This window comes from Acrocarpospora macrocephala, from assembly GCF_009687865.1.
Taxonomy (GTDB): domain Bacteria; phylum Actinomycetota; class Actinomycetes; order Streptosporangiales; family Streptosporangiaceae; genus Acrocarpospora; species Acrocarpospora macrocephala.
Genome location: NZ_BLAE01000037.1, coordinates 55,116 through 110,840, shown reverse-complemented (window position 1 = coordinate 110,840; position 55,725 = coordinate 55,116). Strand labels below are relative to the sequence as shown.

Annotated in this window: 53 protein-coding genes, 1 tRNA gene and 1 pseudogene; 26 read left to right on the top strand and 29 right to left on the bottom strand. The window is 67.3% G+C overall.

Annotated features, from left to right (window positions below):
* Nucleotides 1-275: DUF4277 domain-containing protein (locus tag Amac_RS31040; RefSeq protein ID WP_155357967.1), on the bottom strand; the 275-nt coding region annotated here is incomplete at its 3' end.
* A 495-nt stretch (nucleotides 276-770) separates the two neighbouring features.
* Between Amac_RS31040 and Amac_RS31035 the strand changes: the two genes are divergently transcribed.
* From Amac_RS31035 to Amac_RS31010, 6 genes are all read left to right on the top strand, one after another.
* Nucleotides 771-1,283, top strand: coding sequence for an Ig-like domain-containing protein (locus Amac_RS31035; protein ID WP_155357966.1), 513 nt, complete (start codon nucleotides 771-773; stop codon nucleotides 1,281-1,283).
* Between the two features lie 24 nt (nucleotides 1,284-1,307).
* Entirely contained in the window at nucleotides 1,308-8,147 is a 6,840-nt protein-coding gene (locus tag Amac_RS31030; protein ID WP_155357965.1) for an endonuclease toxin domain-containing protein, read from the top strand.
* On the top strand, nucleotides 8,144-8,587 hold the full coding sequence (locus Amac_RS31025; RefSeq protein WP_155357964.1) for a hypothetical protein: 444 nt from the start codon (nucleotides 8,144-8,146) through the stop codon (nucleotides 8,585-8,587). Before Amac_RS31030 ends, Amac_RS31025 begins: the two co-directional genes overlap by 4 nt.
* 88 nt (nucleotides 8,588-8,675) lie before the next feature.
* Nucleotides 8,676-9,209, top strand: coding sequence for a hypothetical protein (locus tag Amac_RS31020; RefSeq protein WP_155357963.1), 534 nt, complete (start codon nucleotides 8,676-8,678; stop codon nucleotides 9,207-9,209).
* A gap of 197 nt (nucleotides 9,210-9,406) precedes the next feature.
* A complete protein-coding gene (locus tag Amac_RS31015; protein WP_155357962.1) occupies nucleotides 9,407-9,754 on the top strand; it encodes a hypothetical protein in 348 nt (115 codons plus the stop codon).
* Between the two features lie 588 nt (nucleotides 9,755-10,342).
* Nucleotides 10,343-11,104, top strand: coding sequence for an IclR family transcriptional regulator (locus tag Amac_RS31010; protein WP_155357961.1), 762 nt, complete (start codon nucleotides 10,343-10,345; stop codon nucleotides 11,102-11,104).
* 75 nt (nucleotides 11,105-11,179) lie between these two features.
* Here the strand turns inward: Amac_RS31010 and dhaM are convergent, their stop codons facing one another.
* The 4 genes from dhaM to Amac_RS30990 form a co-directional block, all read right to left on the bottom strand.
* Nucleotides 11,180-11,551 carry a dihydroxyacetone kinase phosphoryl donor subunit DhaM gene (dhaM, locus tag Amac_RS31005; protein WP_307729772.1) on the bottom strand — a complete coding sequence of 124 codons (372 nt, stop codon included), beginning with the start codon at nucleotides 11,549-11,551 and terminating at the stop codon, nucleotides 11,180-11,182.
* Between the two features lie 5 nt (nucleotides 11,552-11,556).
* Entirely contained in the window at nucleotides 11,557-12,189 is a 633-nt protein-coding gene (dhaL, locus tag Amac_RS31000; protein WP_246268821.1) for a dihydroxyacetone kinase subunit DhaL, read from the bottom strand.
* Between the two features lie 330 nt (nucleotides 12,190-12,519).
* Complete coding sequence (gene dhaK, locus Amac_RS30995) at nucleotides 12,520-13,512, bottom strand: dihydroxyacetone kinase subunit DhaK (protein ID WP_155357959.1); 993 nt, start codon at nucleotides 13,510-13,512, stop codon at nucleotides 12,520-12,522.
* Nucleotides 13,509-14,273 (bottom strand): MIP/aquaporin family protein, encoded by a 765-nt coding sequence (locus tag Amac_RS30990; protein WP_155357958.1) that lies wholly within the window; start codon nucleotides 14,271-14,273, stop codon nucleotides 13,509-13,511. Before Amac_RS30990 ends, dhaK begins: the two co-directional genes overlap by 4 nt.
* Before the next feature lie 151 nt (nucleotides 14,274-14,424).
* Here Amac_RS30990 and Amac_RS30985 point away from each other — a divergent pair, with 151 nt between their 5' ends.
* On the top strand, nucleotides 14,425-15,645 hold the full coding sequence (locus tag Amac_RS30985) for a cytochrome P450 (protein ID WP_155357957.1): 1,221 nt from the start codon (nucleotides 14,425-14,427) through the stop codon (nucleotides 15,643-15,645).
* Here Amac_RS30985 and Amac_RS56530 read toward each other — a convergent pair.
* Complete coding sequence (locus tag Amac_RS56530; protein WP_170322747.1) at nucleotides 15,635-16,132, bottom strand: hypothetical protein; 498 nt, start codon at nucleotides 16,130-16,132, stop codon at nucleotides 15,635-15,637. The two genes, Amac_RS30985 and Amac_RS56530, sit on opposite strands and share 11 nt — an antisense overlap.
* On the opposite strand from Amac_RS56530, the pseudogene Amac_RS56525 reads away from it, so the two are divergent.
* Nucleotides 16,121-16,222 (top strand): annotated as a pseudogene (locus tag Amac_RS56525) (aldehyde dehydrogenase family protein); the annotation flags it as partial. The gene Amac_RS56530 and the pseudogene Amac_RS56525 overlap by 12 nt on opposite strands.
* Before the next feature lie 120 nt (nucleotides 16,223-16,342).
* Here Amac_RS56525 and Amac_RS56520 read toward each other — a convergent pair.
* The 6 genes from Amac_RS56520 to Amac_RS30955 form a co-directional block, all read right to left on the bottom strand.
* Complete coding sequence (locus Amac_RS56520) at nucleotides 16,343-16,489, bottom strand: hypothetical protein (protein WP_170322754.1); 147 nt, start codon at nucleotides 16,487-16,489, stop codon at nucleotides 16,343-16,345.
* Between the two features lie 426 nt (nucleotides 16,490-16,915).
* Nucleotides 16,916-17,497, bottom strand: a complete 582-nt coding sequence (locus tag Amac_RS30975) for a class F sortase (RefSeq protein WP_155357955.1) — start codon at nucleotides 17,495-17,497, stop codon at nucleotides 16,916-16,918.
* A gap of 2 nt (nucleotides 17,498-17,499) precedes the next feature.
* The gene (locus tag Amac_RS30970) at nucleotides 17,500-18,222 is read right to left on the bottom strand and encodes a GVDTG sorting domain-containing protein (RefSeq protein WP_155357954.1); all 723 of its coding nucleotides are present in this window, start codon (nucleotides 18,220-18,222) and stop codon (nucleotides 17,500-17,502) included.
* A gap of 93 nt (nucleotides 18,223-18,315) precedes the next feature.
* Entirely contained in the window at nucleotides 18,316-18,978 is a 663-nt protein-coding gene (locus Amac_RS30965) for a response regulator transcription factor (RefSeq protein ID WP_155357953.1), read from the bottom strand.
* Nucleotides 18,975-20,342, bottom strand: coding sequence for a sensor histidine kinase (locus Amac_RS30960; protein WP_246268820.1), 1,368 nt, complete (start codon nucleotides 20,340-20,342; stop codon nucleotides 18,975-18,977). The genes Amac_RS30965 and Amac_RS30960 overlap by 4 nt, the downstream gene beginning before the upstream one ends.
* 12 nt (nucleotides 20,343-20,354) lie before the next feature.
* Nucleotides 20,355-20,630, bottom strand: a complete 276-nt coding sequence (locus Amac_RS30955; RefSeq protein ID WP_155357952.1) for a hypothetical protein — start codon at nucleotides 20,628-20,630, stop codon at nucleotides 20,355-20,357.
* Nucleotides 20,631-20,832: 202 nt separating this feature from the next.
* Between Amac_RS30955 and Amac_RS30950 the strand changes: the two genes are divergently transcribed.
* From Amac_RS30950 to Amac_RS30930, 5 genes are all read left to right on the top strand, one after another.
* A complete protein-coding gene (locus Amac_RS30950) occupies nucleotides 20,833-21,606 on the top strand; it encodes a cyclase family protein (protein ID WP_155357951.1) in 774 nt (257 codons plus the stop codon).
* Complete coding sequence (locus tag Amac_RS30945; protein WP_246268819.1) at nucleotides 21,603-23,618, top strand: thiamine pyrophosphate-binding protein; 2,016 nt, start codon at nucleotides 21,603-21,605, stop codon at nucleotides 23,616-23,618. Before Amac_RS30950 ends, Amac_RS30945 begins: the two co-directional genes overlap by 4 nt.
* A gap of 32 nt (nucleotides 23,619-23,650) precedes the next feature.
* Nucleotides 23,651-24,400, top strand: coding sequence for a lysophospholipid acyltransferase family protein (locus Amac_RS30940; RefSeq protein WP_155357950.1), 750 nt, complete (start codon nucleotides 23,651-23,653; stop codon nucleotides 24,398-24,400).
* A 410-nt stretch (nucleotides 24,401-24,810) separates the two neighbouring features.
* Nucleotides 24,811-26,097, top strand: a complete 1,287-nt coding sequence (locus tag Amac_RS30935; RefSeq protein ID WP_155357949.1) for a DUF1996 domain-containing protein — start codon at nucleotides 24,811-24,813, stop codon at nucleotides 26,095-26,097.
* A 114-nt stretch (nucleotides 26,098-26,211) separates the two neighbouring features.
* Nucleotides 26,212-26,811, top strand: a complete 600-nt coding sequence (locus Amac_RS30930) for a DUF305 domain-containing protein (protein WP_155357948.1) — start codon at nucleotides 26,212-26,214, stop codon at nucleotides 26,809-26,811.
* A 62-nt stretch (nucleotides 26,812-26,873) separates the two neighbouring features.
* Here Amac_RS30930 and Amac_RS30925 read toward each other — a convergent pair whose 3' ends face one another.
* Complete coding sequence (locus Amac_RS30925; protein WP_155357947.1) at nucleotides 26,874-27,821, bottom strand: NAD(P)-dependent alcohol dehydrogenase; 948 nt, start codon at nucleotides 27,819-27,821, stop codon at nucleotides 26,874-26,876.
* Between the two features lie 124 nt (nucleotides 27,822-27,945).
* On the opposite strand from Amac_RS30925, the gene Amac_RS30920 reads away from it, so the two are divergent.
* Nucleotides 27,946-28,653 carry a TetR/AcrR family transcriptional regulator gene (locus Amac_RS30920; protein WP_155357946.1) on the top strand — a complete coding sequence of 236 codons (708 nt, stop codon included), beginning with the start codon at nucleotides 27,946-27,948 and terminating at the stop codon, nucleotides 28,651-28,653.
* A 15-nt stretch (nucleotides 28,654-28,668) separates the two neighbouring features.
* Here Amac_RS30920 and Amac_RS30915 read toward each other — a convergent pair whose 3' ends face one another.
* The gene (locus Amac_RS30915) at nucleotides 28,669-29,097 is read right to left on the bottom strand and encodes a DUF3592 domain-containing protein (protein ID WP_155357945.1); all 429 of its coding nucleotides are present in this window, start codon (nucleotides 29,095-29,097) and stop codon (nucleotides 28,669-28,671) included.
* Nucleotides 29,098-29,208: 111 nt separating this feature from the next.
* On the opposite strand from Amac_RS30915, the gene Amac_RS30910 reads away from it, so the two are divergent.
* Together Amac_RS30910 and Amac_RS30905 are read left to right on the top strand one after the other, a co-directional pair.
* Entirely contained in the window at nucleotides 29,209-30,675 is a 1,467-nt protein-coding gene (locus tag Amac_RS30910) for an AAA family ATPase (protein WP_155357944.1), read from the top strand.
* 22 nt (nucleotides 30,676-30,697) lie between these two features.
* Nucleotides 30,698-30,928 carry a helix-turn-helix domain-containing protein gene (locus tag Amac_RS30905; protein ID WP_246268818.1) on the top strand — a complete coding sequence of 77 codons (231 nt, stop codon included), beginning with the start codon at nucleotides 30,698-30,700 and terminating at the stop codon, nucleotides 30,926-30,928.
* 53 nt (nucleotides 30,929-30,981) lie between these two features.
* Here the strand turns inward: Amac_RS30905 and pruA are convergent, their stop codons facing one another.
* Entirely contained in the window at nucleotides 30,982-32,640 is a 1,659-nt protein-coding gene (pruA, locus tag Amac_RS30900) for an L-glutamate gamma-semialdehyde dehydrogenase (protein ID WP_155357973.1), read from the bottom strand.
* A complete protein-coding gene (locus Amac_RS30895) occupies nucleotides 32,640-33,539 on the bottom strand; it encodes a proline dehydrogenase family protein (protein WP_155357942.1) in 900 nt (299 codons plus the stop codon). Before Amac_RS30895 ends, pruA begins: the two co-directional genes overlap by 1 nt.
* Before the next feature lie 75 nt (nucleotides 33,540-33,614).
* Between Amac_RS30895 and Amac_RS30890 the strand changes: the two genes are divergently transcribed.
* On the top strand, nucleotides 33,615-34,634 hold the full coding sequence (locus Amac_RS30890) for a PucR family transcriptional regulator (RefSeq protein ID WP_155357941.1): 1,020 nt from the start codon (nucleotides 33,615-33,617) through the stop codon (nucleotides 34,632-34,634).
* Here Amac_RS30890 and Amac_RS30885 read toward each other — a convergent pair.
* On the bottom strand, nucleotides 34,631-35,674 hold the full coding sequence (locus Amac_RS30885) for a glycosyltransferase (protein ID WP_155357940.1): 1,044 nt from the start codon (nucleotides 35,672-35,674) through the stop codon (nucleotides 34,631-34,633). The genes Amac_RS30890 and Amac_RS30885 overlap by 4 nt on opposite strands.
* A 127-nt stretch (nucleotides 35,675-35,801) precedes the next feature.
* Nucleotides 35,802-37,577: a SpoIIE family protein phosphatase gene (locus Amac_RS30880; protein WP_246268817.1), complete on the bottom strand. Its 1,776-nt coding sequence runs from the start codon at nucleotides 37,575-37,577 to the stop codon at nucleotides 35,802-35,804.
* Between the two features lie 53 nt (nucleotides 37,578-37,630).
* On the opposite strand from Amac_RS30880, the gene Amac_RS30875 reads away from it, so the two are divergent.
* Complete coding sequence (locus Amac_RS30875; protein WP_246268816.1) at nucleotides 37,631-38,323, top strand: GAF and ANTAR domain-containing protein; 693 nt, start codon at nucleotides 37,631-37,633, stop codon at nucleotides 38,321-38,323.
* A gap of 337 nt (nucleotides 38,324-38,660) precedes the next feature.
* The gene (locus Amac_RS30870) at nucleotides 38,661-39,695 is read left to right on the top strand and encodes a PLL family lectin (RefSeq protein ID WP_486303480.1); all 1,035 of its coding nucleotides are present in this window, start codon (nucleotides 38,661-38,663) and stop codon (nucleotides 39,693-39,695) included.
* Between the two features lie 293 nt (nucleotides 39,696-39,988).
* Here the strand turns inward: Amac_RS30870 and Amac_RS30865 are convergent, their stop codons facing one another.
* Nucleotides 39,989-40,336: an STAS domain-containing protein gene (locus tag Amac_RS30865; RefSeq protein ID WP_246268815.1), complete on the bottom strand. Its 348-nt coding sequence runs from the start codon at nucleotides 40,334-40,336 to the stop codon at nucleotides 39,989-39,991.
* Nucleotides 40,337-40,508: 172 nt separating this feature from the next.
* Between Amac_RS30865 and Amac_RS30860 the strand changes: the two genes are divergently transcribed.
* Together Amac_RS30860 and Amac_RS30855 are read left to right on the top strand one after the other, a co-directional pair.
* Nucleotides 40,509-41,276: a SigB/SigF/SigG family RNA polymerase sigma factor gene (locus tag Amac_RS30860; RefSeq protein ID WP_155357936.1), complete on the top strand. Its 768-nt coding sequence runs from the start codon at nucleotides 40,509-40,511 to the stop codon at nucleotides 41,274-41,276.
* Nucleotides 41,277-41,374: 98 nt separating this feature from the next.
* On the top strand, nucleotides 41,375-41,785 hold the full coding sequence (locus tag Amac_RS30855) for an ATP-binding protein (RefSeq protein WP_155357935.1): 411 nt from the start codon (nucleotides 41,375-41,377) through the stop codon (nucleotides 41,783-41,785).
* 284 nt (nucleotides 41,786-42,069) lie between these two features.
* Here the strand turns inward: Amac_RS30855 and Amac_RS30850 are convergent, their stop codons facing one another.
* The 3 genes from Amac_RS30850 to Amac_RS30840 are packed head-to-tail and all read right to left on the bottom strand — an operon-like array spanning nucleotide 42,070 to nucleotide 43,395.
* Nucleotides 42,070-42,258 (bottom strand): hypothetical protein, encoded by a 189-nt coding sequence (locus tag Amac_RS30850; protein ID WP_155357934.1) that lies wholly within the window; start codon nucleotides 42,256-42,258, stop codon nucleotides 42,070-42,072.
* A 4-nt stretch (nucleotides 42,259-42,262) separates the two neighbouring features.
* Nucleotides 42,263-42,838: a hypothetical protein gene (locus tag Amac_RS30845; protein WP_155357933.1), complete on the bottom strand. Its 576-nt coding sequence runs from the start codon at nucleotides 42,836-42,838 to the stop codon at nucleotides 42,263-42,265.
* Complete coding sequence (locus tag Amac_RS30840; RefSeq protein ID WP_155357932.1) at nucleotides 42,838-43,395, bottom strand: hypothetical protein; 558 nt, start codon at nucleotides 43,393-43,395, stop codon at nucleotides 42,838-42,840. Before Amac_RS30840 ends, Amac_RS30845 begins: the two co-directional genes overlap by 1 nt.
* 110 nt (nucleotides 43,396-43,505) lie before the next feature.
* Between Amac_RS30840 and Amac_RS30835 the strand changes: the two genes are divergently transcribed.
* Nucleotides 43,506-43,826, top strand: a complete 321-nt coding sequence (locus Amac_RS30835; RefSeq protein ID WP_155357931.1) for a DUF6458 family protein — start codon at nucleotides 43,506-43,508, stop codon at nucleotides 43,824-43,826.
* A 25-nt stretch (nucleotides 43,827-43,851) separates the two neighbouring features.
* Here Amac_RS30835 and bla read toward each other — a convergent pair whose 3' ends face one another.
* The 3 genes from bla to Amac_RS30820 form a co-directional block, all read right to left on the bottom strand.
* Nucleotides 43,852-44,805 carry a class A beta-lactamase gene (bla, locus tag Amac_RS30830; RefSeq protein ID WP_155357930.1) on the bottom strand — a complete coding sequence of 318 codons (954 nt, stop codon included), beginning with the start codon at nucleotides 44,803-44,805 and terminating at the stop codon, nucleotides 43,852-43,854.
* 77 nt (nucleotides 44,806-44,882) lie between these two features.
* Nucleotides 44,883-45,503 carry an FMN-binding negative transcriptional regulator gene (locus Amac_RS30825; protein ID WP_155357929.1) on the bottom strand — a complete coding sequence of 207 codons (621 nt, stop codon included), beginning with the start codon at nucleotides 45,501-45,503 and terminating at the stop codon, nucleotides 44,883-44,885.
* Between the two features lie 43 nt (nucleotides 45,504-45,546).
* Nucleotides 45,547-45,828, bottom strand: coding sequence for a hypothetical protein (locus Amac_RS30820; RefSeq protein ID WP_246268814.1), 282 nt, complete (start codon nucleotides 45,826-45,828; stop codon nucleotides 45,547-45,549).
* A 233-nt stretch (nucleotides 45,829-46,061) separates the two neighbouring features.
* Between Amac_RS30820 and Amac_RS30815 the strand changes: the two genes are divergently transcribed.
* Nucleotides 46,062-46,138: transfer RNA gene (locus tag Amac_RS30815), tRNA-Pro, on the top strand.
* Nucleotides 46,139-46,221: 83 nt separating this feature from the next.
* On the opposite strand, the gene Amac_RS30810 is transcribed toward Amac_RS30815, so the two are convergent.
* Together Amac_RS30810 and Amac_RS30805 are read right to left on the bottom strand one after the other, a co-directional pair.
* On the bottom strand, nucleotides 46,222-47,082 hold the full coding sequence (locus tag Amac_RS30810) for a site-specific integrase (protein ID WP_155357927.1): 861 nt from the start codon (nucleotides 47,080-47,082) through the stop codon (nucleotides 46,222-46,224).
* 313 nt (nucleotides 47,083-47,395) lie between these two features.
* Complete coding sequence (locus Amac_RS30805) at nucleotides 47,396-50,314, bottom strand: NACHT domain-containing protein (protein WP_281356361.1); 2,919 nt, start codon at nucleotides 50,312-50,314, stop codon at nucleotides 47,396-47,398.
* A 318-nt stretch (nucleotides 50,315-50,632) separates the two neighbouring features.
* Between Amac_RS30805 and Amac_RS56515 the strand changes: the two genes are divergently transcribed.
* The 3 genes from Amac_RS56515 (at nucleotide 50,633) to Amac_RS30795 (ending at nucleotide 52,386) form a co-directional block, all read left to right on the top strand.
* Nucleotides 50,633-50,890 carry a hypothetical protein gene (locus Amac_RS56515; RefSeq protein ID WP_246268823.1) on the top strand — a complete coding sequence of 86 codons (258 nt, stop codon included), beginning with the start codon at nucleotides 50,633-50,635 and terminating at the stop codon, nucleotides 50,888-50,890.
* 167 nt (nucleotides 50,891-51,057) lie between these two features.
* Entirely contained in the window at nucleotides 51,058-51,288 is a 231-nt protein-coding gene (locus tag Amac_RS30800) for a hypothetical protein (protein ID WP_155357925.1), read from the top strand.
* Nucleotides 51,289-51,654: 366 nt separating this feature from the next.
* Entirely contained in the window at nucleotides 51,655-52,386 is a 732-nt protein-coding gene (locus Amac_RS30795) for a nucleotide kinase domain-containing protein (protein ID WP_155357924.1), read from the top strand.
* A 1,066-nt stretch (nucleotides 52,387-53,452) separates the two neighbouring features.
* On the opposite strand, the gene Amac_RS30790 is transcribed toward Amac_RS30795, so the two are convergent.
* Together Amac_RS30790 and Amac_RS55410 are read right to left on the bottom strand one after the other, a co-directional pair.
* Nucleotides 53,453-54,307 (bottom strand): DUF1707 SHOCT-like domain-containing protein, encoded by an 855-nt coding sequence (locus Amac_RS30790; protein WP_170322752.1) that lies wholly within the window; start codon nucleotides 54,305-54,307, stop codon nucleotides 53,453-53,455.
* Nucleotides 54,308-55,094: 787 nt separating this feature from the next.
* Nucleotides 55,095-55,577, bottom strand: coding sequence for a tyrosine-type recombinase/integrase (locus tag Amac_RS55410; RefSeq protein WP_218041399.1), 483 nt, complete (start codon nucleotides 55,575-55,577; stop codon nucleotides 55,095-55,097).
* Nucleotides 55,578-55,725 lie beyond the last annotated feature (148 nt).

The following is a 55,725-nucleotide window of genomic DNA, read 5'->3' as shown; positions in this document are numbered from 1 at the left end:
TCGTTGAGCAGGTCGGCCTCCACTCCGAGCGTTTCGGCCACCGCCCATTCCCGCGCCCATTCCCGCACGTGCACCAGCGGAGCCGGAGAGGTCAACCGGTTGGCCACCAGCGTCTCGATCACCTGTCCGTGGGTGAGTCCGGCCAGGTCACGCACCGGGCAGGCGGCATCGACCACATCACGGATCTTCAACCGGGAGCAGAAACCGGCCACCACCGGCAACGCCCCCAGCAGTTTCTCGACCGACGGGATACCGAACTGCGCGGGTTGTCTCACACGCCAGCAGGCTGCCGACTGCTGAGCCCACGACCAACCCGACACACCGAAGAATCCCAAAGATCCTCATGTGCGGAAAACGGGGCTAGATGGAGCAGCGTCGTATCAGCCAGCAGTCGCACAATAACTCGCGTGGGGCTATGAGGCTGGTGCCGTTACCGGTACCGCCAGTAGTTGGGGGAGCCGGGAGATGCATGGACCCTCAGATCTGCAGCTTCCTTCTGGCTGTGATAATTATCACGTTGCAATCCGGGAAGATCATGGTGCGGCAGCTCCGGAGAATATGCCCCCGCGTTGGTTGGCGGCCGGAAACCTGATGGACATATTGCAGATCTTGAAGTTTGATCGACTGCGCTGACGCTGCTCCTGTCGCTTGATCAGCTTGACGGGCGGCTGGACGCTTCGCGCCAGGGGGCGCGAGGCCAGGCGAGGGGGTCCGCCGTGTCTGTACGCCGTGCTGTCGCAATCCTGTTATCGGTTGTCCTGATAGTCACGGTGGGGGTGCCGTCCCAGACCTCCCTAGCCTGGGCCACCGGCCCTTACCTGGCGGTGAACGGGGCGGATCTGGCGGGGGCCTCGGTGGGGTCGCCGTTCACCGTAACGCTGACCGACCCGGGGACCGTCGATGACGGGGTCAAGTTCCTGCTGAACAACGTGTATCTGGGCAAGGACTCGACCGCGCCGTACCAGTGGACGGTCACCGCCGCGCTGGGGGCGCGCGAGTTGAAGGCCAAGTGGGATGCCGCCGGTTCCGCGCAGCAGGCGGAGGCGGCGTTCACGGTCGTGGACCCGAACGCGAGCCCCTCCCCGTCACCGTCCCCCTCACCGTCACCGAGTCCGGCGGGGCCGCCTGCGGTCATGGCGTACGGCGCGCCGCTGGACGGCGCGAGTGTGCCGCTGGCCGCGTTCGTGGCGAGTATCGCCAACCCGGGCGTGGTGGACGACGGGATCTCTTTCCTGCTCAACAACGCCTATCTCGGCGAAGACAGCACGGCCCCGTACGAGTGAAACCTCACCACAGCGGCACTGGGCGTGCGTACGCTCAAGGTCAAGTGGGATTCGGCGGGCGTGCGGAAGGAGCTTGAGGCAACCTTCACCGTGTACGACCCGAACGAGCCGACCCCGGAACCGGAACCGACCCCCAGCCCGACCTACACCCACACCCCCGGGCCGGTAACCCCGGCGAAGGTCACTGTGGAGCCGGGCCCGGCGCTGAAGAACCTCTGGGCGACCGCCGACAACCGCCGCGCCAAGGTGGAGGGCCTGTACGACTGGTCGCAGGCGGGTGTCGGCGGCGGTTCGGTGCTGGCCGACGACGACCAGTATCTGCGCTCCGAGGACGCCTGCCTGATCACCCCGGGTGAACTGGCCGCCGACTACGACGTACATCCCAACGACGGGGTCAACGACACGGCCGGTCTCCAGGAGGCGATCGACGACATCAAGGCGGACTGCTCGCCAACCGGCGAATACACCAAGATGTCGAAGATCACGCTGCCGAAGGGCGTGCTGAACGTCACCCGGCAGATCTCCGTCGATGCCAACTACCTGCGCATCGTCGGCCAGGGCAGCGGCCCCGGCGGCTCGCGGATCGTTTTCCGCCCGGACGCCAACACCCTCTACGACAAGATCACCGAGGACGGCACCCGCTGGGACCTCGACAACATGAACGACGAGGGCCCCGACGGGGAGGGCAACGGCGGCTGGATCTGGCCGGGCCGCGGCCTGTTCCGGGTGCAGTCCCGCGCGGTGCACGAGGACTACGCGACGGCCTACGCCAACGCCCCCGCCAACCGGAAGGACCTGTACGAGGGCACGGTCAACGTGCACTGGAAGGCCGGCGTCAAGGTCGGCCAGAAGGGCTCCGACATCGGCTACGCCGCCCGCAAGGGCGACACCGTCATCAAGGTCGCGACCAGCGGCCCGGTCGATTTCGACAACCGGTTCAAGGTCGGCGGCCTGGTCAACGTCCGGGTAGCCAACTCGATCAAGTTCTACCAGCAGATGAAGGCGCTGCCGACCACCTGGGAACTCCAGAACTTACACATGCGGCAGCAGATCTTCATGGTGGTGGCCGGTGACCCTCTCGCTGGCACGCTCACCCTGGACCGGCCGCTGGAATACGACGTACCGCTGGACTCCACCTCCGACGGCTCCGTGCCGATCTTCGGCAGCGACGTCAACTTCTCGAAGGTTTCGCCACTGGTCGACGCGGTGATCTGGGTCGGTTTCGAGAACTTCTCCTTCACTCAGGACATGCCCAGTCTGGACAAGGAGGACGCCAAGAACAACTACGGCAACATGGCGCCGGAAGCGGCGATGCACGGCATCGTTTTCAAGTGGGCGGCGAACTCCTGGGTGAAGGGCATTCGCGCGGAGATGACCGGGTCGCACCCGATCGTCACCGAGGAGGCCGCCAACCTCACGGTCGCCGACAACTACATGGACGGCTCCTGGAACAAGGGCAAGGGCGGCAACGGCTACTTCCGCGGCTCCCGCGTCTGGAACTCCCTGTATGTCGGCAATACGACCAGGAATCTGCGCCACTTCACCTTCCAGTGGTCGGCCTCCGGCAACGTCGCGATCGGCAACAGTTTCGACTCCGACCTGAACCTGCACGGCGGCTTCGAGCGCAACAACCTGTTCGAGATGAACGAGGTCTCCACCCCTTACGCGCACCGCTCGGGGAACTGCTCGGCCAACTGCGGCGACGAGGGCGACCTGGCCGCCGATGACTCGCAGTGGTACCCGATCTGGTGGGCCGCCGGGAAGAAGGCGGTGAAATGGTCGGGCTCCTCGGGTGAGAACAACGTCTTCTTCAACAACCATCTGCTGAAGCAGAAGGACAGCGACACCAACCCGTTCTTGCCGTACTACGCCGATCGTAGCCGCGTCTACCAGTTCGGCACCGACGGCACCAAGTTCAAGCACCTGGACGTGGGCGGCGCCGCGATCGCCGACTGGGCGCACAACGAGACCAAGGACTACACCGGCGGCCACGGTGTCATCGCCGACAAGACCTTCGCCGGGCCCTCCTTGTTCCTGCGCTCCATCAGCCTCACCGGGTACGGCGGGTCCAAGCCGCAGAAGCTGAAGCAGACCTGGGGGTGCACCTGCTGGGACGGCACCGGCATGGTCAACACCCGGCTGGCCGCCGATCCGGTCAACACGGCGACCGGCGCGCTGATGGAGAACTTCTCCGACCTGGAGGTGCCCGGCCTGGGCAACGCCCTGGAGTGGCATCGCACCTACAACAGCCTGGACGAGACCGACGGCCCGCTCAGCCCCGGCTGGACCTTCGCCTACAACGCGAGCATCTCGCGGGTCACCGAACCCGAGGGCGAGGTGATCACCTTCCGGAACGGCACCGGCGCCCAGCTGCGCTACGCCAAGGACGAGACCGGCGTCTACAAGGCCTTGGACCCGGCCGTCACCGCCGAGCTCACCGAGCTGGCCGACGGCTGGCTACTGACCAACCTGGACGAGGAGACCCTGCGGTTCAACACCGACGGGCAGCTCGTCCATGACATGAACGAGCAGGGCAAGGGGGTCACCCTGAGCTACTCTGGCGGCAGGCTGGCCATGGTCTCCGACGGGCTCGGGCAGACAATCACCATCACCTGGGGCAGCACCGGCCCCGCTACGGGGAAGATCGTCGAGATCGAGGCCGAGGACGGCCGCACGGTCGAGTTCGCCTACAGCACCGCTGCGGGAGCCGCCCGCCTGACCGGGGTGACCGACGTTACCGGGGCCTCCACCACCTACTCCTACGATGCCGCCACCGGCATGCTCAACGGCATCACCGACCCGATCGGCCGGACCTCCGCCGTCACCACCTACGACCCGGTGAGCAAGCGCGCCATCCAGCAGGCCGACGCACTCGGCGCGATCACCACCTTCGCCTGGGACGCCGCGACACAGACCGCCACGATCACCTTCCCCGATGGCACGACCCGGCAGGACATCTACGACGACAACGTGCTGGTGTCCCAGATTGGGCCGGACGGCCGCGCGGTCGACACCTACTACGGCACCAACAACGAGGTCATCGCCGAGAACACCGGCGGCCAGGCGCTCAGCAAGTCCACCTATGACGAGCGCGGCAACCTTACCAAGAGGACCCTGCCCGCCGAGGTCGGCGACGAGTCGGCCCCGTTCGAGTCCTGGACCTACGACGGCGACAATCACGTCACCAGCCACACCGACCCACTCGGCAAGACCACCACGTACGACTATGACGGGCAGGGGCGGCTGGTCGAGACGACCTACCCGGACGGCGGCACCGTCGCCCTCACCTACACTGCGGCGGGCCAGGTCGCGACCAGCACCGACCAGTTGGGCCGTACCACGACGTTCGTCTACAACGGCGCGGGCGACATGATCAGGAAGACCAGCCCGAGCGGCAGCATCACCAAGTTCACCTACGACGACGCCCACCACAGGCTGACCGAGACTACCCCGCTGGGCAACCTGCCCGGGGCGGACCCGGGGCAATACACGACGACCTGGACGTACGACAACGCGGGCCGGGTGCTGACCGAGACCGACGGGCTCGGCAACACCACCACCAACATCTACGACGCGGTGGGACAGCTCACCCAGACCGAGGCACCCGACGGCGGCGTCACGAGCTACACCTACAACGCGGCAGGGTCGGTGCTCACCGAGACCGACCCGGCTGGCCGGGTGACCACGCACACCTACGACACGGCCGGGCGGGAGACGTCGGTGGTCGCCCCCGGCGGCGCGACCACCACCTTCGCCTACGACGCCACCACCGGGCGGCTGACATCTACGACCGGCCCGACGGGCAACGCGCCCGGCGCGTCGGCGGAGACCAAACGCCGCGACACCACCGCCTACGCCTACGACGCGGCCGGACGGCGGGTCCAGACCCGGGTCGTCGACCCCGGCGCGCCGTCGAACTACCTGGTCACGCACACCGCTTACGACATTCAGGGCCGCCCGGTCAAGGAGACCCAGCCGGACGGCTCGGAGACCATCACCACGTATGACGCCGCCGGACGGGTGGTGAAGACGGAGAGCCCGGCGGGCACACGGACGGTCGCCTACGACGAGATGGGCCGGGAGAAGACCGTCACCGAGGGCGGCGTGAGCGTCGAGAACACCTACGACGACGCCGGCCAGCTGACTAGGTCAGAGACCGGCGGCGGCGCGGTCACCACCTACTCCTACGACGACGACGGGCAGCGCGTGGCCACCGTCGACCCGCGCGGCAACGCGGTCGGCGCCGACCCCGACGACTACACCGTCTACTACGTGTACGACGTGAACGGCCGCCGCACCGAGGTCGTGGACCAGCTCGGCCGCTCCGCCACGGTCACCTACGACCCGCTCGGCCGCACCCTCACCGCCACCGACGCCGCCGGCAACACCAGCGCCTTCGAGCACGACGTGATGGGCAATGTCACCAAGGTGACCACGGCCACCGGCGCGATCACTCAGTACGCCTACAACCCGGCCGGGCAGGTCACTCAGGTCACCAACCCGCGCGGCGGCGTCACCACCGTCGGCTACGACCCTGCGGGCCGGATCGCCTCCCAGGTCACACCGGGCGGGCGCACCTCCACCTTCGCCTACGACCCGGCCGGGCGGCTGGCCGCCAAGACGCTGCCGTCCGGGCACGTCACCTACACCTACGACAGTCTCGGCCGGCCCGCCACCGTCGACCACAGCGACGCCAGCGCCGATCTGGCCTACACCTACGACAAGGCCGGACGGCCGGTCAAGGTCACCCAGACCACGGCGTCGGGGTCCGCCGACACCACCTACACCTACGACTCAGCCGGGCGGGTCACCGGGGTCAACGGGGCTTCCGGCGGCTTCGGTTACGAATGGAACACCGACGGGCGGCTGACCGAGCGCACCCTGCCGGGCGGGCGCAGCCAGTCCTACACGTACGGCGCCGACGGTCGGCTGGCCGGCACCACCCTGACCGGGACGGCCACGGCCCAGATCGACTACACCTACGACGCCGCCGGGCAGCTCACCCAGATCAGCCGCCCCGGCGGGCCGACCACCATCCGGGCCTACGACCGCGCGGGCGCGCTCACCTCGCAGACCCACACCGCCGCCGGCGCCACCCTCGTCGGCCAGGACATCACCTACACGCCCACCGGCAGCCCGGCCACGGTCACCACCACCCGGGGCATGATCACGGCCAAGTCGATCTACACATACGACGACGACGGCCGCCTCACCAAGGTCTGCCAGGCCGTCGGCGGCGAGTGCACCGAGGACTCGCCGTACAACTCCTACGCCTACGACCTGAACGGCAACCGGACGGAGCAGACCACCTTCACCGGCACGCCGGGCGGGCTGACCAGCACGTTCACCACCTACGACACCGACGACCGGGCGATCCAGGACTCCGCCGCCGCCGGCGGGCCCGCCACCGCCACCTACGTCTACGACGACAACGGCAACCTGCACGAGCAGACCACCGCCGCCGGGACCCGCACCTTCGCCTACGGCCTGGACACCAACCTCCAGACCCTCACCCTCGAAGACGCCCGCATCGTCGGCTACACCTACGATTCCGCAGGCAACCGCATCACCCGTGCCGTCAACGGCACCGCCGACGCCAGCTGGACCTGGGACACCGTAGGCGACCTGCCCGTCCGCGTCGCCGAGGCGGACGCCGCCGGAACCCTCACCCACCAGTGGTGGAGCGACCCCGCCGCCGGCCTCGGCACCGCCCTCGCCGACACCGCCCCGACTGGGACCACCTGGCTGTTACCCGACTACCAGGGCACCCTCACCGACACCGCCGACACCGCCGCCCTCACCGGCTCGGCCGCCTTCGGCCCGTACGGCGAACCCCAGACCACCGCCGGCTCCTACGCCGCCAACCCCCTGCGCTTCCACGGCCAGTACCTCGACACCGTCACTGGCCTGTACGACATTCGCGCCCGCGACTACAACGCGGCCAGTGGCTCCTTCACCGCGATCGACCCCGAACCGGCCAAAACCGGAACCCCGTTCGTCCAGACCTATCACTACGGCTACAACAACCCCACCACCCTGACCGACCCCTCCGGCCGCTGCGCCTGGCTCTGTTTCGGCATCGTCGGCGCGGTCGTCGGCGGCATCGTGGGCGCGGTGGACGCCGCCATGAACGGCGGCAACGTCTGGAAGGGCGCCGCCATCGGCGCGGCCACCGGCTTCCTCACCGGTGTGGGGCTTGGCGCCCTTGGGGCCGCCGGATTTGGCGCGACCGCGACCTTCCTGGGCGGCATGGCGATCACGGGAGCGGGAAACGCGGCCTACCAGTATTTCGCCAACGGCCAGACCAGCCCTGGTCAGATCGCCAGCAACTTCGGCTGGGGAGCCGCCGGCTACGCGGCCGGGGCCGCCGTAAGCGCGCTCGCCGCCCCGGTCATCAGCCGGGTGGTAGCCAATTGGGCGCCGAAGAAGTTCTTCGGCAACGTGAAGGATATCCTTTGCTCGGCGGTCGGCCGCAGCAAGTCGGACTGGGCGCTGAAGCCTTTCGACCGAGGTTTCTCGATCGAGGCGAAGCTCGGCGGCAACCTGCCCGCGGCCTTCAAGACCATCGACAAATGGGAGAACGGCATCGCCACCAGCATCAAGAGCCTCGACACGCGGCTGAAGACCTATCAATCGGCAGCCGCGATCAGGTCGAAGGTGAAGGCGTACATCGACAGCGTGGCCGGCTTCAACGGCGGCTCGCGGGGTGGTGTGGTGATTACGAGGAATCAGATCCGCGGCCGGGCGCTCGAGTTGGCGGTTCCGAAGGGTGCCGTCACAGCCGCGCAGTGGACGGAACTCAATGCGATGGTGACATACGGGACGACGAAGAACGTCGTGGTGACTATTTTGGAGATGAAGTGACGTCGGCTGGCAGGTGCTCGGTCTACGCCCACCGGAAGAAGATCTTCGTCCTGCCCGCTTCGCAGACGAAGGCCGGTTTCTACCTCGAGACCGACCCGGTGGAGGTCCTGGAGGCCGCAGCCGTGGGAGCGGCGGAGGTCGGGGCGTCGGTGGCCAGGGCACTGGCCCTGTCGAAGGTCGGGGTGCCCACACCGGGCCGGGACGATTACGGGACCCCCGCCGTGGTGACGGCGGCCGGGCTGCGGTCGTGGTCGACCTTCGCGAAGAAGGCGAAGCACGTGTCCGTGCAGGTCTCCGATGGGACGCTCCAGATAGACAGGTGGGTCCAGGAGGACGGCGGATTTGTCGAGGAAGACGAAGACCGGCAGCGCGTCATGGACGCGAAATCCGTCGACCATTCGGAGTTGGGGGCGCAGATTCTCGGCCTGCTTGAGGACTGAGCAGGAACTGAGGGTTGATATGGGTCGCGTGACCCGATTCATGAAGGGCCTAGTTAAAGCCCGTGATCAAGATTGTCAAGAGTCAGGTGTGAACTGGGCCGAATACGAGCCTTACGAGCCGCTTTATGAAGGGACTATGCATGATATGCCGCGGCGTCAGGCACGTGAGGAGTTCAACCATCTCATGTCGGCGAAGGGGGAGCGCGGCGAGCAGCTTCGGTTACTTCTGCTCGCGAACGGAATCGAACTGGACACCACTGACGAGGCTGTGCAGGTTCTGCATGACTGGTTCCGGGTCAATGTCGAATCCGAACCCAGCAACCCGGAGCGTCTGCGGCCGATCTGGTACGCGGTCGTGAATGACATCAGCCTCTTTCTCGGTGACGTCATGATCTCAAGGTGCCCGAATCTGGAATGGGTGTTCTGGACGGGCGGGAAACGGGATTCCTCCTACCAGAGGCATGTCATTACGGGGTTTCGTGCAGTGGCAAACCCCAAGTATTATGTCGATGTCGACTTGAACTTGGCCACTCAAGGCCTTTGGTACATGGAGAACGTTGACCAGGAGCCCAACCAGTTCGTGGCGATGCTGAGGGAGGCCGCTGAAATGGGTGGGTGCTGAAGTTTCGCCTACCACATGTTTGAGCGGAAACGCCTCGTCGGTATGAAACGAACCCGGTGAGCTGGCGACGATTTGCTGTTCGGGCCGGTTCGGTGGTCGGTGTCCAAATTTACTGGCAGTCGGACCATATCATGGTGGAGTGCGGCTATTGCCTGATGAGATGGCGAAGCCAGGTCTTTTCGAGGATAGGATTCGCAGTGGGTTTTCTTGTTCGGGCCGGAGGTTTCTCCGCGGCTCTTGGCCTTGTTGTCATGTTATCCGCGTGCAGTTCCGACGATGACGACAGCGAACGTACCCCCGTCACCAGGGAGGTGCAGGAGGCGCCCAGCGCAGCGGCGAGTGATCAGGCCAGGCAGGAGGAGATCAACAAATTGAGGTTGGAAGGGGAGCGTAACTTCACCTACTTCGACACCGCCTATGGCAAGTGTCTGAAAGAACATGGCGTCACCGAGTTGCCACCGCTGAGTGAGCCGCTCACCCTGGACACCTCGGACCCGGCCGTCGGCAAGGCCGCCGATGCGTGTAAGGATCTCGCGCCCAGTTGACCATCCCGGTCAATTGGTGCCCCCTTCCGAACATTCTGCGGCTGGGCGCCGGTCAGACAGAATAAGCGGTGCTGCGGGGGCGGCGATCGAAACCTCTGCGGGCTGTGCGCCGAGCGAACTGGAGAGCCGGCTTGTCCAGTCGCCACTGATGGCCTCGGCTGCCTTCTCAGGCGATCCGTGCTCGCGGAAATAGGCGTAGGTGCCGATTCCATGCACCCCGACAATCGCATTGTGATGCTCCTGCCTACTCGCCACGACGGTCCACGAGATGTGCCACTCATCGTGGGCGCACCGGATCAGGATGGTTCCAGGCAACCAGGCCCACGCGCTTCGGTTGTGCTCAACAGCGTGGGATGGCGGGTCGAGAACGGGGCTGTCTTCGCCCAAGCTCGCCGGGTCCTCCACTACGGTCGGGGAGTCGTATTGATCTCGTTTGGCGTCACGATCGCGGCCGGCAGCCCTGAGGAACTGGAAGTCAAGCTGGGTGACTTCTTCGGGCTGAGCGGCTGGTGATCGTCTGCGCCGTCGCTGCCTATGGGATGAAGGACACGTTCTCAGGGAGTGAACTGTGTTCGGCATAATCGAAAGATGATCCAGTCTGTGGAGCGGGCGGCGTTGATTCTGCGGGCCCTGGGGGCGGGGGTGCCTCGGTTGGGGGTTACCGAGATCTCGGAGCGGGTGGGGTTGGCGAAGCCGACGGTGCATGGGTTGTTGCGGACCCTGGAGCGGCATGAGCTGGTCGTTCAGGACGCGGAGACGGGGAAGTACGCGCTGGGGCCCGCGGTTCTGCAGCTGGGGAACGCCTATCTGGATGGGTCGGAGTTGCGGGCGCGGAGTCTGTTGTGGGCGGATTCGCTGGCGCAGCGGGCCAATGAGTCGGTTTGGGTGGCGACGCTGTCAGGGTCGCGGGTGATCGTGCTGCATCACGTGTTCCGGCCGGACGACATGATGCAGATCCTGGAGGTGGGGGCGGCCATTCCGTGGCACGCGTGCGCGCTGGGGCATGCCATCGCGGCGTACCACCCGAGGATCGAGGAGCTGTTTGAGGAGCCGCTGGTCGCGCTGACGGGGCAGACGCGGACAGAACGGGAGCAGCTGGAGGAGGCGCTCACCGCGGTGCGGCGGACGGGGATGGCCGTGGAGGATCAGGAGGCGGCGCTGGGGGACGCGGGGATCGCGGCGCCCGTCTTCACCAGGGGCGGGGTGGTCGCGGGGGCGATCGGGGTGGTGGGGCCGGCCGATCGGCTGCTCGGGGTTCGCCGGAACGATCTCCTGCTGGCGGTGCGGGAGTCGGCCCGGGCGCTCTCTCGCGATCTGGGCGCCCCCCGGGTCACATCCGCATACGGATGACTCGAGGGCGACCACGCTTGCCCGAGGTGTCGCATCTGGCTGAGGGCGGGATCGTGTTCGCCTGACGGGAGAAGGTCAGAGCTTGCCGATGTGGCGGGCTTCTTCGGCGGCGGTGAGGACGGCTTTGACGTCGGCGCCTCCGCCTGAGGTGACCAGGGCGGAGATGGCGCCCTCGACGAAGGGGGCGTCGGCGAGGAAGACCCGGGGGCGGGGGTGTTCGTCGAGCAGGGTTTTCGCGGTGAGGACGGCGCTGCCGAGGTCCATCAGGAGGATGACGCCATCGCCCTGGTCGACGGTGGCGATGGCGTCGGCGACCTTGGTGATGCTGGTGCCGAGGCGGCCGTCGTCGGTGCCGCCGGCCGCCGCGATGGGGACGTCCCTGCCGCCGATCTGGGCGGCCAGTTCGGCCACTTCCACGGCCAGCTGGGAGCTGTGGGAGATGAGCACGATGCCTACCATGTGCGGAATCCCGCCGTCCGGAGCGCGCTCAGCACCAGCGCGGTGGAGGCCGCGCCGGGGTCCTCGTGACCGGCGCTGCGCGAACCCAGATAGCTGGCCCTGCCCTTGCGCGCCTGCAGCGGAATGGTGGCCCGCGCCCCTTCCTGCGCCGCCGCCGCGACCGCGCTCAGCGCATCCTCCGGTTTCACCCCTTCCTGTACGGCTTGCGCCAGCGCCCGCACCGCCGGAGCGAGCGCGTCCACCATCGTCTTGTCGCCTTCCACGGCCGCGCCCAGCTTCTGCACCCCGGCCAGGGCGGCGTCCAGCGCGGCCGACAACTCGGCGAGCGAAACGTCCGGAACATCCCCGAGAGATTTGCCCATCTGGCGGAACGCCGTCCCGTACAAAGGGCCGGACGCGCCGCCCACCTTGCGGATGAGCGTGGACCCCGCGAGCATCAGCGTCGACCCGGGCGTCTCGGGCGGCGAGTCGGCCAGGGCCCGCCGGACCTCCCCAAAACCCCGATCCAGGTTCGAACCGTGATCGGCGTCCCCGATGGCGGCGTCCAACTGGGTCAGATGATCACGCTGAGCCTGTACGGCTGTCGCGATCTCCTCCATCCAGGCGACGAAGAACGAGGTGTCCAAGAGAGCTCCCGGTCTGTATGCACGCAATGTGACGGATATTTCGAGTTATGCCCCCGCCTGCCGGACATTACGGCACGCCAGGAGGTGGGGATGGCCAACGAGAGATCGCGAGGCCACCCGTGGCCGAGTCCGCGAACGGCTCGGCCACGGTGTCGAGGAACTAATGCGACAGTTCCTGGCTTGCGGTGGATCGAAGCTGCACTTCGCTCCGGCGGCAGTTGCTGGTTTGTGGAGGTTGGAAGCTGCGCTCCGACGGTAATTCCTGGTTGGAGCGGTTCGAAAGTGCGCCCAGTTCCGACGGCAGTTACTGGTTTGTGGTGGAAGGTCGGATTAGCGGCCCCAGCGCAGCCCTGGGGTTTCGACCCGAGCGTCCCAGAGGCGGGTGAGCTCTTCGGTCAGCGAGCAGGTGGTGACGGAGAAGCCCTGCATGTCGAGGCTGGTGACGTAGTTGCCGACCAGGCTGCGTACCGCGGTGGCTCCCTTCTCCTTGAGGTAGGCGGCGACCTCGGCGTACGCGATGTAGAGCTCCATCAGCGGCGTGCCGCCCATGCCGTTGACCAGCACCAGGAGGTCGCCGGAGAGCGGCAGGTCGTCGTTGATCGCGTCCATCGCCACCCGGACGATCTCCCGCGCCTCGGCGTGCGCGGCGCGGGTCCGGCCGGGCTCGCCGTGGATGCCGATGCCCAGCTCGATCTCGGATTCGGTGAGCTCGAAGGTGGGTTTCCCGGCAGCGGGGACCGTGCACGGCGTGAGGGCGACGCCGAAGGAGCGGCTGCGCTCGTTGACCTCGCGGCCGGTCCTGGCCACGTCGGCGAGCGAGGCGCCGGTCTCGGCGAGGGCGCCGGCGATCTTCTCCACGAACAGCGTCGCGCCGGTGCCGCGGCGGCCCGCCGTGTAGAGCGAGTCCTGGACGGCCACGTCGTCGTTGACGAGCACGCTGACCACCTCCACACCCTCGTCGCCGCACAGCTCGGCGGCCATCTCGAAGTTGAAGACGTCGCCGGTGTAGTTCTTGACGATGTGCAGGACGCCCGCGCCGCCGTGCACGCCCTTGGTGGCCTCGATCATCTGGTCGGGCACGGGGGAGGTGAACACCTCTCCGGGGCAGGCGGCGTCGAGCATGCCGTACCCGACGAAACCGCCGTGCAGGGGTTCGTGGCCGGAGCCGCCGCCCGAGACCAGGCCGACCTTTCCGGGGCGCGGGCCCGAGGCCCTGAATATGATCTTGTTGTCGAGGTCCACGCGGAGCGACGGGTGCGCGGCGGCGATGCCGGTCAGGGCGTCGGTGACCACGGAGTCGACGCTGTTGATGAGCTTCTTCACGGTGCCGTCCTCACTGGAGTCGTGCTCTCAACCTCTGCCCTGTTGCGCGCGACGGCAAGCCCGAGGTAGGCGAGCGCGCCGAGCAGGCCGCCGGCGAAGTCACCGATCAGGTACGCGGGGAGCTGGTCCCAGCCGACCGTGCCGCCGAACGCCGCGGTCACCAGGAACGGGCCGACGTAGCGGGCCGGGTTGATGGCGGCGCCGGTCGCGGGGCCCACGATGATGATGATCGCGAACACGATGGATCCGATGGCCATCGGCGCCCAGCCGGGCACCGCCCTGCGGTCGATCACCCCGAAGATCACGAAGACCAGCATGAAGGTGCCGATCGCCTCGATCAGGGTGCCGCGCAGGAAACCCGTTTCCGCCGCGTACGTGGTGACTCCGCCGCCGGCGGCTTTGGCGGCGTTCGCGCCCAGGGTCACGAAGATGGCGAGCGCCCCCGTGGCCGCGCCGACCACCTGGGCGGCGATGTAGCCGGGGACCTCGCGCCAGGGGAACTTGCCGGTGGCCGCCAGGGCGAGGGTGACGGCCGGGTTGATGTGACCGCCGGAGATGTGGCCGATCGCGTACACGGTGCCCACGATGACCAGCATGAAGGCGAAGCTGATCACCCCGAGCTGGGCCATCGAGAAGGGCACCTGGGTGCCCGCGGCGATGACGCCCGTCGCGGCGGCGGAACCCGCCCCGACGTAGACGAGGAAGGCGGTGCCCAGGAGTTCGGCGAGGAGCTTCTGGGGGGTGGTGGGGGAGTCGCTCATGACACCGTCCAGAACTGGCGTGAACATTGTTCGACATTGTCGAACACGATTTCATAGAAGTTAAATCGCCTGGCTCGCGCCGTCAAGACGGCATTACCGGCGATCTTCAGGACCTGGCACCTGGCACACTGGTGGGCATGTCGAGGCGACCATGACGGAGACGCTGTCCTCGACCCTCGCCCAGATCTTCCCCTGGCCCCGGCCGGTCATCGATCCGCCGGCCGCCTACGCCCGGCTGCGCGCGGAGAACCCGGTGGTCCGCGTCACGCTGACCGGCGGCAAGCGGGCCTGGCTGGTCACCCGCTACGACGATGTTCGGGCCATCCTGGCCGACCCCCGGGTGAGCGCCGACTCCCGCGATCCCGGGTTTCCCAACTTCGGCTTCGTGCCGGCCGAGCACGAGCGCTCGTTCCTGCGGATGGATCCGCCGGAGCACACCCTGTTCCGCCGCCTGCTGTCGAAGAACTTCATGGTCAGGCGGGTGGAGTCGCTCCGCCCTGACATCCAGCGCCTGGTCGACGAGACGATCGACGCGATGCTCGCCCAGCCGGACCGGCCGGTCGACCTGGTGGAGCACCTGGCGCTGCCGGTGCCGTCGACCGTGCTGAGCTGGATCCTCGGCGTGCGGGCGGCGGACCGCGCGTTCTTCAACAAGGCCGCCGAGGAGCTGCTGAACGCCACCGACGTCACCGACCCCGACGCCCTTCCGCGCGCCTTGCGGGCCAATGCGAGCCTGCGGGCGTACATCGGCGAGCTGGCGGCCGAGAAGCAGGCCCAGGAGGACCCTGGCGACGACATCCTGGGCCAGCTCGTCCTGGCCGCCCGCGACGGGGTCATCACCCACCAGGACATCATCAACAGCGGCCTGGTGCTCATCGTCGCCGGTCACGACACCACCGCGAGCATGACCGCGCTCGGCACGCTGACCCTGCTCCAGCACCCGGACCAGCTTGCCGAGCTGCGCGCGAACCCGGCGCTCATCCCGGCCGCGATCGAGGAGCTGCTGCGCTACCTGACCATCGTGCACCTGATCGTCTTGCGGGTCGCCACCGAGCCCATCGAGATCGGCGGTCAGGTGATCCCGGCCGGGGACGGGATCATCCCGCTGAACTTGTCCGCCAACCGCGACGACGCCCACTATCCGGACGCGGCGACCTTCGACATCCACCGCGGCGCGCGCGACCACTTCGCCTTCGGTTACGGCGTGCACCAGTGCATCGGCCAGCAGTTGGCCAGGGTCGAGCTCCAGGTCATCTTCGAGACCCTGCTGCGCCGGATTCCGACGCTCAGCCTGGCGGCGCCGGTCGAGGAGATCCCCTTCAAGATCTGGTCGCCCATCAACGGCGTGCTCAAGCTTCCGGTCACCTGGTAAGGGGCCGCCGCTGACCACGCTGGCGATGGGCGAGGTCGTCATTCGATTTTCCGGGCGACGCTGAGCAGCCCTTCCCACCCAGCGTCGGACTCGATCTCCGGGAGCGTCCACGCGGGCTGGGCCGTGTCCGCGAGGACCACGTCCGCGCCGTCCCTGGCGGGCGGCGACCACCGCGTCCGTTGTGCCGTGGCAGGACGCTGCCCCGCGGACCGCCGGGCATAACCTCCGGATGGGTCAGCTCGACGCCGTACTGCCACGGTGCGAACCCGAGTTGGCCGAGCATCAGGGCGGCCAGCAACGGCCCGGTGGCCATCACCAGGCCGTTGAACAAGGCGGTCTTGAACAACAGCCGGCGCAGCGTTGCGTCGGCGAGGATGTACCGCCAGCCGTCGAGCAGGCCCCCGGCCCGCATGCGCGCGGCCTCCCAGCGCGCGTGCTGAACGTTGTCAGCGGGAAGGATCCGTTCGGGGCGTTGATGACCGACCACCCGGTCTCCAGGAAGATCGGTTTCACCGGTTCGACGGAGACGGGGAAGCGGGTGGCGGTGGCCGCCGCGAGCGACCTCAAGCGGGTGACCCTGGAGCTCGGCGGCAACGACCCGGCCATCGTGCTGGACGATGTGCGAAGAAACAGCATCGCCCCGCAGGGAATCTCCTTGCGGGGCGTCGCTGTTCGGGAGTGTCGTGCGCCGGACGACCTAGAAGCGCCAGTCGTCCCAGTCGTCGTCCCAGTCGTCCCAATCGTCGTCCCAGCCGTCATCGCCCCAGTCCTTTTGAAGGCTCGGGGTCGCTGTGGTGAGCATGATCACCGCTAGCAGGACGCTGGTTCCGAGTGCTCGGATCATGAGAATCACTCCGTAACGGATTCGTCTCCGGCCCTGGGGCTCGCCCTGGGGCCGACGGAGCGTCGCAATGGTTTCCCGGGAATCGCCATAACGGCGCGCGGTTCGGTTTCTACGCAACCACGCGATCGGTAGGGATAACCCGAGGGAACGCAAATCCACGGCACACATTGGGGCAAAGATTCGCATCCTGTGGCGGGTCGCACGGCAAAGTTGAGCGACACACGCTGAGCGACACACGCTGTTCGTCTGCTCGCATCTCCGACGCGTCGGCGATCCCGGGTGTGGTCAGCGGGCGAAGACCACGATGTTGTCGCGGTAGCTGCCGCGGGAGCGGTCGAAGGTGCCGCCGCGGGTGATCAGGCGGAGGTGGGCGCCGGATGCGGAAGGATCGCCGACGCTGTGTCGTGTCGGCGATCCCGGGTGTGGTCAGCGGGCGAAGACCACGATGTTGTCGCGGTAGCTGCCGCGGGAGCGGTCGAAGGTGCCGCCGCAGGTGATCAGGCGGAGGTGGGCGCCGGATTTGGCGGTGTAGACGGTGGTGTTGGGGATGCGGTTCTTGGGGTAGCGGGCGACGCGCTGAACGGTGAAGGTGACCTTGGTGCCGTCCTTGCGATGTACGTGGATGCGGTCGCCCTTGGCGAGTTGGCGGAGGCGGTAGAAGACGGCGGGGCCGGTTTTGGAGTCGACGTGGCCCGCGATGACCGCTACGCCTTTCTCGCCGGGTTCTGGGCCTGCCTTGTTCCAGCCGACGCGGTCGAACTGGCGGGGGGCGACCAGGCGGCCTTTGCGGTCCAGGGGGAGGGCGATCACCTTGGTGGAGACGCCGATGGCGGGGATGCTCAGGCGTACCGGGTCGGCGACGTCCTTCCGGGTGGCGGCCGCGGGTTGCACTGACACCGTCTGGGGGATTTCGGCGGGGATGTCGGCGGAGGCGGTGGCGCCGCAGCCGATCGTGAGGAGCGCGGCGGCGGCGAGGGTCATTCCGCCTCTGACGGTCAGGGCGCTCATCGTCAGCTCTCCGCGCTGAGCTTGCGGCGCAGCCAGAACCCGCCACCGGCGAGCATGGCCGCCCCGGCCAGCCCCAGCGGAACCAGCGGAGACGTCCCGGCGTCGGCAGTCCCGCCGAGCCCGGTGTCGACGCCGCCGCTCGGCTGCTCGTCGTCGTCGCTCAGCCCTGCGCCACCACCCTTGCCGGTGTCGACCCCGCCACTGGGCCGGTCGTCGTCATCGTCGGTGGTGCCGCCCTTGCCGGTGTCGACGCCTCCACTGGGGCGGTCGTCGTCGTCATCGTCGGTGGTGCCGCCCTTGCCGGTGTCCACGCCTCCACTGGGGCGGTCGTCGTCGTCATCGTCGGTGGTGCCGCCCTTGCCGGTGTCCACGCCACCGCTGGGGCGGTCGTCGTCGTCATCGTCGTCGTCCTGGGTCGCGCCCAGTCCGGTGTCGACGCCGCCGCTAGGTCGGTCATCGTCGTCGTCATCGTCGTCCGTGGTGGCGCCGAGTCCGGTGTCGACGCCGCCCTGGGGCCTGCGGTCGTCATCGTCGTCCGAACCACCGCGAGATCGGTCGTCGTCATCGTCGTCATCGTCGTCGTCTTCGCGGTCGTCGTCGTCATCGTCGGCGGTGATCGCGGAGAGGGGGGTCGCCTGGGCGGGGTAGGTGATCGCGGCTGTGGTCGTGGTCAGGCCCAGGGCGAGGGCCACGGCGAGGAGGGTGGGGCGGAAGGTTTCGGTCATTGTGGGCTCCTGGAAGGTTGGGCCGCTTTTCGCGGCTGGTTCCAGGATTCGGGGGTGGGGTGGGGTGACCGTGAGGGGTTGGTGAGAGGGTTCTCACTCGGCGCGGAGGCGGTAGCCGGTGCCGCGTACGGTCTCGATGCGGTCGTGGCCGAGTTTGCGGCGCAGGTAGCGGACGTAGACGTCGACGACGTTGGAGCCTGGGTCGAAGTCGAAGCCCCAGACGTGGCTGAGGAGTTGTTCGCGGGTCAGGACCTGGTCGGGGTGGCGGAAGAAGACTTCGGCTAGGGCGAATTCGCGGGTGGAGAGGTCGATCGAGCGGTCGGCTGCGTGGGCGCGGCGGGTGCGCAGGTCGAGGGCTAGGTCGCCCGCTTTCAGCACGGTCACCTCGGGTAGCCGGTCGGCGCGCAGGCGGAGCCGTACCCGGGCGAGGAGCTCTTCGAAGGCGAAGGGTTTAGAGAGGTAGTCGTCGGCGCCGCCCTCCAGGCCCGCGACCGTGTCCACGACGCTGTCCCGGGCGGTCAGGATGATGACCGCGATCGCGATCCGGGACTCTCGCAGCCGCCGCAGCACGGTGAAGCCGTCGCTCAGTGGGAGGCCGATGTCCAGGATCAGCAGGTCGAACTCCCCCGTCCGCGCGTGCTCGTAAGCGGCCAGCCCATCGCTCACCACCGTCGTCACGAACCCGCTCCCGCGCAGCCCTTTCTCCAGGAAGGACGCGATCCTTTCCTCGTCCTCCGCGATCAGAATGCGATTCACCCAACCTCCTTACACGGAAATTTCATGACAAAGAGGGCTCCGCCGCCGGGGGATTCCTCCACCTTGACCGTGCCGCCGTGGCTCTCCGCGATCGACCGCACGATGGCCAGGCCCAGCCCGGCCCCTTCCCCGGTACGGCTCCCGCCCCGCACGAACCGCTCGAAAATGCGCTCCCGATCCTCGGCCGGAACCCCGGGGCCGCTGTCCCGCACCCAGAGCCGTACCAGCCCGTCCCGGACAGAAGACCCCACCGCGACCAGATCACCCACCCGGGTATGGCGCACCGCGTTCGCCGTGAGCTGTACCAGCGCCTGCGTCAGCCGTTGCCGATCCGCCAGCACCCGCTCCTCGGCGACCTCCTCCACCCGCCACCGCCGATCCCCGAGCGCCCGCGCCTTGGCCACCACGCTCACCGTCAGATCCGCCAGCTCCACCTCCTCGGGGCTGAGGAAGTCCGGCTGCCCGGCCTTGGCCAGGGTGAGCAGATCATCGACGATGCGGTTCATCCGGGCGAGCTCGTCCGTGACCAGGGCCAGCGTCTCGGCCTGGTCGTCCTCGCCCATCAGCTCCAGATGCCCGCGGATCACGGTGATCGGCGTGCGCAGCTCGTGCCCGGCGTCGTCGACGAACTCGCGTTGCGCGGCGAACGCCCGCTCCAGCCGGTCCAGCATGTGGTTGAAGGTGGCGGCCAGCGCGGCCACGTCGTCGTTTCCGGACACGCGGAGCCGCCGGGTCAGGTCGGATGAATCGGTGATCTGGGCGGCTGCCTGCCGTACCAGGCGGACGGGGGCCAGGACGCGGCCCGCCACGAACCAGCCGGCCCCGCCCGCCAGGGTGAGCGCCGCGAGCGCGGTGAAGGCGAGCACGCGCACGGATTCGACCACTTCCTCGCGGTGCAGGTCGTAGAAGACGGCGACCACGAAATGGCCGCTGCGGTCGTCGCCGGTCATCCGTACCGGAATGGTGGCGTAACGCACCTCACCGGCGGCGCTCGGCCACCGCCCGGGCCTGGGCACCGTGGCTTCGCCAAGGATCTCCACGAGGGCTTCGTCCTCGTCCAGCCGCACCGGGGCAGGGACGCCGGAGATCGAGTCGGGGCGGGCGTCGACCAGGGTGAAGAAGGTCTCCCAGCGGTCCGGCACGTTGACCGCGAGGTAGGAGTCGAGGAGCTCGGAGACCGTCCAGCCCGTGGAGTCCACGTTCTCCGCGTAGGAGCGGAGCTTCTCGGTCTCGTTGTGGAGTTCCTCGTTCACCCGGTCGTCGAGGCGGCCCAGCAGGATCGTCCAGGTCGCGAAGAGGGAGACGGACAGGGCGAGCGCGACCAGCAGCAACATCCAGCCCACGATCCGGGCGCGGGCGCTCACCCGCCGAGCCGATCAGTCGTCATCGCCCTCATCGTCGTCATCATCGTCGTCCCCACCCTGCTGCGGCGGTGGAGGTTTGACCGGATCCGCGCGCTTAGTCGATACAGGGTCCAGTGTCCCCGGTGTCGGCTTCGAGGGAGCAGTCGTTCTGGCGGTCGCCGCCGGAACGACGACGGGACCGCCCAGGTCAGGGGTGCCGGTCCCGGCCGCCCAGACGATTCCGACGAAGGCGAGCGCGACGGCGACCGCCCCCGCCAGGAGCACCACAACCGATATCCGGCGACTCATGCCGCCATCCTCGCCGCGCTCCAGGAGCCCAACCTGAGGCCAGGATGAGAAGACTCTCATCTTGGGCTATACCGTGGCCGATCGGCTGTAGGAAGATCGGGGACAAGCACCTGGCTTGGCTGGAACGGCGCGGGAAGACACAGGCTCGGAGTGGCCAGCCCGTCGTGCCGGAGGCGCGGCCATAAGCACAATCGGAGGAATCATGTCGGTTTTGCGGGATCTGGTGGCGGGCATTCGCGGGGGTTCGATCGAGGTGATCGACCTGACCGCGCCACTGGCGAGTTCGACCCCGATCCTCATGCTGCCCGAGCCGTTCGGCAACACGATCCCGTTCACGCTCCAGGAGATCAGCCGGTACGACGACCGCGGCCCCGGCTGGTACTGGAACAACATCGCCACCGGCGAGCACACCGGCACCCACTTCGACGCCCCCATCCACTGGGTCACCGCCCGCGACGGCGAGGACGTCTCCCAGGTCCCGCCGTCCCGCTTCCTGGCCCCGGCGGTCGTGCTCGACTTCGCCGCCCAATCGGCCGCCGACCCCGACTTCCTGCTCGAAGTCGACCACGTCGCCGCCTGGGAGAAGGAGCACGGCGCGCTGCCCGACGGCGGCTGGCTGCTCTACCGCACCGGCTGGGACGCGTACGCCCATGACCAGGCCGAATTCCTGAACGCCAACGAGAGCGGCCCGCACACGCCGGGCATCTCCGTGGAATGCGCCCGCTACCTCGCCGAGCAGACCTCCATCGCCGGAGTCGGCGTGGAGACCGTCGGCACCGACGCGGGCGCGGCCCACTCCTTCGACCCCGCGTTCCCGTGCCACACCTTCCTGCTCGGCGCGGGCAAGTACGGCCTGACCCAGCTGCGCAACCTCGACCGGCTGCCGGCCACCGGCGCCGTGGTCGTGGCCCCGCCGCTGCCCATCGTCGGGGGCTCCGGCAGTCCGCTGCGGGTGCTGGCCCTCGTCGAGAGATGATCGTGAACGTCGCCGGGGCGGTCGGGGCCACGCTGGCCCGCCTCGGAGTGCGGACCGCTTTCGGCGTGGTGGGCAGTGGCAATTTTCATGTGACGAACGCCCTGGTGGACGGGGGTGCGCGGTTCGTCGCGGCCCGGCATGAGGGTGGCGCGGTCACGATGGCCGACGCGTACGCGCGGATGAGCGGCGAGGTCGGCGTGGTCACCGTCCATCAGGGGCCGGGGCTGACCAACGCGCTGACCGGTCTCACCGAAGCGGCCAAGAGCCGCACGCCGCTCCTGTTGCTGGCCGGAGAGGTGACGTCGCCACGCTCGAACTTCTACGTGGATCAAGCGGCCCTCGCCACCGCTGTGGGAGCCCTGACGATCAGGATTTCCGCTGGAACCGCAGTCGAGGACACCGTCAGGGCCTATTGGATCGCGTGTTCCGGCAGAGCGGTCCTCCTCAACCTGCCGCTCGATGTCCAGGCGGCCTCTGCCGCCCGGGAGCTCCCCGAGATCGAAGCGCTCGCGACGGCGGCCGGTTCGCGAATTCCCCCGGAGGCCGGGGCCCGCTCCGCTGCGGAAGGCTCCATCAGCCTTTCCGACGTCGGCGTTCCAGGCGCCGGTGGTTCGGGAGCCGGTGGTTCGGGAGTCGGTGGTTTTGCGGGCGCCGGTGGTTTTGCGGGCGCCGGTTCCGAAGCCGGTGATTCCGGGGTCCGTGATTCTGGGGTCCTTAGGCCCGAGTTCGGCGGTGTGGACGAGTTCGTCGACGTGTTGCTCGCCGCGCGGCGGCCGGTGTTCGTGGCCGGGCGGGGGGCGCGCGGGGCGCGGATGGAGCTGGTGGCGCTGGCCGATCGGGTAGGCGCGCTGCTCGCCACGTCGGCTGTCGCCAAAGGGCTGTTCCGGGGGAGCACCTGGGACCTGGATGTGAGCGGCGGGTTCGCCACGCCGCTGGCCGTCGAGCTGATCCAGGACGCGGACCTCATCGTCGGCTGGGGCTGCGCGCTCAACATGTGGACGATGCGGCACGGCAGCCTGATCGGCCCGGACACCACCGTCGTCCAGGTCGACCAGGACCCCGACGCGATCGGCGCCCACCGGCCGGTGACCCTGGGCGTCGTCGGAGACGTGGCCGAGACGGCAAAACACGCGCTGGCCCGGCTTGATCCCCGCCACGTGACCACCTTCCGCATGGGCTACCGCTCCCCGGGCCTGGCCGAGCGCCTCGCCCGCGAAGGCCGCTGGCGCGACGTGCCCTACGAGGACTGGGGAACCCCCAGGGAAGGCGATCCGGACGAAGCCGACGGGCGTGCCGGCTCCCACCCGGCATCGGTGCCCGGCGGACACGATGATCCGCCAACGAAGGGCCGGATCGACACAGGAATGGCTGGACACGATGATTCGGCGAGGAAGGGCCGGATCGACAGAGGAATCGCCGGACCTGATTCGGCGAGGAAGGGCCGCATCGACCCGCGGACCCTCTCGATCGGGCTGGACGATCTGCTGCCCGATGAGCGCATCATCGCCACCGATTCCGGAAATTTCATGGGATATCCAGCCATGTTCATGGACGTCCCAGACGAGTGTGGGTTCGTCTTCACCCAGGCCTTCCAGTCCATCGGGCTCGGCCTGGCGACCGCCATCGGCGCCGCGCTGGCCCGGCCCGACCGCCTCCCGGTGGCCGCGCTCGGCGACGGCGGAGCGCTGATGGGCGTGGCCGAGTTGGAGACCGTGGTCCGCCTCGGCCTGCCCATGGTGATCGTCGTGTACGACGACGAGGCCTACGGCGCGGAGGTCCACCATTTCGGCCCGGACGGATTCCCGCTCGGCACGGTCACGTTCCCGCCCACCGACCTCGCCGCCATCGCCCGCGGTTTCGGCTGCGACGCGCTGACCGTACGGGCGAAAGAAGATCTTCACGGGGTCGCCGAGTGGCTCAAGGGCCCGCGCGAGCGGCCGTTGCTGGTCGACGCGAAGGTGGCCGCGGATCGCGGGTCGTGGTGGCTGGAGGAGGCGTTCCGTGGTCACTGATCCGGGGGTCATTGAACTGTTACGGTGCTCGCATGGCTGAGATTGTGTACCCCCCGGTTATCGGGGCCCTCCGGACCATGTTCCGGGTGCTCGACATGCGGATCGACATCGTCGGCGCCGAGCATGTCCCGACGACCGGCGGCGCCGTGCTCGTCAGCAATCACATCAGCTACCTGGACTTCATCTTCGCCGGCCTGGCCGCCCGCCCGTCGGGGCGGCTGGTGCGGTTCATGGCGAAGAAAGAGGTCTTCGACAACAAGATCTCCGGTCCGCTGATGCGGGGTATGCACCATATTCCGGTCGATCGCGCCGAGGGCGCGGGGGCGTATGTGGCGGCGCTGCGTGCGCTGAAGGCGGGCGAGGTGGTCGGCGTTTTCGCCGAGGCCACGATCAGCCGCTCGTTCACCATCAAGGAGATCAAGAACGGCGCGGTCCGGATGGCGGCGGCCACCAACTCGCCGATGATCCCCGTCGCGCTGTGGGGCACCCAGCGGCTGTGGACCAAGGGCCGCAAACGCGCGATCGCCCAGCGGCACATCCCGATCACCATCATGGTGGGCGAGCCGATGCACCCCAAGCGCGGCGAGGACATGGAGGCCCACACCGTCGAGCTACGCCGGCGCATGTCCGAGATGGTGGACAAGGCACAGCGCGGATACGCCGAGATCCCCGAGGGCGTTTGGTGGCAGCCCGCCCATCTCGGCGGCTCCGCCCCCACCCCCGAGGAGGCCGAGGCGCTGGACGCCGCCGAACGCGAGGCCCGCGAGGCCAAGCGCGACTGACGTTCTGGATCATGAAGAAAGCGCTCCCTCGACCAGGGTGACGCGAGGTTTCGGCCGTGTCAACCGGCCGTTCTTTAGCATTCATCGCACGTCAAGATTTCTCCTGACGCTTGGCGACGGGTGGTGCGACGGGATGGATATTTCGCTGTAAGTCCATGTCAAAGGGCAAATATCCCCGCGTGAACGCGGTCCGGAGAGCGCTCTCCCCAGGAGTTTTGGACCGCTGCAAAGAGCTCGTCGTATTACATCAGAGTTAAGTTAACTCTTGACATAAGTGTGCGGCAGAGGGGACATTTTGCGTGCAGGGAGCGCTCCCCGACATTCGCCCTCCCGAGGAATCGGCCTCGGGCTCAGCACGCGGCGGCGACCCGTGTGTCCCCCTGGCTGTTCCGCCCATGCCTGGAGCTCGCATGACCATGTCCTTCCGCGCCCGTGTCCCGGGCAGGACCCGCCTACGCCTGGCCACCCTGATCGCCGCCATCACCGCAATGCTCGCCACCAGCCTGTTCGTCACGACGCAACAGGCCGCCGCCGCGGTGCTCTCGCAGGGCCGCCCCACGCTCGCCTCCTCCGTCGAGAACGCCGGAACCCCGGCGGGCGCCGCCGTCGACGGCAACCCCGGCACCCGCTGGTCGAGCGCCTTCTCCGTGCCGCAGTGGATCCGGGTCGACCTCGGCTCCGCCCAGGCCATCAACCAGATCGTGCTCAACTGGGAAGCCGCGTACGCCACCGCCTTCACCATCCAGACCTCACCCGACGGCAACACGTGGACCACCATCCACACCGTCACCAACGGCGCCGGCGGAAACCAGACGTACAACGTCAACGGCAACGGCCGTTACGTACGCCTGCACGCCACCGCCAAGGCCACCGCGTACGGCGTCTCGCTGTGGGAATTCCAGGTTAACGGCCCCGGCGGCGGGGGAGGCGGCGGCCCGATCGTCCGGGTGGCCGAATTCCTGGCCGACTGCCCGTTCAGCCACCGGCTGCCCGACGACCCGATCGTCGCCCCCAACCTGCCCGGCGGCTCGCACATGCACAGCTTCTTCGGCAGTACGGTCACCAACGCCTTCACCACCCTGACCGACCTGCAGAACGCGCCCAGCAACTGCAACCCGTCGATCGACCTGTCCTCGTACTGGGTGCCCACCCTGTACGTCAACGACGTGCCCGTCGAACCGACCGGCACCACCTTCTACTACCTCGGCGAAGGCGTACGGGACGACGTGATCGCCAGGACCCAGCCGATCCCGCTGGGCCTGCGGATCGTGGCCGGCAACGCCAAGGCGACCGCGCCCGACGCGAGCTCCACCGCCCGCTGGTCCTGCCTGCACGCCGGGCAGGTGCCGCCGAGCAAGGACTTCGTGACCTGCCCCGCGGGCACCATGCTGGAGTCGTACCTGGACTTCCCGCAGTGCTGGAACGGCACGACGCTGGACTCACCCGACCATAAGAGCCACATGGCCTACCCGGTCAACGGCGACTGCCCCGCCACCCACCCCGTCCCGGTCCCCAAACTCCGCCAGGTCCTCCGCTACCCCGTCAACGGCAACCCAGCGGGCTTCCGCCTCGCCTCCGGCCCCGGCTACACCATGCACGGCGACTTCTTCAACGCCTGGCCGGTCGCCGAAATGGAACGCCGCGTCCGCGACTGCATCCGCCCCATCATCAAGTGCGGCGCCAACGGCACCCCATAACAACCCCGACCAACGGCATCCGCTCGATTGCCCGAAAGAATCCGCCTAACGGCAATCGCTCGCGGTGATTATCCGAAAGCACCCTCTGAACGACGGCGCGAGGAAGGACATTCGATGCGAAACCTGCTGATCCTGTCCTTCCTCGTGGCCGCCTGCGCCCCGTCACCGGCGGCGGACACCCCCCAGATCTCCGCCCCGCCGCCGGTGGCGACCACCACCCTCAACCCGGCCACCCTCAACCCCGACCCCCTGAGCACCGGCACCCTCAACGCCACCGACATCGCCTGGGCCCAGCTCATGATCCCCATGTACGAGGGCCTCCTCCAACTGCTCGACCAGGCCCCCGGCCGCGTCACCGACCCCGACCTGGCCCGCCTGGCCGCCCAGGTCGGCACCGCCCACCGCGCCGAACTCCCCGCCCTCCGCGAGATCCTCACCCGCGCCGGCATCACCGGCGCCAACCCCCACGAGGGCCACGACATGCCCGGCATGGTCACCAAAACCGACCTGACCATGATCACCCCCATCACCGGCCCGGCCTTCACCCGCCTCTTCATCGCCCACCTGCGCGGCCACCTCGAACAGGTAGCCCTGATCTCGAAAGCCGAGGGCACATCCGGCACCGACCCCGCGGCCCATATCCTCGCCACCACCATGGTCAAGTCCAGAACCGCCCAACTCGCCACCCTCAACCACCTGACCAGCCTGAACTGAGTGCTGGACTGGTTCATCCAGGCTTTGCGCGTCCGGATCCCGGGATAGCGGGCCACGGCGGGTCAAACGACCTGGATGACGTGCTTTCCGCGGACGCCGCCGGCCTCCAAGGCGCGGTGGGCGGCGGCAATGCGAGCCAAAGGGTGAACGGTGTCCACGACGGGACGGATGTCTCCGTTCTGTGCGTACCGGGTCAGTTCGGCGAACAGCTCGTGCCGGGGATTGCCGCTGAAGAAACGCACCCGCCGGGAACCGTGGACGGTCGAGCCGAGGATGTAGGAAACGCTGGTAAGGAGGTTCTCGACATCGAATGCGATGGCCACCATGCGTCCGCCCGGAGCCAGCAGCCGGCGGTAGGCGGGGTGCTGGGTGCCGACGGTGTCCATGATGACGTCGAAGGCGCCCAGCGCGGACGGGTCGGTCCTGTTGTAGTCCAGGACTTCGTCTGCGCCCAGATCGCGAACGAAGTCGAGGTTCTTCGGGCCCGCCAGAGCGGTGACGTGCACACCGAAGGCCTTGCCGAGCTGGACTGCGACGCTGCCGACACCGCCACTGGCGCCGCGGACCAGGAGACGTTCGCCGGACTGGAGGCGGGTCTTGTCGCGCAGGGCGGTGATCGAGGTTGTTCCGCCCGCCAGCAGGGAGACGGCTTCCACCAGGGTGAGGTTGCCGGGGGCAAGGGCTATCTGCCGGGGCCGGACAGTCACGTACTCTGCCGCGCTGCCGAACCTCCGCCCCAGGAATCCCCACACCCGTTCCCCCTCCCGCAGTCCGGTCACCGAGGGGCCGACCTCGGCGATCTCGCCGGCGAAGTCGATCCCCACGCGCTTGGGGAAGCGGCGCCCCGTCACCAGCCGCAGTTTCCCGGCCCGGCCGGCCAGCTCGCCGCCGTTGACACTGGCCGCGTGGACACGGACCAGCACCTGGCCGGGCTTGACCTCTGGCACGGGCACCTTGCCCTCATACAGCACATCCGGAGGCCCGTATCGGTCGAAGAGGGCTGCGCGCATCTCGTTCACGGTCTGGTCCCGTTTCTGTCTGGGGGAGCGGCGAGTGAAAAGGATGTTGCCGCTCGCTCAACCAAGCTAATCCCGTAAACGGACGACACCGTCCATTTGCGCTAAAGTGAGAGATATGCCTGTTCAGCCCTCTCAGAAACCGGGCTGGCCACCCGCCGACGAGCACCCTCCGGCCGCCGCAGCCACACGGCTGCGCGCCGACGCCCGGCACAATCGCGACCGCATTCTTGCAGCCGCCCGCGAGGCGTTTACGACCCAGGGAATCGACGTCCCCCTCACCACGATCGCCCGCCGCGCCGGAGTCGGCGCCGCCACCCTCTATCGGCACTTCCCCACCCGCGCCGCTCTCGTCACCGAGGCCTTCGCCGAACAACTCGCCCTCTGCGTCGCGGTCCTCGACGAGGCGCTGGAGGACCCCGACCCCTGGCACGGATTCTGCACCGCCATCGACAAGCTGTGCACCATGCAGGCCACCGACCGAGGCTTCACCGGCGCGTTCCTCTCCCAGTTCCCGGACGCCATCGACTACGACCGTGAACGCACCCACGCCGAAAAGGAGCTCGCCCAGCTGGTGCGGCGTGCCAAAGACGCCGGGCGGCTACGCGACGACTTTGACCACACCGACATCATCCTTCTGTTCCTGGCCAACAGCGGGATCGTCGGAGAGTCGCAGCAGGTTTCCCTGGCCGCCTCCCGACGCCTGGTCACCTACCTCCTCCAGTCCTTCCAGGCCGGCCACACCGAACCTCTGCCTCCGCCCGCACCCCTGGGACTGCACCAGATCCACCAGCCCCCACGCCGCCACCGGAACGGGTCCGCGTGATCGTTCAAAGGGCCGTCAGCCCAGGATGAGCAAGCCGAGTGCCGCCGTGAGGAATGTGACGCCCAGTCCTATGAGGATGCCGCCGACCAGGGTGCCTCGGCCGCGTAGGTCGTCGATTCGTACCTGGCGTGGGTCGGCCGGGTCGTACCGGATGGCCACCACGTCTCCCGGCTGGGCGGGGGCCGGGTTGGCGCCGACGGGCGACTCCGCCTCGACCCGTACGCCATCCGCCGTCACGAACCGCAGCACCGGATGGTAGACGTGGCTGTACCGGGGCTTCTGGGGCACGCCCTCCCGGCTCATACGTAACCGGACGACCTCTCCCTCACCGGTCACCGAGCGGCCCAGGAATCCGCGCGCGACGGCGACGACCTCCCGCCCTCGGCCGACGAGATGCAGCCCCAGGAACTCGATCATGACCGCGAACAGAACCTGCCACACCATCCGCCGACTTTACGGCCTTCGGCCCCTATCGGGGCATCAGCCAGGCCTGACCAGCGATGTTCTTTGAGAAGTACAGTTATCATAACTGTATTTCTCAAAGCTGGAGTGTGGATGCGCAAGCCGCCGGACATGTTCGACCGGGACCGCGAATGGGCGGCCCTGGTGCGTTTCGCGAGCGATGAGCAGCCCGGGGCGACGCTGGGCGTGGTCTCCGGCCGTCGGCGGCAGGGCAAGAGCTTCCTTCTCGAATCGTTGTGCCAGGAGGCGGGCGGGTTCTACTTCTCGGCGCAGGAGGCCACGGACGCCGAATCCCTGGCGTCGCTGGGTGCGGCGCTCACGAGATATCTGGATCCGGTGGTTCCGTTCGTGTTGCCGAACTGGGCGACCGCCATCGACGCGCTGCTGCGGATCGGCAGAGATCGGGCGATCCCCGTGGTGATCGACGAGTTTCCGTACCTGGCCCGGGCTCATCCCGCGCTGCCGTCGATCATTCAAGGGGCCTACGCGCCCCGGCGGGCCGAGCGCGTGGAATCGCGGACCCGGCTGCTGCTGTGCGGCTCGGCCATGTCGTTCATGGGCCGCCTGCTGTCGGGCAACGCGCCGCTTCGCGGGCGGGCGTCGCTGGATCTGCCGGTGGACACCCTCGACTACCGGCTCGCACGCCGCTTCTGGGAGATCGAGGACGTCCGCCTGGCGGCGCTCGTGCACGCGGTCGTCGGCGGCACGCCCGCCTACCGTACCGAGATGATCCGCTACGACCGCCCCCGCGATCTCGGCGATTTCGACGACTGGGTGGTCCGGGCCGTACTGTCGCCCGGCAGTCCCATGTTCCTGGAGGCGCGTTATCTGCTGGCCGAGGAACCCGACCTGAGGGATGGCGCCATGTACCACTCCGTGCTCGCCGCCATCGCCGAGGGCAACAACGGTCGAGGCGGCATCGCCGGCTATGTCGGCCGCAAGAGCGGCGACCTCTCGCATCCGCTGACGGTCCTGGAGGACGCGGGCCTCATCGTCCGGGAAACCGACGCCTTCCGCGGCAACCGCACCAATTTCCGGATCAAAGAACCCCTGCTCACCTTCTACCACACGATCATGCGACCGTTCTGGCCCCAGCTCATGCGCGCCACCGCCACCGACCGCATCTGGCAGCGCGCCACGCAGCGTTTCACCAGCAACGTCCTCGGTCCCCATTTCGAGCGCCTCTGCCGCGACTGGACCCTGCACTTCGCCGAAGACCGCTTCGGCGGCTGGCCCGTCGAGGTCACCGCCGGAACCGTCAACGACCCCGCGAACCGCACCACCCACGAACTCGACGTCGTCGCGATCGGCCACGCCGACGGCGCAAAACCCCCACTCCTGGCCATAGGCGAAGCCAAATGGGGCGACACCATGGGCATAGCCCACCTCGACCGCCTCCGCCACATCCGCGACCTACTCCCCCACAACGCCCGCTACGACACCACCCAAACCCGCCTGATCTGCTTCTCCGCCACAGGTTTCACCGACGACCTCGTTCGCTCCGGCGACAACGGCGAAGTCGACCTGGTCACCCTCTCCGACCTGTACGAGGACCGGTGAGCGCACGATGTCCAATGAGCCAATGGAGACTCGCCTGACCCCCAACGAGGTCGCCCAGATGCTCGGCGTTTCGCTTTCATTCGTCACCCGGTTGCTCGACGAAGGCGAGATCCCCGCGCAGTACCTCCCCAACGGCCGTCCCCGCCTTGTCCGGCTGGCCGATGTCCTGGCCTTCCAGGCCCGTCGCGAGCGTCGCGGTGAGGGCAGGCGAAGAATCATCCAGGCTGCGGAGGACGCGGAGCTGCCCTACTGAACGCTCGGAGACGTCCTCGCGAGGTGACTCGGCCTCCCTTAGCTATGGCCAGGTCAGAGTTCTGGTTGGAGCCAGCCTGACTGGGGGATGTCGCCGCGGTAGGGGCCCTGGACGATTGGGGGGCTGAGGGTTTCCTTGATGGTGCGGGCGTTGACCCAGCGGATGAGGTTGAAGATGGAGCCGGCTTTGTCGTTGGTGCCGGAGGAGCGGGCGCCGCCGAAGGGCTGTTGGCCTACTACCGCGCCGGTGGGTTTGTCGTTGATGTAGAAATTGCCGGCGGCGAAGCGGAGGCGGGCGGAGGCGGAGGTGATGATGCGGCGGTCTTGGGCGATCAAGGAGCCGGTGAGGGCGTAGGGGGAGGCGGATTCCATCTGGTCCAGGACGGGGTCGAAGTCGGCGTCGTCGTAGACGTGGACGGAGAGGATGGGGCCGAAGTATTCGGTGGTGAAGATCTCGTCGGTGGGGTCGGCGGACACCAGGACGGTCGGTTTCACGAAATATCCGGTTGAGTCGTCGTAGGAGCCGGTCAGGACGTCGATCGAGGACGTCGCCCGAGCGCGGTCGATGGCGGTCTTGTGCTTGGCGAAGGCGCGGGCGTCGATGACGGCGCCGAGGAAGGTGGACAGGTCGGCGGAGACGTCGCCGATCGTCAGCGACTCGGCGGTGCCGACGAGTTCGTCCCGCAACGAACCCCAGATCGAACGCGGAATGTACGCCCGCGACGCCGCGGAACACTTCTGGCCCTGATACTCGAAGGCCCCCCGGACCAGCGCGGTCAGCAGCGCGCCCCGATCAGCGGACGGGTGCGCGAGCACGAAGTCCTTCCCCCCGGTCTCCCCGACCAGCCGCGGATACCCGTGATAGGAGCCGATGTTCGCCCCCACACTCGCCCACAGATGCTGAAATGTCGCCGTTGACCCGGTGAAATGGATCCCCGCCAGCTGCGGATGCGGCAGCGCGACCTCGGACACCGCTTGCCCGTTCCCGGTCACCATGTTGATCACTCCGGGCGGCAGCCCCGCCGCCTCCAGCAGCCGCATCGTGAAATGCGCCGCGAACTGCTGCGTCGGCGACGGCTTCCACACCACCACGTTCCCCATCAGCGCCACCGAAGCCGGCAGATTCCCCGCGATGGCCGTGAAGTTGAACGGCGTGATCGCCAGGACGAAGCCCTCCAGTGGCCGGTACTCCATCCGGTTCCACACCCCGGGCGAGGAGACCGGCTGCTCGGTGTACAGCTGCCGCGCGTACGCCACGTTGAAGCGCAGGAAGTCGATCAGCTCGCAGGCCGCGTCGATCTCGGCCTGCTGCGCCGACTTGGACTGGCCGAGGATGGTCGCGCCGTTCAGCGTGTTGCGCCACGGACCCGACAGCAGGTCGGCCGCGCGCAGGAAGACCGCCGCCCGCTCGTCGAACGGGAGCGCCCGCCACTCCGGCGCCGCCGTCAGCGCCGCCCCGATGGCCGCCGACACGTCGGCGTTGGTGGCGTCAGCCGTACGGCCGAGGACGGCCTGGTGGTTGTGGGGTTGCACGACGGGGATCGGGGAGCCGCCGCCCATCCGGCGTTCGCCGCCGACGGTCATGGTCAGGTCGAGGTCGGCTCCGGCGAGTTCCTTGATCCGGCTCTCCAGCGCGGCCCGCTCGGCGCTGCCCGGCGGGTAGCCCTGCACTGGCTCGTTCGCCGGTACGGGGACATTTGATACGGAATCCATCATTTACCCCCAAGGGAACGCAGGAAGAAGGTGACGTTGGCCGGGCGTTCGGCGAGGCGGCGCATGAAGTAGCCGTACCAGTCGTCGCCGTAGGGCACGTAGACGCGGACGTTCGCGCCGGAGCGGGCGAGCGCGAGTTGTTTGTCGGTGCGGATGCCGTACAACATCTGGAACTCGTAGCCGGGGCGGCCGTCGGCGAGGGTCTCGGCGATCGTGATCAGCCGGTCGTCGTGGGTGGCGATCATCGGGTAGCCGGTGCCGGACATGAGCACCTTCAGGCAGCGCACGTACGCCCGGTCCACCTCGCTCTTGCGCTGGTACGCCACCGACGCGGGCTCGTCGTAGGCGCCTTTCACCAGGCGGACCCGGGAGTCGCGCAGATCCCGGCAGTCGGCCTCGCTGCGGATCAGGTAGGACTGGATCGCCACTCCCGTGTCGGGAAAATCCGTCCGGAGCGCTTGCAGGATCGCCAGCGTGGAGTCGACCGTGGTGTGATCCTCCATGTCGAGCGTCACCGTGGAGCCGTTCTCCCTGGCCGCCTCGCAGATCTGCTGGGCGTGATCGAGCGCCATCCCGTCGTCCAGCGCCTGCCCCACCGCCGACAGCTTCACCGAAACCTCGGCCCGGTCGCCGAACCCGAGCGGGCGCAGCGCCTCAAGCAGCCGCACGTACGCCTTGGTGGTCTCGACGGCGGCTCCCGTATCGCGGACCTCTTCCCCCAGATGGTCGATCGTGGACATCAACCCCAGATCGGCCAGCCGCCGGGTCGCGGTGACCGCGTCGATGGTCTGCTCGCCCGCCACGAACCGGTCCACCACCCGGCGGGTCAGCGGAAACCGGGACACCGCACGCCGCGCCCGCTTGTTCCGGGACGCCGCAAGAAGCACCTCACCAAGCATGCAACCAGCCTAAATCTCCACGTCAGCTGCCTTCCACGGACATCCGGCCAAGCGTGTTCAGACAAATGCTCAATAATGGTCCACGTGCAGGAACTCGTCGACGAGATCGCCCGCCTGCTGGACGCGTCGGTGACCTTGGAGGACCGATCGTTCCAGCTCGTCGCGTACGGCGCGCAGAGCGGGGACATCGACGCGGTCCGCGAGGAGGTGATCCTGCGCAGGCGCGCCACCGACGCCACCCGCGCCCACTTCGAGGCGTACGGGATCGCCACCGCCGAAGGCCCCGTCCGGATCCCGGCCATCGCGGGCGTGCTGGGCCGGGTCTGCGTGCCGCTCCGCCACAAGGGCGTGACCTACGGCTACCTGTGGCTGCTCGACTCCGGCGACCTCACCGACGACCGCCTCAAAACGGTCGAACCCCTGGTCGCGCGGGCGGCGGCGACCCTCGCCAGGGAGTCACAGACCCGCCAGGTCCCGCTCGACGACCTGTTCTCCGCCAACCCCGACACCCGCGCCGCCTCCGCCGCCGACCTGGAAGGACCGCTGGTGGCGATGGCCACCCGCGCCGCCCCCGGCCAGGTCGCGGCGCTGTGGACGCTCCCGCACGACGTCCGCATCGACCTCACGCTGACCCACCCCGCGTTCCTCGTCCCCGCCGCCCAGGCCCGCGACGTCGCCCGCCGCGTCCAGGACATGTACGGCACCGCCACCGGCGTCGGCGCCCCCCGCCAGGACGCGGCCGACGCCTGGGAAAGCTGGCGCGAAGCCCTGGGCGCGCTGCGGGTGGCCGAAGCCCGCAAGATCCCCATCGCCTACTGGGACGACCTCGGCGTCTACCGCTACCTGGTCAAACTCCCGCACAGCGAGCTGGCCGCCCTGGCCGCGGAAGCCGCGCCGCTGGGCGAGCTGGCCGCCACCGTCGAGTGTTACCTCGACCATGGCGGCCACGTCCAGGAGACGGCGGCGGCGCTCGGCGTGCACCGGCAGACGCTCTACTACCGGCTGGGCCGGGCGGCCGAGGCGACCGGCCTCAACCTGGCCGACGGCCGCGACCGTCTGGTGCTGCACCTGGCCCTGAAGGCGTCCCACCTCTAGGCGCAGACGTTCTCGTACACCCGGATGAGCTCCTGGCTGACCCGCTCCAGCGAGTAGCGCGAGCGCGCCCGGTCCACCCCGGCGAACCCGAGGGCCGTGCGCAGCGTGCGGTCGCCGAGCAGCTGCCGCATCCGCGCCGCCACCTCGGCGGGACGCCACACGTGGAAGCCGGTCACGCCGTGCACGACCGCGTCCAGATGCGCGCCGGTGGCCGACACGATCACCGGAACGCCGCAGGCCATCGCCTCCAGCGCGGCCATCCCGGTCGGCGCGGAGGGGGCCAGCGCGAGCGCCACGTCGGCGCTGCGGATCAGCTTCGGCATGCTCGCGTGCGGCACCCGGCCGAGCAGCCCGACCCGGTCCTCGACGCCCTTCTCCCTGGCCAGGATGCGCAGCCGGGCCAGCGTGGCGTCGTCGCCCCCGGCCACCAGCAGCTCCGCGCCCGGCACCGAGGCCAGCGCGCCGATCGCCATCGCCGCGCCGCTGTCGCCGATGTGCAGCATCCTGGCCCGCTCGCCGCGCGGGGCGGCCGGGCCCTGGCGGCGGAACCGCTCGACGTCGACGCCGCTCGGCACGACCGCGATGTTCCGGCGCGGCACGCCCAGCCGGATCAGCTCGGACTCCTCGCCCGCGCAGGCCGCGATCACGGCCCTGGCCTGGCGGCCGATCGCCCGCTCCAGCCGCCGCTCCGGCGCGGACGGCACGTCGTCGTGGTGGAAGGTCTGCGTCACGGGCACGCCGAGCCCGTCGGACCCGGCGATCGCCGCCAGCCCGCCGGTCCAGGAGTGGGCGTGGATCACGTCCGGCCGGTCCCGCCGCCAGCACCGCTTGAGCCCATCACTGAAGTCGGAAATATACGGCAGGAGGTCGCTGTCGGAGAGTTCCCCGGCGGGCCCGGCGGGCACCCGCTCCACCCGGACGCCCTTGATGGCGGACGAGGTGCGCGTGTAAACGGTCACGCTGTGGCCGCGGCCCAGCTCTCGGGCGATGGCGGGGGTGTCGCTGGACAGATCGTGCGTGGAGACGATGGCGATATGCATGGCACACCTCATGGCGGTGATCGCGATGAAAGGGTGTGCCTGCGTCTTAGGCACGAGTTATGTAGCTCTCCTTACCGTACATCGACCGGCGCTAAACACAAACTTTCCCAGGAACTAGCGAGACCGCCTAGCGAGATCGCCGCAGCGTGAGCACCGTGATCTCGTCGATGATCCGGTCCTCGGTGAACGCCCGGTGGTCCTCCTCGATGGCCTTCACCACCGCCGCCGGGGGCTGGTTCGCGCACCGGGCCAGCACCTCGGTCAGCCGGTCCTCGCCGTAACCCGCCCCGTCCGCGCTGCGGGAGCCGACCAGGCCGTCCGAGTAGAGCACCAGCGTCTCCCCGGCCGCCAGCGTGAGCTCCTCGGTGGCCGGGTCCGCGCCCTCCTCGAAGCCCAGCGGAACCCCGCCGCCGTCGGTGAAACGTACCCCGCCGTCGGGTTGCAGCAGGGCGGCGGGGTGGTGGCCGGCGGAGGCCAGCCGTACCTTCCTGCCGCGCACGAAACCCGCCGCGGCCATCACGAACAGGCCCGTGTGCTGCGCCACCAGCGCATCGTTGACCTTGCGCAGGGCCGCGCCCGGATCGCCCTCCCAGACGCTCATCACCCGTACGCCGTTGCGGACCAGCGAGGTCACCGACGCCGCCTCGTCGCCCCGGCCGGCCGCGCTGCCGATCACGAAGCCCCAGCCGCCCTTCATCGGGAAGACGTCGTAGAACTCGCCGCCGATCGCGCGCAGGCCGGAGCCCGGATGGTAGATCGCGGCGGTCTCGAAGCCCTGGATGTCGGGCAACGTGCGGGGGAGCACTCCGCTGCGCAGCGCGTCGGCCGCGTTCGAGCTGCGTTGGAAGCTCCGCTGCGCGCGTAGGGCCAGGCCCAGGTGGCCGCCGATCTCTTCTAGCAGGCCCAGGTCCGCGAGGCCGAACGGGGGGCGGTCGCGGAGCCGTACCAGCGTGAGCACGCCGTTGATCTCGTCGTCGGTCCTGATCGGGACCGACAGCAGCGAACCGGCGCGCATCTGGGCGAGCAGGTCGTCGCCCAGCAGGCCCTCATCCGTCAGCATCTCGTGGATGAGGCCGCTCTGGGTGGCCAACACGTGGGCGACCAGCGGGGCGTCCGCCGGGGGCAGCGCCTCGACCGCGCGCTGCAGCCGCGCCACCGGCTCGGCGCTCGGCGCGATCACCGCCGCCCGGTGCGGCACGCCGTCGCGGAGAATGTCGGCGATCACCCAGTCCGCCGTCTCCGCCGCCAGCAGCCGCGCCGCCCGGATCAGCGCCACCGGCTCGCGCAGGCTCTCCTCGTCCAGCAGCAGCCTGGTCAGCCGGGACAGCAGCTCGTGCCGCCGCGCCGCGGCCAGGAACAGCGCCTCGTCCGGCGCCTCGGCGTGATCTGGGGGTTCGGTCAGCTGGACCTCGGTCGGCAGCGCGACCGCCGCCACCATCTCCTGCGGCTCGCCCGGCATGCGCAGCCGGCTCAGCACCAGCCGGACCGTGTGGGTACGCCCATGGTGGTTCAGCCGGGTCTCGAAGGTGGTGCTCTCCTCGCTGCGCAGCGCCGCGCTCAGCTGGGCTCGGAACGCCCCCCGCTGGGAGGATTCGATCAGCAGCGGGAAGCCCCGGCCGATCAGATACCCGGCTGGGCTGCCCAGCAGGCGGGTCGTCTCGTTGTTGATCCGCCGGACCGTGCCACTCGGATCCATCACGATCACCGGCACCGGCATCGTCCGGAAGATCTGCCTGAGCAGCTTCTGCTCCCGCTGCGGCCCGCCGTCGCGGCGTTTACGCGCCCGGCTGAGCTCGGCGAGGGCGTCCCTGACCAGTTCCTCGGCCGCCGCCAGCTCCTGGCTGGGCGGCAGCGCGGCGACCCGGTCGGCGAACTCGGCCAGCCGCTGCTCAAGCTCGGTCACGGACATATGCTCCTCTGTACATTATTCGGTGAACCAGGGGAACGGTCATCCTTGTGATTCCCATTCTCGCCCGCGATCTCGCGGCCCTCGGCCGGGTGACCGAGGGCGCCTCCTGCGAGAGCGTGCTGCGCGGGGTCACCGAGGCCATCGCCCGCGGCGTCCCCGGCTGCGCGGGCGGCACCGCCGAACTCTGGCAGGACGAACGCGTCCTGCTCGCCGCCTCCCACAGCGAGCTCATCGCCGTCATCGACCGCGAGCGCGACCTGCGCGAGGGCCCCTCCCGCGACGCCCTCGCCACCGGCCGCCCCGTCGTCGCCGCCGACATCATGCGCGACCCGCGCTGGCCCCGCTACGCCGCCGCCGCCGTCCGGCACGGCATCCGCTCCGCCCTGGTCCTCCCCGTGCAGGCCGACGGCGCCGTCGTCATCGTCGGGTTGTACGGCGTGCGCCCCGGCGTCTTCGCCGACCACGTGATCCTCACCGACCTGCTACGCGAGCAGGTCACGGTCGCCCTGGCCAACATCTGGGAGTTCGACGACGTGCTCACCGGCGCCGCCCAGCTCCAGGAGGCGATGGCCGGCCGCGCCCTCATCGACCAGGCCAAGGGCATCATCATGCAGGCCAGCGGATGCTCCGCCGAAGCCGCCTTCGACGAACTGCGCCGCGTCTCCCAGCACCACCAGGTCAAGGTCGCCGACCTGGCGAAACTCCTCGTAACGGAACACCAGCAGAAGAACGCGAAGTAGCCCGGCCCTCCCGATCGTTGGGCTGTGACATGTTTAGCGCGCCGGGCGTCGATCGTTCACCGGGATCCTTTGCTACCCGTCGGTAGCTTATTGGATATCCGTCTGGTTACGGTGGAAAAAGATCAACAGATACGCGAGCGCCGGCCACGTTTGGCGGTTCCCTCTGGATCCGCCTGGCGGCTTGGGACTGACGGCACCACAACGCCTTTGATCATCCAGTCGGCGCATCCGCCGTCGCCGCTCCTACTGGATACCTCATCGCGTCCCGGTCAGGTTCGGAACGACGTCCCGTCGCCACCCAAACAATCCAGACACGACCTGGAGGAAAGGTAAGACCATGGGTTCTCCCACAACCACCACCGTCAGGGTCTCTCAGGCGTGCGCGACTCACAACGCGGACGGGCGAATGGAAATCTTCGCCGTCACGCAGGACGGCACGATGGTGCATCGCTGGCAGGCCGCACCCGATGGCAAGTTCGACGGCTGGAAAAGCCTCGGCGGCACCGTCTCGCAGCCGTTCGTCGTCCGCAACCCGGACGGGCGGATCGAGCTCTTCGCGATCGGCGCGGGTGGCGACCGGGCGGTGTGGCATCGCAGGCAGGTGGCGCCCAACGCCGAATTCGGCGACTGGGAATCCCTGGGCGGGACCGTCAGCCAGCCGTTCGCGATTCACAACCAAGACGGGCGGATCGAACTCTTCGCGATCGGCGCAGGGGGCGACCGGGCTGTGTGGCACAAGTGGCAGAAGGCGCCCAGCGGCCAATTCGACGACTGGCACTCCCTGGAGGGGACCGTCACCCAGCCGTTCGCCGTCCGCAACACAGACGGCAGGATCATCCTTTTCGCCGTAGGCGCCGGCGGCGATCGCGCCTTGTGGCATCGCTCGCAGGTAACTCCCAACGGCCCCTTCGGCGACTGGCAATCCCTGAACGGGACCATCAGCCAGCCGTGCGCGATTCAGAACCTGGACGGCCGGATCGAAGTCTTCGCGATCGGCGAGGGTGGCGATCACGCGGTGTGGCATCGGTGGCAGACCTCGCCCAGCGGACCCTTCGACTCCGGCTGGCACTCCCTGGACGAAAACGTCAGCCAGCCGTTCGTGATTCACAACCAGGACGGCCGGATCGAACTCTTCGCCATCGATACTGAGGGCCACCTCAAGCACCGTGGGCAGATCGCGCCCAACGCCCAATTCGGCGAGTGGCGGTCCCTCGGCTTCAACGTCAGGCAGCCATTCGCCCTGCGCCAGCAGAACGGCGCGATCATGGTCTTCGCCATCAGCAACGACGACAACACCCTGTGGTGTCGTGCGCAGGAGGGTCCCAACGCCAAGGATTACGACGGCTGGGAGCAGGTTGGAGACGACATGTAGCCGCGACCGGTACGGGTGACTGAGCCGGGACACGTTTGCTGGCACTAGAGCACCGTCTTGACAACCAGGCCCTCTCAGCGGAGTGAGCTTCTCAACCGACACGGGATCCGCACTCCAAGCTGAAGGGATCCGCTGGTGCCAGGTTCCCCCTAGCGTGTCCCGGCTCAGCCGTCTCGAATCCGGTCAAGATGATCTACATTGTAAAGGCGCCGGGAAGATTCTGAGTTCACTTCTGCTACGCCCCGTGATTGTCGTACCGCTGAACATGCTGGCGGGGCCCGGTGCGCCCGCGTTCAGTTCGCGAATGCGGCCAATGCCTCGTCGAGAGTTTCGAAAATGGGGAGTCGTTGGGACAGCCCTGTCACCCACATCACCTTCGAGGTGGGATAGTGCACCGCTATCAACGCGAAATGCCCGCCCGCCCCGGTGGAGCGCTGCCAGTGATGCACGATCAGGCCGAGCGCGCGCGAGTCCAGGAACGAGACCCCGCCCAGGTCAAGGACCATGCCCGGGCCGTGCTCCTCGACCTCGGCGTCCAGGTATTCGGAGAACTGATCCCGCGTGGTGGCGTCGAGGATCCCGTCGATATGGATCACCACGATGCCCTCGGCAGCGGTCGAGCGCATAGTGAGATTGGCCACGGCGTTCCTCCTTCGCCGCAACCTTACTGTTATCCCGGGGGTGGTGAAACTCCCGAATCTGGGGCATTATTGCGCCAGAGGTCCAGCAGAGGGCTTCGTCTCGAACGTCGAGCGAGGCGCGCCTTCTGCACGGTAAGGCGCAGCCCGCGAATCATATGAGGGGCCTGCCGAGATGCCTGCCGAAATCATCTGCGAACCCACCGCGGAAGACCTGCTCGCCGAACTCGCCGCCGACGACGTCACCGAAGAACGGCGTACCCGCCTCCGCGAACTCATCGTGGAGATGCACCGCCCGATGGCCCGCGACATCGCCCGCCGCTACCTGCACCGCGGCGAACCCATGGAAGACCTCCTGCAAGCCGCGTACGTCGGCCTGATGAAGGCCATCAACGGCTTCGACCCCACCCTGGGCCACAGCTTCCGCGGCTACGCCATGGTCACCATGACCGGCGAGGTCAAGCGCCACTTCCGGGACCGTACCTGGGCGGTCCGCGTCCCCCGCCTCTACCAGGAGCGCCGCTCCGAGCTCAACCGCCTGGTGGCTGACATGACCCAGGAACTGGGCCGCTCGCCCAAGATGCCGGAGCTCGCCGTCCGGATGGGCCTGTCCGAGGACGACATGATCCTCACCCTGGACGCCTCCGCCGCCTACAGCACCCTCTCCCTGGACGCCCCCCTGGGCGCCGACGACGACGCGGCGGCCCTCGGCGACATCATCCCCGACAGCGACGACAGCCTGTCCGTCCTGGTCGACCGGGAAGCCGTGAAACCCCTGATCGACGACCTGCCGGAGCGGGAGAAGACGATCCTGCTGCTGCGCTTCTACGGCAACATGACGCAGGCTGAGATAGCCGCGGAGTTCGACATCTCGCAGATGCACGTGTCCAGAATCCTGCGCAAGGTCCTCGACCAGCTGCGCTCCGAACTCGTCGCCGGATGAGAAGCGGCCTGGGGCTTTCCCTGGGGTATCGCCGAACTTGGGGCGATATCCCGGGGTATCTTCGTCGGGGAATCGCCACGACCAGGAGGCGTTAGCGGGTGAACGAGGACGGCGCCACGTCCGTGCCAAGGGGCGGCAAGGAGATTACCTTCTCCCTCGCCGACCTTCCCGACGTGCGGGAGTTCGCCGCCGCCCTCGCCCGCAGGGGCGGCATGACCGAGGAGCGCGTCGGCGACTTCCTGGTCGCCCTCAACGAGGTCACCACCAACGCGGTGACCCACGGCGCCACCAAGGCCCGCCTGCGCGTCTGGTACGACACCGGGGACCTCGTCGTGGATGTCCACGACGAAGGCCGCCACTGGGTTCTGGATGGAGTCCCCGGCCACAAGCCTCCGGGCGAGCACGCCACCAGCGGGATGGGCCTTTGGGTCGCCCGGCTGCTGAGCCGCTCGCTGAACGTGCGAACAGGGGACAGCGGCACGACCGTGATCATGCGCTTCACCCTTTGAACTCGACCCGCGGATCCGAGCGCGGCTTCTATGGTTTCGGGTTCCGGCTTCCGTGGGTCCGGGCGTGGATCGCGCGAGGACCGCGTGATTTGGGTGCGGTTCGCGTGAGGGTCTGTGGTTTGGGGTGCGGCTGGCGCGAGGGTCCGTGGTTTCGGGCGGGTTCGCGCCTGCGTCCGTGGATTTGGGCGTGGCTCGCGCCAGCGTCCGAGGTTTCGGTGTGGATCGCGCGAGTGTGCCGCGTGACCTGGGCTGAGGGGGGTCACGCGGCACGGTTCTCGGGATCGCTACCTTCGGGTGCGGCTGCGGTTGCCACGCCAGGTGTTGAAGCCTGTCGTACCCACGCCTGCCTGGTGCAGGGCGAGCAGGCACAGGCCGAGCGCGACCAGCGCGGTGAGGCCGATGCCGATGCTGGCGTTGAGTAGGTCCAGTAAGAAGGCGATGCCGAACACGATGGCCGCCGCGATTGCGAACATGGATTTATCCCTTCAGCTTGTCGAACAGGGAGCGGTACTCGCGCAGCGCGAGCCGCAACTGCTCGGTGTCGTTGTGGTTCTTCCAGCTGTCCACCAGCGCCTGGCGGCGGGCGGCCAGCGCGGTCACCGCCTCGTCGATCAGCGCGTCTGCCTTTTCCACCGAGTCGCGCGGGTCGTCGACGAAGCCGGCTTTGATGTCGTGCCAGCGGGCGTCGAAGTCGATCTCGTCGGCGGGGGAGCGCTGTTCCGGGATGGTCACGGCCTCGGGCGCGAGCAGGTCGTCCTTGGTCTCGGCGTGGGGCGCGAGCGCGTCGTCCGGGGTCTCGGTGTCCGGGGTCTCGGCCCTGGTGTCGGTGTTGACCGGATTGTGGTCAAGGCCGTCGGTGTCGAGTCGATCATGATCGGACTCGTCCGTGTTGAGTGGATTGTGGTCTGGGTCGTGATCGGTTCGGTCGCCCGCCACGAGCAGATCCCCGTCGGCGTCCTCGCGGCGCGCCTCCTCGTTGAGCAGCTCCGGCGATTCGGGCACCGGCTCCTCGTGACGGGTGTCGTAGGGGGAGTTGTATGGGTTTCGCTCCATCAGCGATCGGCCTCCTTGGGGTGCGGGGAATCGGTGAGCAGTTCCTCGAATAGCGCGCGATAGTGGACCATCGCCTGGCGGAGTTCCTCGGTGCCGGCCTCCTGCCGGGCCGCGCGTCCGCTGATCTCGTGGGCCTGGCGGTAATGGTCGAGCGTGGCGCCGTACCCGACGGAAAGCACGGTCAGGCGTTCCTCGAACGCGTCGGTCGGGAAGCCGCGGTCCGCCATGACCGAGGTCACGAGCGCGTCGGCCTCCGTCACCGCGAAGCCGGGCGCGTCGACGAAGCGCTCCTGGACCTCCGTCCACTTCTTGGCGTACGTCTCGCGGGTCTCGTCGTCCAGCGGACGGATGTCGAGTTCCGCGACCCGCGCCTCCCGGGCCAGCAACTCCCGCTCGGCCACGCGGCGGTTGTCACTCTCCTGGACGGTGCGGTCGTATTCAGGACCGAAACGATCCTGAAGATGGCGGCGGCGATTCCCGCTCGCGACGAGATAGCCTGCGGCTCCCAGCGCCAGCACCACTACTACGACGACAGCCACCCATGCGATGGCACTCATATCTGCCTCCGGGTGATTCTGTTGAGTTGTCGATTCGCACTGCCCGGGAAATGGGCGAGTATTCGCTGTGCTCGCGGGTAGAGGTCGTCCTCCGACAGAGGAGGTTCGTCATGGGCTTCGGAGCCAGCCTGGCTTTCGTCGCGATCGGCGCGGTGCTCGCGTTCGCGGTGAAGTGGGATGTACCGGGGATCGACCTGCAGATGATCGGGTGGATTCTGATGGCGGTGGGAGCGGTGGGGGCGCTGATCACCGGTCTCTACACGCGCCGGCCGCGGGCGGAGGAGCCGGTGGAGACGGTGGAGCATGACCTGATGTATACGGTGGATCCGCCGACGGAGCCGTACCGCGAACTGCACGAGGAGGAGTCCCACGCCAGGGTCCATCCGGGCGAACGACACGTGCACGTCCGCCGCGATTCGTACGACGACTGACAGAGCTGGACTCGAGCCCTGCCGGTCAGGTGAGAGCGGAGACGATCCGCGCTGCGGCTTCGGCGATCAGGGATTCTTTGTGCGGGGTGCTGTATCCGGATCGGTCGGACATGATGGCCATCACGAGCGGGGCGGTGTCCGGCGGCCACACGATGGCGATGTCATTGGCCCTGCCGTAGTTGCCGGTTCCGGTCTTGTCCGCCACCGTCCATCCCTGGGGGACCCCGGCCCGGATGCGCTTATCGCCGGTGGTGTTGCGTTCGAGCCAATCCTTGAGCAGGGCGCGTTTGCCGGTGGTCAGCGCGTCATCAAGCACGAGCTTGTGGTAGTCGGCGGCGATCGCCCGGGGAGTGGTGGTGTCGCGCGGATTCCTTGGGGGGTTGCTGTTCAGCTCGGGCTCGTAGTTGTCCATGCGGCTGACGGTGTCTCCGAGCCCGCGCAGGTAGGCGGTCAACTGCGCCGGGCCGCCGATGTCGCGCACCAGCAGGTTGCTGGCCGTGCCGTCGCTGTAGCGGACGGCGGCGTCACATAGTTGCCTGATGGTCATTCCGGTCCCGATGTGATTCTCGGTGATCGGCGAGATGGAGTTGACCTCGGCGCTGGTGTAGGTGACGCGCTTGTTCAGGTGACTGAGCGGGTTCTGGTGCAAGACCGCCGCCGCGGCGAGCGCCTTGAAGGTGGAACAGAACGCGAAACGTTCGTCCGCGCGATAGGTCACCGTGGCGCCGGTGCCGGTTGCCAGGGCGTACACACCCAGACGGGCATCGTGCTTGTGTTCAAGCGCCGCGAACCGCGTACGGTCCGGGGACCTGGTAGCTCGGCGACTCGGTGCCGGGGAGCTGGCAGAGCGGCGACTCGGCGCCGGGGATGATCCGGAGGCTGAGCGGTCATCCGCGCCGCACCCCGCCAGCGGCAGGAGAGCCGCGGCTACCAGCAGAGCACGGCGGGACGGACCGGACTGCTCAGATTCGGCAGGCACCTGCTTTCACCTGCCCATGGCTGTACGCGATCACGACCTTAAGGTAACGCACACCACCGACATTCGGTCGAACCGAATTAGCCGGGCAGAACCGGCGACCTGCGCCGAAGATGACCAAGCGCGGCCGCATCCCCGGGCCCATCCCGCTCCGCGAGCCGTCCCGCCACGTACGCCCGATGCGCGGCGTCGGCGTTGCCGCCGTACTTGAACTTGCCCTTGATCTCGCTGACGGTCAGCTCCAGACCGCGAATCCCCCGGAACTGCCGGACATGCTCGGCCGGATCGACCAGCCCTTCGTCCAGCGCCGCGATCTGCTGCCGCAGAATCTCCGCCTTCCCCTCCGGATCCGTCACCACCCGGGCCTGGCAAATGAGCTGAACAGCCGCGTAGTACGTCGTCGGAATCCCCGCCCCCGGATCACCCTCACCAGGCATGACCTTCCAGGACCCCCGCACGTACGCCCAGTCACCCGCGACCGCCAGCACCACGTTCGCATTCTCCTCAATCGCCGCCCACACGGGATTCGGCCGAGCCAGATGCAACACGATGCGCCGATCATCCACCAGCAGGAACTGTGTCGGCACGACAACCGGCACGTCCCGTCCACGCCCAGCCGCGATCAACTGCCCGAACGAGTTCTCCCGCACGAACGCCAACGACTCTGCCTCGGATCCCGCGTCCCACGGATGAATAAGCATGCATCAGACGGTAAGAGAATGAACCAACCTTCGCAACCGCGTATTATTCCTCCGAACCGAGCGCCACCCGCGCCGCGGCCAGAACCCCCGCGATATGCGACGAATCACCGGCTGTTACTTCGTAAAACCCCTCCTCCGGGTCGTACGCGATATCCAACCCCTGCTCCGCCAGCCGCCCCGCCCACCGCAACGCCGTGTTGATCTTCTCCTTCGGCACCGTACGCCCCTGCGCCACCGCCGACAGATTCCGCAAGTTCGTCGCCGGCCCCGACTGGCTGTGCTCCCGGCTCAGCTTCCACGGCAACGCCGCCCGATGATCGCTCATCGGCCGAGACAGCCCCGCAGCCCGCTTCGCCTGCAAAACCCCCGACTCAGTCACCCCAAAATGAGCCGCCAACTCCCCATTCGACCACCCCTGCGCCACCAGCCGCGCAAGCTCCCCCTGATCGACCCGAGCCTTCCTTCCCATGATCGCCACCCTAGGCCCCGGCGCCATAACCATGTGCGCACCAGCGACGAATCTACGCTAAGGTTGTTCTCGCCTGGCCAGCTAGGCAACGGGACGTAGCGCAGCTTGGTAGCGCACTTGACTGGGGGTCAAGGGGTCGCAGGTTCAAATCCTGTCGTCCCGACCAGGTCTTTCCTGGTCACAAGGGGTTTCGGAGATGATCCGAGGCCCCTTTTTCGATCTTCGGGAGCCAAACGGGGAGCCAGAGGGTTAGGCGGACGTAGTCCGCTTCTTGAAGATCTTGTCCATGGCCTGGGCACCCTTGGTTAGCGCTGGCCTGATCTCGTGTCGGTAGACGGTCTCGGTCACGTGCGTGCTTCCGTGGCCTACAAGGCCACTGATGTCCTCTAACGGGACGTCGTGCGCGCTCAGGATGGAGACGAAACTGTGCCGCAGTTCGCGCGGCGTCCAGTCCTCCCCGAGACCCGCACGCTTGGTGATCTTCTGGAACTCCCGCCGGACGGTCCAGCGGTCGAGTGGTGTCCCGTCTTCGCGGCAGAAGACGAGGCCGTTGTCCTGCCAGGCTTCCCCGGCCTTGAGCTTCTGAGCGGCCTGCCGCGTGTGGTGCCGCCGTAGCGCCGTCGCGGCCTTCTTGGGAAGCTTGAGCACGCGTCGGGACTTCTTGGTCTTCGTGTCGCCGCGTACGGACCGGTAGACGGCGATCGTGCCCGCCTTGAGGTCGACTTCGGGCCATGTGACCGCTCGGGCTTCCTCGGTGCGTCCGCCGACCAGGAGTGACACGATCACGTACGCGGAGAGCGGGAGATCCTTGGCGGACTCGACGATCTCCAGGAGACGTGCCGCTTCGTCCAGGGTCATCGCTCGTGAGGGGTTGCCTTCCTGCCCGTCGGGAACGCTGACGAGACTCGCGACGTTTCGCCGGACCTTGTCGCGCGCTTGCGCATGCCGAATGGCGCGCTCAACGAGTTGGAGAATGAGCCGGAGAGTGCGCGTGGAGAGTTCTTCGGCTCTCTCGTCCAACCAGTCGTCCAACTCGTCAGCGGTTAACTGCTTGAGCTTCTTACCTCCAATCTGCGGGGTGATGTGGTGCTTCGCCAGAGACCCCTTCAAAGGATTCGCGATACCGAATACGATGGTATAGATCCAACTTGCAAGGGGCTTAAATCCCGGTTGCACAACCAAACCCCTCGGCCCATCCCGCCACCAAAGATTCAACGATATTTCTGGTCTATTTAAGGTGCGTCTACCTCGCCCCGCACTGAGTTCGAAGACAATAGCGCTGTCCGCCACCGTGGAGCGCTTGGGGAGCAAGTACTCCCTGCCCGCCTACGCCCACGAGCTCAATCCCGGTCGAGGCGGACTGGGCCCAAACCGCAGCCTTCAAAGTTCTCTAAGCGGTCAGCACCGTTCGCGGTCAATTCAGCTAGCAGCGTGCAGGAGGGCCTGCCAGCCAGGCCAGCATCCTCTCCAACCGGCGGCGGTGAAAGGGCGTCGGTGCAGGATCGGCCTGCAACTGTTCATGCACCAGCTGTATCGCGACCTTGTGCGTCAAGGCCTGGGCGACGTCCTCAAGAAGTGCGATGCCAAAGCTTTCCGAGCCACGGCCGCGCACGCTCATTAGGTGGCGCCAGACCACCAGGGCAGCCTCCTCCGCACCGTATGATGCAAGTACTTGAGCCATATAGCGCTGACGTCTGGACCTGAGTGCTGGGTGTCGACAGACGAAGTCAGCGACATCTCGAATTCGGTCAGAGCCGCCGAGGGAAGCAACCACGCCGAGAACCGTTTGGACATGAAAACCATCAGCATCGGGAAGTTTGAGGACATGATCGGCGATTCTCAGGCTCAGTTCATCGAGATCGGGTGTCCCGGCGGACAGTAGGGTTTCCAGCACCCCACAACCCCAGACGCTTGTGCTCATTTCTTCGAGCTGGGTGGTCAACGTTTCAACGGCACGTCTCCGATCGATCTTCAGCAACACGTCTGTCGCATCGCGGTAGTCGGAATCTCGCCCGCCTGGTGATCGCAGCGCCAACTCCGCCACCCGGAATGCCTTGTCGTGAAGCCCGCTATCCAAGAGGATCTGCGCGTAGTCGGCACGATCGACGACATGAAGGCGGGTGCCGTCGCCTATGAGGGAGGCGAGTTCGGCCAACCTGGCCGAGTCGTGGCTAGCGAGCCAGAGCTTGATGACGTCATCACTGCCAACGGGCAATTCGTTTCCACCGGAAAGTGCCTCCTGTGCCCATTCCCCTGAAGGCCACTCCACTCCAGCTTCGACCATGATTTTGAGTAACCGTGCCTGGCGCCACACCTCACAGCCCGCCTCGTGATACCAGCCGAATAGCTGGACGACGGGCTCGGCTGCGGCCGTTCCATGGACCCTCAACCACATCTCTGCGGCGTCCAATTGAGCATGCGTAGTCTTATGCCGGGCGTCTACGATCGTCCTGGCGAGTTCTGCGGCCTCGTCTATCGCGCCAGCGCTGTCCAGCGCAGCTGCGATGGCCATACGTCCTTCGTGATCGCTGAGGGGTCGGGCTTGGCCAAGTGCGGTCACCTGTGCTCTGGTCGTGATAGAGGACTCGGAGTCGAGCCAGGCGCCAGCCGCCCGGCGAATCTCATTCGCTTCCGCGTAGCAATCTTCAAGTACTTGACGCGCCGAACGCGCCGCTTCCTCTGTAGCCCCGAGCGCACGGTAGGTTTCGGCAGCAATTGCCAGTTCCCAGGTGTCAGCGTCCGGTTCGCCAAGGAGGACCGTGATCCGTTGCAGCACTGCCTGTGTGGTTGTATCGCCCAGTCGTTGAGCAAGAGGCGCGACCTTGGGCAGATCTCCGTACAGCAGTTCCAGCAGTGGGGCAAGCAGTCCAGCAGTGACATCCGGAGGAGCCAATCTGCTCAGCCCGGAAACAGCATAGAACCGCTGCTCGGCGGTCAGTTCGGAAGCCTTGGCAAGCTCCCTTAAGATTGATGCCGTACTGTATCGTACGTCCAGCACGGACAACGCATTCGAAGCTCTATTGGATTCTTCCTCGTCATGGCCGCGGGCTAAAGCGATGAGTCGGCCAATTACTGTGGCCGCGTGCTCCGGCCCGACATCCAATCCTTCGGCCATTAGCGAGCCGGCGAGCAGCGTCCGCCCGCCGCCCACCTGGGCCAAAACCCTCTCGATGAGCAGATTGGGTGAACACCCGGCCTGGGCTGTCCACTGGCACAGTACGAACAGTGCCAATGACTGCTGCGTACCATTGCACGCTCGTCTAACCCACGTTTCTAACCCATCGCCATCCGCGGGCAGTGCCTTGGCGTACTCGAACGCAGCAAGGAATTCAGCAAAGCTCTGGTGCAGGAAGCGGAGTTGGTCCCCGGCCACTACCAGCAGGCCGGTGCCTACAAGTGCGGAAGGGAGTTCCCCTTCCCAACCGGCCGGAAGCGGGATCTGCGTTGGTGGATGTTGCCGCATCCAGTTCCGACCTGCCGAAACAAGATCCTCCTCGCCCTCGGTGCGTAAGCGAGCCATGGCACGGACCAATTCATCGGCCGAGTCGGCCAGCCAGACTGGAAACGGGGCCGACGCACTGTATGTGGAGCGATCCCGTAGCCTTTCCAGGAAGCTCTCATACAGAGTCAGACGGCTCGACGTGGGTGGCAGCGACGGCTTCAGCGTTGCGTTGACCAGAGCCATGGTGGCCAGCAGCGGATTACGCATCAGCTCTTTCAGGTTACTTTCCTCTACGACCTCCCTAAGGAAGCGATCCGCTGCTTCGGTTGGGTGCGGTACGCGTGCGCGCTGTTGATCGAACCACCTGCGAGTGTAATCTTTGAGCTCAGCCTGCTCGAACGGCTGTACTTCGAATTCACCTAGCATGGCGTTGTGTAGAGGGGCCAACTCTGTCGGAGGCAGCGGACGACTCATCACCACTAATCGGAAGTCGGAGTCTCCGTGGCTGTGTCGGGCCAGAGTACGAATCAGCTCGGCCCGCTGTCGTCGATCGACTATCTCATCGATGCCGTCCACGAAGATGAGCCAGCGTGCTCCCTGCGTACGCCCGACGAACAGTGAGGTCGGTGGATCGGCGACAAGGCCACCCCCCAATGTGCTCAGAGTCGCGCCGCGTAGCCTTTCGCTCCATGAGCCTCGTTCAGTAGAGAGTAGAGATGCTGACAGCCGGAGGGGAATCAGCGGTTCGGCGACCGGTGCGTCCTGGAACGAGGATCGGCGTAGCCAAACCCCACATAAGGATCTCACCAGATGGCTAGCAAGGGTGGACTTGCCAGCCCCGGCCTCGCCCGTGATTAGTAAGTGGTTGTACCGGACTAGGGCGTCCGGAAGTGAGACCACCGGGTCCGTTGGAGAGACGTTTGCTGTAGCGCTCCTGATAGATCGGGATGTCGATTCGGAATCTTGATGAGGAGAATGGTGTGCTGAGCCTTCCTCTTCGCGAGACGAATTACGTGTGGGCGGCTCTTCCGCCAGGTTGCTGGGCTGGTCAGTCGGTCGGTGTCGAATTCTTTGACGCACGTAGATTGCCGAAAGCGGTGGTTCCACCAAGCCGAGAAGAGAGTATGGAAGGCAGTCAAGAATTCCATCCTGAGCCTCAAGAAGATCCCTCAAGGCAGGCGACGGAATCGGTATGTCAGCCCAGGTTGACGGAATGGGATGGGTTCGTCGGCGCTCGGCCTCTTCCGCGCGGTCGCGTTCTTGCTTGGCCTCAGCCCACAGTCGGGTGATCTCCTCTGGCTCGCGACCGAGTCCTTCGGCCAGTGCCCGAACGAGGCGAAGGGGCAGCATCCGTTCCGCGTTGACGGCGTCGTACAGAGCCCGCTGGCTCAGTCCGGTCATCTCTGCTGTACGGCGGACGGAACCATGGCCAACCTCTTCAATCGCCTGAACGAACCAGTTTGCGATCATCTCTAGTTCCGGGAGTCTCTTGTGCTCCCCCGATGGCGGACGACCTGTTCGCATCCTGCACCTCTGAATTGGCTGCGAGTTTCCCGACGTTTTCCCACGCTAGCGGGAAATTTCGCCCTAAGCGGACGCTAGAGGAGTTCAGCCCCATAACCAAGTGCCATCAGGAGAGTCGTGTGGAAGCGTTCTTATCCACTCACCCAGTGCTGTGGGCCATCGTGCTGGTAGTCGGTTCGCTCGCCGGAGTGGTCCGCAGCTGGCTCGCCTACCGGATCATTGTGCGGCGGGAAGAAGAGCACACCCGGCGGGTCGCGCTGGCTGTGATGCGCACCAACGGACCCCACCGGGCCGCCGTGGTGCGGGCCGCTGGACAACTCGCACCCGTGGTCACCCGCCGTCGGCCCTGAAGTAATACCGTCGGAGGATGTTAGGTCAGCGACGCTGAAACGAGGAGGACGCTGTAGCCCGAGTCTGGATGTCAGGCGGACCAGGAGCCGGGAAAGCTGGTTCGGCTGTTATCGACGACCACGGACTAGTATAAATGATCTGCTTGCCTCTCGTAATACGCAGATCGAGGGTTTGATGGTGCGCAGTAGGCCAACCCACGCCCCAGCCCTCCTGGCGTTCGGCACGATCGCTGACGTGCCCTTGGTCTGCGCTAACTTCCGATTATGCCGCAGAACCAGTTGTCGTTGTCATTCCCGGGCGATATTCCCACAGGCGAGATCTGCGCTGTGCGGGTTGGTAGCCGGACTGTGTGGATCCGGTCGGCGGTGTTCGACGCTTACTGGCGATTCGCCGCCGAACGCCAGCGCGTGTTCCACCGCCGTGGCGCTGGCGACCCGCCACCGTGGACCGACGACGGGATCATCGGACGGCACAAGTTCACCAACGTGTACCGGGCGGCCGATCGTGTCTCGCAATACCTGATCCGTAGCGTGATCTACACCGGGCCGCAGGAGCTCGATGAGGTGGTGTTCCGGATCCTGATGTTCAAGATCTTCAATCGGATTGAGACCTGGGAGTTGCTCACGGAATCCCTCGGCGGGCTTCCCACCTGGGACGGGTACGACTTTGCGGTTTACAACGCCGTGCTCACTGCGGCGATGGCCCGCGGAAAGCGGATCTATTCGGCGGCGTACATCGTTCCGAACCCGGGTTTCGGTGAGACTCGTAAGCACGGCAATCATCTGCGGCTGGTCGAGCGGGCCATGGCCTCCGGCCTGCCCAAGCAGGTCGCGGAGGCCGATGGGCTCCGCGAGGTGTACGAGATGCTGCTCGCGTTTCCCTCGCTGGGGCCATTCCTGGCCTACCAGTACGCGATCGATCTGGCCTACTCGCCAGTGGTCGACGTCGACGAGAACGAGTTCGTCGTGGCGGGGCCGGGCGGCCTGGATGGGATCTCCAAGGTCTTCGCCGACACCGGCGGGCTGAAGCCGTCGGAGGTGGTGGCCTGGATGACCGATGTCTCGCGAGATCCAACACTGGATTGTTCGGCGTCATGAGGGTATGAGTTGTGCTTTAGCTCTAAGATCGTTAGTTAGGTTGCTGGGTTGAGTTTGGCTGGACTCGGCTGGCCGGTCTTCGCAACTCTGTTGACTATCGCAGTGATCTGCCAGCGAGCTTCCCTCGGGTTCTTCGTATCCGCTGAAGATGAGAACACCACAGGATGCGGGATGATCGCAGCCATCAAAGAGCGACTGGTCCGCTGGTTCCGCACTGCCGCGCTCGTAGGCGCAAACCTACTCAGCGGGCTGGCCGTTGAGGCGGCAGTGTCGGGCTGAGCCCAGCAACCTTTCATCCTTCCCTCGATCGGCTGTCCGGGCCACGATCAACTCGCTGCCTATCGCCGCAGTCATGTGGGGGAGACCGGCGTGGTGCTGCGTGCCGTTCCTACCGACCACCGTGGTCACAGCGTCGTCCGTGGAACTGGGTGAGGGGTCTGGGTCCCTCGCGTCGTTGTGGTGGTAAGGACAGGCGCAAGCGCGGCCAGTCCCACGCTGGAGCTGTGCGGCCAGTCCCACGCTGGAGCTGTTGGGCCGAATACCGGCCCAACTCGGGGAGTGAAGCCACAGAGTGATGCTCCGGTGCAGGTCAGACCCTGTGGGTGCCGCGAGATACGCACCCCTTAAAGGGCTGTTGTGCGGGTGCGACTCCCGCCGGGGGCACGCTCCGTGGCTACACAAAACAGCCTGTGATCTGGGGTTTTCCCGGTCATAGGCTTCTTGGTGTCTGATCCGGTTGTGTACGGTGGTGAACGACGTCATACGGTCGGTCGGGCCAAATACGGGCCCAAGTTTTCAAGGTCATCAAGTCCCCAGGGCGGCGGCGATTCGCTGCCGGGCGATCTCCTCTTGGCCCGCGAGGCATGTCGCGTAGACGTTCAGCAGAACGGCGACCGAGTGCCCTGCTGCGACTACTTCACCAACCGGGCGATCCCGGCAAGGTACCCAACGCCTGATCGGCAAGCTCCAAGCCTCGGCCACAAGGTCACCCTGGAACCAGCCGCCTGACATGCACCCCGGCTGGGCAACCCATGCCGACGATCAATAGCCGGGGTCCATTCACGTATTAATTGCTGTAGCTAACCTCACAGGCGTTGACACCGTCGTCCCGAGCCTTCGCCTGGGCGACGATCTGGCCGTTCACGCTGATGGTACATGTGAGAATTGTGCCGCCGAGATATTCCTCGTCTTCCATGCCGTCCCCGTCCGAATCTCCGTCGAATCCGTCCAGGCCCTCGGCGTGGATCCGAATACTCTCCAGCGACCCGGCGTCGACCGCCTGGGTGAACGGCAGCGGAATGCCTTCCCCGGAAACGGAGTATTCATCCGCGTTGAGGCTGAACCTCCCCACTTCCGCCTTCGGATCTTCGCCTACAATCATGAATTGGACCTTGTGCGTGGGGCCGGGGACGGGACCGCTGTCGAAGTATCCCAGCGCGGCCATGATGGCTACCGCCACGACCGCGGCCGGCACCAGGATCCCGGCGGCGATCAGGGCCTTGGCCCATCCGCTCCAGCTCGCCCGCGGCACGGCACCGTTTGGGGCGACCGCCCGGTGCGCGGCGCTGGCGAACGCGACCGCCACGACCCAGCCGATGCCCAGCGTGAAGAAGCCGAGCACGAGAAGGACCTTGGCCGCGACCCGGTAGCCCTGACCCGGCCCTGGGCCGGTAGGCAGGAACGGCCGCGCTGCGGGCTTGACTGCAGGCTGTCGCACGTCCGCCGGGGACGTCTCGGACTGCAGGGCCATTCCCGGGAGGGCGGGCAGATCCGTGAGGAGTGCGTACAGGTCGCCGAACGTCACCGAGTTCTGCGCTGAGGCGACTCGGGTGGTCAGCTCCGTCTGGTCCAGCCGCCCCGCCGCGAGATGCTCCCGCAGGATTGCGCAAGCGCGCTCGCGATCGGTGTGCGAGACGCGCATGTGGTCCATTCGATCCCTTTCATGGAGACCGCTAAACTACTGCAAAGGACCGGAAGCCGCCTTCCGGGTATTTCCTGTGGAATTGCAGCGCATTCCGATGCTTTCCGATTCCCGCCAGGCCCGCCGTTTTGCGAGGGTTGAGTTCAGAAGCGGGTCGACTCCGGGCACATTGAGGGCACATCGCTGTGGAAGACGTGGGCAACCGATGGCAAGCGCTGTTAACGTTTTCGCAGCTCAGAGGTCATTCTGCTTGGAAGATCGCAGGTCAGAGGTTCGTGGAATTTGAACCCGGCCTACAGGCCCTCTGCTTCTACTGGGTGGCTCAGTCCGAGGACGAGATGAGCGTCGAAGATGTTTGGGGATCGCACCTCCTGCACCCGGACGAGTGCCCCCAGCTCGTCGCAGGGCATAGATGGTTCAGCGAGGCCGTTGAGCTGCGGAAACACTTGCGATAATGGGCATATTAGAGGTGGGCAATCGGCTGGCATCGCCGAAGTGCCGCACGCATTACCGAGAGTCGGTCCCCGTTTCCCAGTTGCTGTGGTGAGTGACAAACTGAGCGACAACGCGGGTGAACACTGCTGGACGTACGCGGATGTTGGTGAACCGTTCTCGCAGCTCAGCCGTCGTAGGAGTGTGGGGCGGCCAAGCGTGATCATTGCCTGGGGGTCAAGGGGTCGCAGGTTCAAATCCTGTCGTCCCGACAGATCGCAAAGACCTGTCGGATTGGGTGAAAGCCCAGGTAGATGGGTATTTTTCTATTTGGATCTTCATTGCGTTCGATCTCCTAGACGACTCGGAGCTGGGGACCATTTGGGGACCAGCGGGTGGATAGGTGAGCGCTCAGCGCGGTTCCCGCGTTGGTGATGGACCTGGCATCGGGGTGAAGGTAGCGCTGCGTCGTGGTGAGGGAACCGTGGCCGGCGATCTTGCGCAGCACGTGGACGGGGACGCCAGCGTCGGCCATCCAGGTCGGGCCGGTGTGCCGAAGGTCGTGACGCCGGAGATGCTCGTAGCCGAGCCGGGAGACAACCTCGTCCCAGTGCGTGGCATCGCGCAGGACCGCCGTGGTGATTCGTCCGCCCCTCGGCCCGGTGAACAAGCGCGCGGAGGAGTCCGACTGTGCTCGGGCGATGCGTCGTGATACGAGTTCGCGTACCTCGACGATCAGTGGGACTGTGTGGGCGCGTTTGCCTTTGGTGCCCTTGTCGATGAGACCGCCCGGGCCGGGTGTGGTCTGCCTCTTTACTTTCCACGTCCAGGTGTCGATGTCGCCGACGCGTACGCCAGGAACTTCGCCCGATGCGCGCTGCCGTGCACGTCGCGAAGATCACCACGTCGGCCCATCCCGCGTAGGTGCCTGCGGAACGGGCTACGAGGGCGTCCGCCAAGCGGATCAGCGACTCCCAGTCGGGGAG

What these genes read in the sequence shown, in the direction of transcription:
- Amac_RS31010 (WP_155357961.1), top strand. Translation starts at nt 10,343, where the DNA reads ATGATCCAGTCTGTGGAGCGGGCGGCGTTGATTCTGCGGGCCCTGGGG.
- Amac_RS30990 (WP_155357958.1), bottom strand. Translation starts at nt 14,273, where the DNA reads ATGAGCGACTCCCCCACCACCCCCCAGAAGCTCCTCGCCGAACTCCTG.
- Amac_RS30985 (WP_155357957.1), top strand. Translation starts at nt 14,425, where the DNA reads ATGACGGAGACGCTGTCCTCGACCCTCGCCCAGATCTTCCCCTGGCCC.
- Amac_RS56520 (WP_170322754.1), bottom strand. Translation starts at nt 16,489, where the DNA reads ATGATCCGAGCACTCGGAACCAGCGTCCTGCTAGCGGTGATCATGCTC.
- Amac_RS30975 (WP_155357955.1), bottom strand. Translation starts at nt 17,497, where the DNA reads ATGAGCGCCCTGACCGTCAGAGGCGGAATGACCCTCGCCGCCGCCGCG.
- Amac_RS30970 (WP_155357954.1), bottom strand. Translation starts at nt 18,222, where the DNA reads ATGACCGAAACCTTCCGCCCCACCCTCCTCGCCGTGGCCCTCGCCCTG.
- Amac_RS30955 (WP_155357952.1), bottom strand. Translation starts at nt 20,630, where the DNA reads ATGAGTCGCCGGATATCGGTTGTGGTGCTCCTGGCGGGGGCGGTCGCC.
- Amac_RS30950 (WP_155357951.1), top strand. Translation starts at nt 20,833, where the DNA reads ATGTCGGTTTTGCGGGATCTGGTGGCGGGCATTCGCGGGGGTTCGATC.
- Amac_RS30945 (WP_246268819.1), top strand. Translation starts at nt 21,603, where the DNA reads ATGATCGTGAACGTCGCCGGGGCGGTCGGGGCCACGCTGGCCCGCCTC.
- Amac_RS30940 (WP_155357950.1), top strand. Translation starts at nt 23,651, where the DNA reads ATGGCTGAGATTGTGTACCCCCCGGTTATCGGGGCCCTCCGGACCATG.
- Amac_RS30935 (WP_155357949.1), top strand. Translation starts at nt 24,811, where the DNA reads ATGACCATGTCCTTCCGCGCCCGTGTCCCGGGCAGGACCCGCCTACGC.
- Amac_RS30930 (WP_155357948.1), top strand. Translation starts at nt 26,212, where the DNA reads ATGCGAAACCTGCTGATCCTGTCCTTCCTCGTGGCCGCCTGCGCCCCG.
- Amac_RS30925 (WP_155357947.1), bottom strand. Translation starts at nt 27,821, where the DNA reads ATGCGCGCAGCCCTCTTCGACCGATACGGGCCTCCGGATGTGCTGTAT.
- Amac_RS30920 (WP_155357946.1), top strand. Translation starts at nt 27,946, where the DNA reads ATGCCTGTTCAGCCCTCTCAGAAACCGGGCTGGCCACCCGCCGACGAG.
- Amac_RS30915 (WP_155357945.1), bottom strand. Translation starts at nt 29,097, where the DNA reads ATGGTGTGGCAGGTTCTGTTCGCGGTCATGATCGAGTTCCTGGGGCTG.
- Amac_RS30910 (WP_155357944.1), top strand. Translation starts at nt 29,209, where the DNA reads ATGCGCAAGCCGCCGGACATGTTCGACCGGGACCGCGAATGGGCGGCC.
- Amac_RS30905 (WP_246268818.1), top strand. Translation starts at nt 30,698, where the DNA reads ATGGAGACTCGCCTGACCCCCAACGAGGTCGCCCAGATGCTCGGCGTT.
- pruA (WP_155357973.1), bottom strand. Translation starts at nt 32,640, where the DNA reads ATGGATTCCGTATCAAATGTCCCCGTACCGGCGAACGAGCCAGTGCAG.
- Amac_RS30895 (WP_155357942.1), bottom strand. Translation starts at nt 33,539, where the DNA reads ATGCTTGGTGAGGTGCTTCTTGCGGCGTCCCGGAACAAGCGGGCGCGG.
- Amac_RS30890 (WP_155357941.1), top strand. Translation starts at nt 33,615, where the DNA reads ATGGTCCACGTGCAGGAACTCGTCGACGAGATCGCCCGCCTGCTGGAC.
- Amac_RS30885 (WP_155357940.1), bottom strand. Translation starts at nt 35,674, where the DNA reads ATGCATATCGCCATCGTCTCCACGCACGATCTGTCCAGCGACACCCCC.
- Amac_RS30870 (WP_486303480.1), top strand. Translation starts at nt 38,661, where the DNA reads ATGGGTTCTCCCACAACCACCACCGTCAGGGTCTCTCAGGCGTGCGCG.
- Amac_RS30860 (WP_155357936.1), top strand. Translation starts at nt 40,509, where the DNA reads ATGCCTGCCGAAATCATCTGCGAACCCACCGCGGAAGACCTGCTCGCC.
- Amac_RS30850 (WP_155357934.1), bottom strand. Translation starts at nt 42,258, where the DNA reads ATGTTCGCAATCGCGGCGGCCATCGTGTTCGGCATCGCCTTCTTACTG.
- Amac_RS30845 (WP_155357933.1), bottom strand. Translation starts at nt 42,838, where the DNA reads ATGGAGCGAAACCCATACAACTCCCCCTACGACACCCGTCACGAGGAG.
- Amac_RS30840 (WP_155357932.1), bottom strand. Translation starts at nt 43,395, where the DNA reads ATGAGTGCCATCGCATGGGTGGCTGTCGTCGTAGTAGTGGTGCTGGCG.
- Amac_RS30835 (WP_155357931.1), top strand. Translation starts at nt 43,506, where the DNA reads ATGGGCTTCGGAGCCAGCCTGGCTTTCGTCGCGATCGGCGCGGTGCTC.
- Amac_RS30825 (WP_155357929.1), bottom strand. Translation starts at nt 45,503, where the DNA reads ATGCTTATTCATCCGTGGGACGCGGGATCCGAGGCAGAGTCGTTGGCG.
- Amac_RS30820 (WP_246268814.1), bottom strand. Translation starts at nt 45,828, where the DNA reads ATGAGCGATCATCGGGCGGCGTTGCCGTGGAAGCTGAGCCGGGAGCAC.
- Amac_RS56515 (WP_246268823.1), top strand. Translation starts at nt 50,633, where the DNA reads ATGGGTTCGTCGGCGCTCGGCCTCTTCCGCGCGGTCGCGTTCTTGCTT.
- Amac_RS30790 (WP_170322752.1), bottom strand. Translation starts at nt 54,307, where the DNA reads ATGCGCGTCTCGCACACCGATCGCGAGCGCGCTTGCGCAATCCTGCGG.